The sequence below is a fragment of the Bacteroides xylanisolvens genome (assembly GCF_018289135.1).
GTDB lineage: Bacteria > Bacteroidota > Bacteroidia > Bacteroidales > Bacteroidaceae > Bacteroides > Bacteroides xylanisolvens.
This window is the reverse complement of sequence record NZ_CP072216.1, coordinates 1-57,671: the sequence shown is the minus strand read 5'-3', so window position 1 is coordinate 57,671 and position 57,671 is coordinate 1. Positions and strand designations below refer to the sequence as shown.

The following is a 57,671-nucleotide window of genomic DNA, read 5'->3' as shown; positions in this document are numbered from 1 at the left end:
GAAGACGATAAGAAGAAGAAAGATTTGGATGGAATCGCCTACAACGTACCCGGACAAGCTATGGTTACACTGACTGACGGTAAAAAGAAACTTTACGAAGGTGAGCTTCCTATTACTCAATTTGGTGTGATAGAATATCTGGCTCCGGTTTTGTTCAACAAGAATTCTACCATCAAAGTTTATTTTGATCCGAATACGGGAGGATTGCTCAAAGTGGACAGAGAAGAAGGGAAATAGAAAAATGAGGAAGTGAACTTCTAAAAAACAAAGAATATGGTTGGTGAAGGACATGCATTCGACATGATACGCCGAATAAAAGAGGGACGGGAAGCTTCCCGCCTACGTCGTGAACGTGCTAACGATAAGTTGAAGCATTTAAACCGTGCAAACGAACCTTATCCACTACCCAACACCACCCCCGAAGAAATGGAACGTATCATCCACGACTCGGAGAAAAAGAAAGAGAAAGACAGCAATTATTTTGTTTGGGGAACGCTTATTATCATGGGGGTCCTGATAGCAATTGCCGTCATACTTTGGGCTGTATTTATCAAATAAATAATAATAAGTTCCTATTTATACGACTGGTATCACCAGTTTTATAAGTCCATCTTTCTGCATTTGAGAAAGATAAGCCGATACACGCGACTCGTAGCCCTCTTCATTTTGAAAGTGGTCTGCGAGTTTTTCTATAATCTCACGAACATTGCGTTTTCCATCTATCAGTTCCCATACAGCCGTACCGTGTTCTTCCAATTTCACATGAAGTTCTTTCGACATTCCTTTCGGCACAAGGAAGCGTTGCATCCACGGATATTTAAAACGGGGAAAGGAGAGCACAATTGTCTCCCCTTCCCTTTCTGCTGTAATATGTTCACTGCGACAGGGAATGACCTCTAACAGGTTGATTTTCTCTTTGGCAGCCATACTTCTTATTTTTTATTTCAGAGTATTTATACTGATACTCTTCTGTTTACACCTTGATACAAAATTCCTTTGTCACTTTAGGTATTGAATTTCCTAGTTACTTTTGGATATTCGCCTCTTCCAGACCGTATCCCTTCTTCTTGTTCTCTGCCTTCAACATCAAAGCCACAATCAGAGCAAGCACACCAAAGAGAGCAAAAATAGCCATCGGCAACGTGTAGTCATAAGTCTGTGCACCGTCTACTACCGGACCTTTGCAATAAGTATTCAACACCCATCCGATCAACAAAGGAACACCCATCAATCCCCAGTTCTGTACCCAGAAAATCAATGCGTATGCAGTACCCAACTGTTTTTCCGGAATAATCTTCGGAACAGACGGCCACATAGCTGAAGGCACCAACGAGAAGGCAAATCCCAATATAATCATGATAATAGTAGCAAACCACCATATATTCAGTATAGGCAGAGCAAACATCGTATGCACAAAAATAAGCATCACTGATCCGATTATCATCAATGTGGCTCCCTTACCGATACGGTCATAAAGCGAGCCGAACAACGGAGTCAGGATAATCGCACCAATCGGCAACAATCCGGGAATCGTTCCCGCCAACTTCGGATCTACATTATACTTCTGCACCATCAAGTCGGCAGCATACTTGATAAAGGGGAATACAGCCGAGTAGAACAATACACATAGTAATGCAATCAGCCAGAATCCTTTATTGGTAATGATATACACAATATCTTTCATACGGAACGGCTCTTCCGGTTCCAATCCCTCTGCATCCAAAGAAGCATCCAACTTCTTATCATAGAAAGTATAAAGGAAGAAAGCAATCGTACCCACGCACAACATAATCAGACAAAACAAAATCGGAGCAGGAATATTGGTATGGAATGTGCCACTCTCATCCGTAGATCCGAAAAAGTCGGCCAAAGGAACCGTAAGCACCATTGCCAGAGTTGTTCCGATACGTGCCGTAGCCATTTCAAGTCCCATAGCTAATGCCATTTCCTTACCCTTGAACCATTTCACGATAATCTTGGAAACTGTGATACCGGCAATTTCCACACCTACACCGAAGATAGCATACCCCAATGCGGCCAGGGTTACCTGTGTTTTGAATCCAAAGAGCATGGCACCTTCCGGAAAAGTAGTAGAAATCGCATAGTATTTCAATCCACAACCAAACACCATCAATAAGCAAGCTCCCATTCCGGTGAAACGAACTCCCATCTTATCCAAAATGATACCACCGAAGATCAGCATCAATAGGAATACATTAAACCATCCGTAAGCGCTTGTGAAGAAACCATAATCCAGACTGTCCCATAGTAGTTCTTTCTCAAGCATGGGTTTTAGAGGAGACATTACGTCGGTGAGGAAATAGCCGCATAGCATAGTAAATGCGACTAATGCTAGAACACTCCATCGGAGTACGGCGGAGTCATTCAATTTTTGTTTCAAATGTTCTGTCATTGTTATATTTAAAAATAGTAGTTAATAATCTTCATACGACCAACAAAGGTAGTTAAATCTCGTTTGTTTCTATCACAAAGAGATTGTTTTTACAAGAAAAAGTTAAGTGCGGATTACACTGACCACGCGGAAGATTGAAAATCCGTGTAATCTGCGTAATCCGCACTTAAATATCAAAGAAATGCAGCATCCGTCTGCACCTTCCCATTAATGGTTTTACCCCAAAGTCTTACCTGACGACAGAGTGAATTACTCTGCTGCAGGAGCAGGAGTTTCAGCAGCCGGTGCCGGAGTTTCTGTAGCAGGTGCATTGGTAGCAGGAGCTTCAGTTTGCGGCGCAGCCGTACCTGCGGGTAAGTTATACGGGTTAGTCTGTTGTTCTTTCTGTGCCTGTTCCAACACTGCGTCTTTAGCAACAGCAGAGCGAGGAACTACATAAGCAGTAGCAATGCTCATTACCACCATGAAGATAGCTAAGCCCCATGTTGCTTTTTCCAGAAAATCTGTAGTCTTGCGCACGCCCATGATGGCGTTAGATGAAGAGAAACCAGAAGCAAGTCCGCCTCCTTTTGAGTTCTGAATCAGCACGATGAAACACATCAACAAGGCTGCAATAACCATTAAGATAACGAATAATAAGTACATTTTTAGTTATTTTGAATTAGCGTTAATAATCAATTTCTCCAAAAATCTGATTTGGTCTGCAAAGTAAGCATTTTTTTTTGGATATTTCAAGCTTAATTTTTTAATTATTTCAAGAGCTTTTGAATATCGTTGCTGTTTAACATAGATTTTTGCCAAAGTTTCCGTAAAACAGCTGTCATCTTCCTCTTCTTCCTTCATCGTTTCTTCTTCGGTAAGTTCGTCCGAAGAGGTTGGCGAAGATGGCATTTCTTCTCTTAAAGGTTTCATGCAGAGGGGAGAGTCGCTCTCGCTCTTTTCTATAAAGTCGTCAATCAGTTCGAAGCCTTTGAGTTTGGGCGTTTCTTCGGCCGGCTGTTCCGTGGCTGGAGTCTCCTCCAAAAGATAAGAAGTGTAATCCATCGAATAGTCGAAACTGGTCCGGGCAGTCACCTCTTCGGGTACTGTGGACAAGAAAGCGTCGATCAATGCTAATGTGCGGTCTACGGACGGTTCGTCTTTCAGCACCTCCGTAAGAGGTATTCCCTTTTTCCGTGCCTGCACATCATAGCGGTCACCTTCAATCAACCGGAACAACTGCCGTCTGTCTGCAATGTAAAGAACTGCTTTCCGCAGTTCTCCACCGAAACTAATATCATGGAGAATATACAGATTCTTCAGATACAGCAGACGAAGTGACTGAAAATACGGATACCTCGCAAGAAGATTGCGCAGTTCGTACAAAGTATCCCTATTCAGCGTCTCGGGATGCTGAATCCATTGTTGAAAGTTAACAGAAGTCATTTATATTACCAGTTTGCTACAGTTGCATTAAAAATTTGGTCGGTGATCTCTTTAGACATTTCAGCAATCAATCCGTCCTGTACGGCAGTCAACAACTGGGTAGAGTCGTAGGTACGGAACGCAGAAAACTGTTGTTCAAAGTCTTCGGCATGATTGGTGTTGTTGACAAAACGCACATTGACGGTGATAGTCAACTTCGTCTCCGAAGAATAACCGTCGGCAGATACTGCCTGGTTGTACTGATTGTACCCTGTGATTTCTCCGTCAATCTGCAAGTCGGCATTTTGACTCGGCTTGAGCAGTTGCAGACGGGTCTGCCGGATGAAGATATCTTTCAGGTCCTCATTGAATTTGGTTGCCAACGGAGCATATACATACTCCGACTTGATCGGGAAGTCGGCTATCGAAATGGTCTTTACCTTATCATAATTGATAGACGATCCGTTAAACTTATAGGAAACAGTGCACGCAATGACTACCAACGGCAAGCCGAACAGTAGCAAAGGGCGTATTATTTTCTTAATCCAATTCATATTCTTTTATTTTTCTATAAAGTGTACGCTCGGAAATATTCAAGTCCTTGGCCGCACTCTTCCGCTTTCCGTGATGCCTTTCAAGTGCTTTGCGTATCATTTCTTTTTCCACTTCGTCCAGTGACAAAGGAGGTTCTTCTACATATTCTTCCGTGTCTTGTATGTCGTCATCATCCTTGCAAACCGCAGGCTGCATGGTATGAATGATCGCAGGTACCGAAGGCTGGTGTGTCGTCACTACCGGAGTAGTAACCACCGTTCCCACTTGTCCTACCTGTCCCACCTGTCCGGCACGTTCCGCCATCAGGTTGTGCACCATCTTCTTCAGCTCCGCCACTTCCTGGCGCATATCGAACAGAACAGAATAAAGAATCTCCCGTTCGCTCTCAAAGCCTTTACTCTCACGCGTTCCCATCAGCGCGGGAAGACGTTGCGTATTTTGTGCGGGAAGATAATTCTGCAAGATAGCAGCAGAGATCTCCCTGTTGGTTTCAATGATAGATATTTGCTCGGTGATGTTCTTCAACTGACGCACGTTTCCGGGCCACGGGTAAGCCAATAACTCTTTCTTCGCATCCTCCGTCAACTGGATAGCAGGCATCCGGTATTTCTCTGCAAAGTCTGCGGAAAACTTACGGAACAACAAAAGTACATCGTCACCACGTTCACGCAAAGGCGGTATTTGGATAGGCACCGTATTCAACCGGTAATATAAATCTTCACGGAAACGTCCTTCTGCAATCGCTTGTGTCAGATTGACATTGGTAGCTGCCACAATACGAACATCCGTCTTTTGCACTTTGGACGAACCTACTTTTATAAACTCGCCACTCTCCAACACACGGAGCAAACGCGCCTGGGTAGGCATCGGCAACTCCCCTACTTCATCTAGGAAAATAGTACCACCGTCGGCTTCGCCAAAGTACCCTTTCCGTTCGCCAATCGCACCGGTAAACGCACCCTTCTCATGCCCGAACAGTTCGGAATCAATCGTGCCCTCCGGAATAGCACCACAGTTGACAGCAATATACTGTCCGTGCTTCCTCCGGCTATATTGATGAATAATCTGCGGAAAACTTTCTTTTCCGACTCCACTTTCTCCGGTAATCAGCACAGACAAATCGGTAGGAGCTACCTGAATGGCAACATCTATGGCGCGCGACAATGCTTCAGTATTTCCAATAATACCGAAACGTTGTTTCACTTGTTGTATCTCTGCTCTCGTCATCACTCGTTTTTAATCTTCGTCTACTGTATCCAGCTTCAGTTTATCACTATCGTCACGTTTCTCGTAATACTGTTTACGCAACGGATTGGCACGAGCCACTTTTTCCCGCTGACGATTACGGAACACATCGATGGCAACATAGATTGCCTGACGGAAAGAATCTTCACAAGCCAATCCCTTGCCTGCAATATCGTATGCCGTTCCATGAGCCGGAGAAGTACGTACTACCGGCAGGCCTGCCGTATAGTTCACCCCGTCTTCCATAGCCAAGGCCTTGAACGGAGCCAGCCCCTGATCGTGATACATCGCCAGGATACCGTCAAAATGAGTATAATTGCCTGAACCCATAAAGCCGTCGGCCGCATAAGGGCCGTAGCAAAGGATTCCTTTCTCTTCCATTTCTTTCATGGCAGGGATAATCACTTCCTGCTCTTCCATTCCCAACAAACCACCGTCTCCGGCATGAGGATTGAGAGAGAGCACCGCAATACGCGGAGCGCCGATACCGAAATCCTGTTTCAGGCAACGATGGAATATCATCAGTTTCTCCTGAATCAGTTCTTTGGTAATCGTAGTCGCGATCTCTCTAACAGGGATATGTGTCGTCACCAAAGCCACCCGGAAGTCATTCTTCATCAAAATCATCAATGACTTATCACCATTGCCCAGACGTTCTTCGATATATTCCGTATGTCCGGGGAAGGAGAACTCTTCCGACTGAATCGTATGTTTGTTGATCGGAGCTGTTACGATAACATCTATCAGCCCTTCGCGATATTCTTCGATGGCACGTTCCAAAGCCCCCAGCGCAGCTTTACCGGCTTCGGGATCGGGTTTGGAAAATTCCACTTTCACCTCATCATCCGTACAGTTCACCACGCTCAAACGGTTGTACCCCGCTTCGGTAGCAGAGTTGACAATGCTGAAATTGGTCTGTATATCCAGCGCTTTGCGATGATAAGCCGCTACTTTCGGTGAGCCATAAATGATCGGAGTACATAGTTCCAACATCGTAGGGTCGGAAAATGTCTTAAGAATCACCTCATAGCCCACCCCATTAATATCTCCTTGGGTGATACCTATCCTTATCTTGTTATCTTCCATGTTTTTATTTATTAGTTTGTTCCGCTTCCTTAGATGCTTCTCCCAATGGAATCTGATTCTGCTGAACTTCATTCGGAAGTTTCAGTGTATACAGAGATGCTTCCATCTGGCGTACCAGGTTGCGTTTCATTTTATCAGGTGAATAAACAAATATTTCTGCTGTTATAATTCGTTGGTTTTTCTCGTCCAGACGAGTATGAGATACATACGGGCCACCCATAAAGTCGCCCTTCATACGCCACAGGCCACGTGCTTCCATTGTGTAGCTGTTCTGTACATTGATCGGACGGACATCGGTCAGCAAACTATCGGTCGACATATAAACGCCTTCCTTGAATCCGGGGATATTGGCTTTCATCACGGAGTCACGTTTGTGCACAAAATATTCTTTGGTAAACGTATCCTTGTCAGTGTACGGATAAGAGTACATCACAAAGTTACGGTCAGCACTACCTGTGTTGGTAGAAGCCCAAAAGAAATCATCCCCGGTCTTTGAATTAGCCAGTTCGGCATCCACCCAGATGTCGCATCCGAACAAACTGTCCACTTTCTGCGAAATGAAGTTACTGTGTTTCCCTTCCAGGAACGTAATCTGACGGTTCATTTCCGCACGGGTAAAGAAGTCGACAATCGTCTTTTTGTTCTCTTCCACAAACTTCTCGAACTCTTCTTCGTTCGGAGCCTGGATAGTCAATATCATCTGCGGATTGGCATACACGTCCTTCGCATATTTGAACGAGGCTTTCGTATATATATCCTGTATATCTACAATAATAATGTTACGTATCAACTTCAGCGTAGAATCATAATCTTTCGGTGAAGTATACATAATCCGGAAAGAAGGTTCCGACTGCGGCAAACCGGGCATATCAGCATCGAGCGCATCATGTAAAGCCCTTCCGGCAGCACGATCCCAAACACCGTGATCTACTACAACCAAAAGCTCGTAAGCACGACCACTAGAGGTGTGATTTCCTTTCAGACCACAAGATGCAACGACAAAGGCTACCAAAGCGATGCATAAAATAAAAGAGTACTTTTTCATGATGTTCGGTTTTATATATTAACTTTCATTATTTTTCTCCTGTTTCGCTGTCGACAGCATACCGCAAGCGGCAAAAATATCTTCGCCTCTGGATGAACGGATAGTGGTGAAAAGTCCGTGTGATGTCAGATAATCACGAAAACGGGTCATCGTATCCATGTCCGCCCCCTCAAGGTCTACCCCCGGTATGGCATGAAAACGAATCAGATTCACCCTGCAATCCAGCCCGCGAAGAAGTTTCAGCAACTCTTTGGCATAGACCTGCGAATCATTGAGCCCTTTAAAAACAATATATTCAAACGAAAGTCGACGTTGTTTACTAAAATCATAGTTTTTTAACAGTTCCACCATTTCGGTGATTGAAAACGCCTTTTCCGCCGGCATTAATTCAGCACGCTGAACGGTCAGCGGAGAGTGAAGGCTGATGGCAAGGTGGCAGTCGTTTTCTTCAATAAAACGCTGCAATCCTTTCCGTAGCCCGACAGTAGAAAGCGTGATACGCTTCGGACTCCATGCGTAACCGTAGGTAGCGGTCAGTAGTTCCAATGCCTTCAATACCTCATCCAGGTTATCGAGCGGCTCGCCCATTCCCATCATTACGACATTAGTCAGTTTGTCCCGTTCCGGCAGCGAATGAATCTGATTCATGATCTGGCTGGCGGTCAGGTTAGCGGTATACCCCTGTTTACCGGTCATACAGAACTTACAGTTCATCTTGCAACCTACTTGTGACGACACGCACAACGTTGCCCGGTCATCATCCGGTATATAAACCGACTCTACAAAATGGTTCTCACCCACTTTATAAAGATACTTCACCGTACCATCTACAGAGCGCATTTCATCTACCGGAGCTTCTGCTCCCACCTCATAGTTCTGCTTGAGCAACTCCCGGTGTTTCAATGACAAATTAGTCATATCATCAATCGAGGCTACCTTCTTTTCGTAAAGCCAGGATGCAATCTGCTTGGCAGCAAAGCCGGGCATACCCAGTCTTTTTGTCAATGATTGAAGCTCTACAAGAGTCATTCCTAAAAGGGGATATTTAGACATTCTTCTTTCTGTTGATAGTTTATATCTGCAAATGTAAGGAAATAAAGTCGATTTCCGTATAGCAGGAATGTAAAAGTTAACAAAAAAGGGAAGTATGCCTCCGTTATGATTCAACCACGCTGATATATTGAAGTAGCTTTTGCGCCATTTCAGAATCCTCGCCATTCTTTTTCACTTCATGACCGTACGCCTCACGGAAACAAGCCAACGCCTCTTCCCGTTCATTACAAAAGCTGTGCAAAACCCCTAAGTTCTGACAAGCCAGAATCGTATCTTCTTCCTCCCATCCCAAATACTTCTTTCGCAGTTCAAGCTCTCTGAAGAAAGCCTCTTTCGCCATTGGATAATTCTCCAACTTCACATAAGCCTGTGCTTTGTAATAATATACCAGACAGGAAGCATTAGGGTCAGCATCATCGTGAAAATCCAAAGACGTTGCAATACGAATCACGTTATCATAGTCTTTATTCATGTAATACTGCTGCATAATATCACATCTCAATGCCTCGTAGCGGACAGTCAGTTCCGCCAGACGCGGTTTTTCGCTGAAATACATTTCATGCAGAAGAGACTCACGGAAGAATAAAGTAGACGCCTGCTCATCGCCACGTTCATTCATCATCCGTTTGAATTCCCTGCATAGATAATACAACTGTTTATGACAAGCGACGATCTGTTTTTTGCTGTCTATCTGTATAGCAATGTCCAACGCCTGATTCATCAGCATCCATGCTTCATCGTATCGTTTGATATAATAAAGACATTTACCCTGCATACGCAAACATTTAGCCACTCCACCGGACAGCCTACCATTCAACGACTCGTGCATTTCAGCTACTTTCCGGAATTTCTCGGCAGCACTCTCTTCCTCATCCTTATAGTAATCACAATAAGCCAGATATTCGGAAAGTTCAATGACTTCTGCCTGACTCTTCTCGTCAGCAGAAGCCGCATGATAATCAAGCGCCCTATTCAAATAGGTCACTGCTTCATTGTATTGCTCATTGTAGTAATATGCCAGAGCTAGATTTCGGCAGGTGTTGGCAATCTCCAGTTCCGGAGTCGGTACTATGTTTTCCTGCATCACCAATGCTTTCAAGAAACAGTCGCATGCCGTTTCGTATTCTTCATTACGGGCATAGCGGCATCCCTCATTCATCTTCAATACCGACTTGGCAATGAGTGGCATGGCAGCACCTTCCATACTCTTCTCACTCACAGCAGCCACCGCCTTCGTCAGATGGAAAGAACTGCTCAAGAAAGTAGCCATATCATTAGCAATGACAGGAATTAAAAAAGAATCGATCTCATCAAAGTCCAATTCGGCATAGACTTCAGGCGTAACTTCAGGATTGTCGTTCATGATCGCCTTCCAGCTATCTTCCAACAGAGAACGATTCGTGCGATACAGAATCTCGAAAATCTCCACATCACAAATCCAATCCTTCAATATATCCCATTCTTGCATCTTATAGCATTGATAGGTAATCTCCACTTTATAGCGATACGAATCATGGTAGCAGAACTGTTTCATGCGATAGTTATAATCGGCAAAAGTCAACGGATGGGAAAGGATCTCTTCCTCATCCAGCAGAGCGGAAATAATTTCATGGCGACTATCATCTATACATTCGTCATCTTGAGCGAAATAGCGTTCGATTGCCTCTACCATTTGTGTGTCACCAATGCAATATCGTCCTCCTTTGTTGGTGAGCCAGCTGCTCATTTCCACTCTCAACTGCGACCAAAGTATCTGATTAATGTCTGCCATGCTCTTCACTTCATCTTCGGTAAATCCTTCTAAAGTAAGTGAAAGCATCAGAAGCGTTCTTCCAATCTCTTCGAAACCATAATCAGCCGACAAACGCCGTAACACACTGTCATAGAATTGCCCAACCTCATTGAGCCGGCAATATCCACTCATATATTCATTGAGAGCATCGTACTGACCGAACGAAACCAGCTCGTTGAGCAATACACTTAAACAGCGCGGTTGTTTAGCCAGCACCCACGAAGCAAGAATATCTTCCTGTTGTGCGGACAAAGCCTTGGAGTAAGTAGACAAATATTGCTTTGAGAACAACTTGGCATCCGCCTGCGAAAAGCCATTCAACTGGAAATGAGCGTAGCCATTCTGAACAAAGGGCAGGTAGGCAGTGGATGACGCCGAAAAGCTCAACACGACTTTCACGTTCGGGGGAATAGATGCAAATAAAGAAAACAGGGATGCTTCAGTCGGATTCAGATAACTAATGTCATCAATCAACAGAATGATAGGGTATCTTGATGCACCCAGCGCACTCCACAACTGACTGAACTTTTGAATAGAATTCAAATCTTCTTCAATCTCCTTGAGGTTTCGAAGTGTGTTCCCTGAAAAAGTGTTCAAGCCAGCATCTCCCATCAAAACCGAGTTTTTCACGGTGTCCATGATGGATTTGGCAGTACTTTGGGTCGAGTCCAGTTCTTTTGAAACTTCCGCCGCGAACAAATTTTCCTCACCCAAAGATTGATGCTTGAGTGCGTTCTGGCATTTGGAAGCTAACATTCTCGCCAACGTTTCCGGATAAGAAGACAATGTAGTACTATCCAAGCGATGATAGATAGGAATCATCGGCATATCATTGTTCACCAAATCGCTCCAATGAGCCAACAAAGCACTCTTGCCAAGACCGCAACCGCCCGTTACCACCAGGCACCGCTGTTCATCCGCCGCCAAAAAATCAGCAAACGCCTGATCTGCTTCAGGTATTGGATGATAATTGAATAAGAGTTCATTGCGCGTCAGCTGTTCTTGCAATGCTTGATTATCTTCAACGGTCAGTACATCCGGAAACTCCCGTTCAAGCAATTCCGTGAAAGCTGCTTCCACAAGGTTACACAACTGATCGGGCGAATCATACTCCTGCACAGGATAACGTTCCTGCTGCAAAATACTCTTTTTCAGACGTTTCAGTTTAAGAGACTCCTCTTCAGGGCAAGACAGTTCATCATCTGCCGACCGTTTTATATAAAAATAGGCATGTAACGGATTGGGATTGCGCAGTACACCAAACTGCATTTCAATTTCCGTCACACTCAAATGGTGATTCAAGTCATCTTCTATCCAACGATATTCCAAGCTGTCATTGAGAGTTTGAGATAAATCTTCATAACTGGGACACCATCCATAGCGGTCGCCTACCATACCAATGAAGAAAGGCCGGGAGTTAACGATCTCTTTCAGGCATATTTCAACAACCTTGCCGCTTTTCGCATCTTCTTCTGTGATTCCCCAACGCAAATCAACCAATGAAATGGTGGCACCACGGCTGGCAGCCTTCACTTGCAAACCCTTAAAGAGTTTGACTAATGCAGAACGTTCCATCTCCATGTCTCTGAACGTTGACGAAAGGAAAACACGGATAACACGTGAATTTTCAGCGGGAACTGAATACTGGGCTAGTTGTTTAGTCATAATATAGATTCGTATTAGTTAATGAAGTATTTCGCAAAGCCAATTGATAAAGATTGGCAAGATATGGAAATTTAATCAGATAACAAAGGCCATAAACAAAAAAAACGAGCACAAAAAAGGCACGGATTACACGGGGTTCGCGGTTCCCTCAAAAGTTTAAACCGCGTAAATCCGTGTAATCCGTGCCTAATATCTATTACTTGCTACTTGTTTAGAAGAACAAGAAGCGTGTATCTTTTACGTTTGCTTTCAGATACAAATCATTCATCAGACGGCTGGCAAAACGTGCGTGCATGTTAGTCAGCGTAGCTTCTTCTGCTTTTGCGTCGAATGTTTCGTTCAGTTTGTCCTTGCCGTATACCTGCAATACAAATACTCCGGCATTACCTTTGATAGGAGTGCTCAACTGATTTACTTCAGCTGCAGAAGCATAAGCACCTACCAGCGGTTCGCTGCTGCGCAATGCTGATACGTATGCAGGAGCTGCAAAAGTAACCATCTTCAAAGAGTCGCTGACTGCATTAGTCATCTCTTTGTACTGGTTGAATGAAGTTGCATTGGCAGCTTTCATATCAGCCATAATCTTTTCAGCTTTCTTATCTTTTACGATTTCAGCTCTCAACTGATCCTGTACTGCTTTCAACGGACGATATCCTTCCGGCTTAATGCCTACCAGACCTACTACCATCATGTGATCGCTTTCGCCACATTCGTACAAGCCGGAAACATCACCCGGTTTTGCTTTATCAAACGCCCATCTCAACGCTTCTTTTGTACCTCTTACACCACCGATATTGTGTTCAGAGCTGCTCAAATCCATTCTGTCGAGCAATCTGTAACCGGCTTCTTCAGCGTTAGCTACCATCTTTTCTACACTCGGATTAGCTGCGATAAACTGGCTGAAATCATTATAAGCACGGTTGTAAGTTTCTTTGCTGAACTCTACTTCACGCTTGATAACAGCTACTTTATATTTGTCTTTTACAGATTTCTTGTTAGTCACCTGAAGAATTACGTTTGCTTGTCCCATCGGCAAGTTCACCAGTTCGTTTACACCTGCATTATTGATAGCAGAGATGAATTTCAGGTTATCACCGTCTATCTGTGCACCTTCGTACTGTGCAGAAGTTAGCCAGTTTGCATCACCAGTCTGACCATATTTCTTTGCCAGATCAGCAAAGTTAGCACCACCTTTGATCGCGTTGTAGATACTATCAGCCAATGTCTTTGTCTTCACAGCATCTTCTGCGTATACCTGAATCTGACGGAATTCAACAGAGTCGGCAGCAGCAGCTTTAGCTACAATTTTGAAAGAGTTGATTGTATTGTCGGCACCGTTATAGTAAGGACCATAAATAGTACCTACCGAAGCAGAGTCCAAACGGGCAACTACATCTGACGGGAAAGCTGTTTTGTTATAGAACAAGTCTACATAAGGAGCTTCTGAGCCAGTCGAGCGGATGAAAGAAGTATAATCTTCCGTAGTAGTAGCCAACTGTTCAGTAGCTTCGTCCACTTCTTTCTGGATAGCAGCTCTGTCTTCAGCACTTGCAGTCACTTGTACATCAATGTACTTGATGTCACGAGTTTCCTGATACTGCTTGAATTGTTCTTTCTTCTTGTTATACAAGTCTTTCAGTTCCGATTCTTTCACTACGATTGTAGAGTCCACTACAGAAGAGTAAGGAATACCAGCCATCAACACGTTGTACTGATTCACTCTTGCATCGAAAGCGTCCTGTGCTTCCACCGGATTAGAAAGAAGAGCTTTAGACACCAATGCCTGATACTTTTCTGCCAGACGGCTCTCGATCAGAGTTTTCTGAATGAAAGACCAGTATTTATACATGTTATTGTATTGTTCAGCATACTGTGCCGGCATTTGTGATTCGCTCATCTTGGCATATTCCACGAGGAACTTGTTCAACATATCCTTGTCGAAGTTTCCTGTTTGCGGATTCTGGAAAGGAGTTTGTCTCAACAAAGGATGAACGCCTGCTTTCAGGATGTCCTGGATTTCAGCAGCAGAAACAGTCAGTCCCAGTGCTTTTGCTTCTTTTTCGATCAGTTTATTGTTTACGTAGGAACGCCATACTTCATCGCGCACCTGATTGGTTTGTTCGTCATTCAAGGCGGTCACCCCACGCATGAGTTTCACCACTTCGGTATATTCTTCTACCAAATTCTGATACTCTTGAGCGGAAAGAGCGTCTCCGTTCACCTCACCTACGTCATGTGCCTGATGCGGCTGCATCACCTTCCATGCGTCACCCGCAATGAAAGCAAACAGCGCCAAGCCGATAACAATCACCAATAGAGGTCCTTTCGACCTAATGTTTTGTAACGTTGCCATTTTGATTAATACGATTTATGTTTATTATTATTTCTTTCTTTTGTCGTTTTAGCGCACGAAGATACAAAAAATGCTAATATGCATCTATTTATTGGCTAAAAATTTCTTGATTATCGTCATTATTCCAAGACTTTTAATCGCACGAGTTCTATTTTTGTCGCTGTGACCTTAATTATCTTGAATTGATAACGTCCTACCCGGACCACTTCATGCAACTTCGGGAAGCTCTGATATTGGTTCAGGATCAACCCTCCTACTGTCAGATAATCATCCGACTCGGGCAAATCGAGTCCGTACGTCTCATTGACTTTTTCTATCTCCAGGCGGGCGGACAACACATACTCGCGTTCGTCGATCTGCTTGCTGATATAGGAAGTGTTATCGTGTTCGTCTTCTATATCTCCAAAGATTTCTTCAACGAGGTCTTCCAGAGACACGATGCCGGACGTACCGCCAAATTCATCCACCACTACGGCAATCGTTTTCTTTTGCTGCATGAAGAGTTTCATCAGTTTATGGGCGGACATGGTTTCGGGCACAATCGGCACTTGTTTCACATTCTCATGCCAGTTTTTCGGAGCACGGAACATTTCCGACGAATGGATATAGCCGACTACGTTATCGATATTCCCGTCATACACGATTATCTTGGAGATTCCGGATTCTATGAAGCGGCTTTTCAGCTCGTCCAGCGAGGTAGTCAGATCGACAGCCACCACTTCGGTACGGGGAACGATGCAGTCGCGGATTTTTATGTTCGAGAAGTCGAGGGCGTTCTGGAAGATTTTCACTTCCGTGTCCAGCTCTTCTTCATTTTCGGCATTATCAATGCTGCTTTGTACGAAATAGTCCAGGTCGACTTTTCCAAAAGCTCTGTCGGACGCATCCTTATTAACCTTCATTCCAAAGAGGCGAAGGAAGATACAAGACAAGCCGGAGGCTAATTTGGAGATGGGATAGAGAACCACATAACAAACAATAAGCGGAATGGCAAAAACATTCAAGACCAGATTGGGATTGATTTTGAAGATTGTTTTCGGCAAAAACTCTCCGGTCACCAGAATAATCAGGGTAGAAATAACGGTCTGCGCCAACACCATCAGGAAATGATTGTCAATGAATCCCGCCAGCAGATTGTCGCCGATAATCTGTGCCATCAGGATACCATAGATGACCAGTGCGATATTATTCCCCACCAGCATGGTAGAGATAAATTCATTCGGGTTCTTGAAGAAGATAGAAAGGATGCGGGACGTAATTCCCCCCTTGCGTTCCATCTCAAAACGCAGTTTGTCTACCGACACAAAGGCAATCTCCACTCCTGAAAAGAAAGCGGAAAAGACCATGGTGATAATTAGAGAGATATAAATATTCATAAGTTTTGATTTACGATCAGACGATTTACGAGGTACGGTACAATGATATGACTTCGCCTATTTCGCAGTATCTTTATTCACTGAATCCGGCAGTGCTTTTGTTTCCGGTTGGGGCGGACCGCTACTCGCTTCCTCGTCCACATAGAAAATACCTTCAATATTACGAATGGTATATATAGTCATTTGCTGGTTCGAGTCGAAGCCGTGTCCTGTGATAATTCTGTCCGGTTGCTGGATACGTATAAACTTGTCGGAATACACTTTTTGAGTGGCCTCATTCCAGTAGAGCAGTTCGGTATTAAAACGCTCTCCTTTGCGGTTCTGTATATCCACATTCCCTATCAGCTTCCAAAGCCTTTCTTTGTCATAATAATAGGCAGTATCTGCCTTAATACTGGCTTCTACATTAAAGATAGAGTCGAACTGCTCCATATACACACCTTTTTCAAACGCCCAATACGAAGGCTTTTTACGGTCGTACATCATCCACTCTTCCGTGTTCACCCTATAACGTGTCACTCCGGAATCGGAAATAAGGGTAGTAACTCCCAATGTGGTCATCACCGGAAGAGAATCACGTTCTGTGATAGCCTCTCCCATAGCTTTCTGTTTTCCGCCACAGGAAGATAATAAAAGAAGCATAACAACCACCCCGAAGGTGATTGTTATGCTCATGCTTTTATGCAATAAACGGTTTCTTCGTTTTCGCAACATACGGTTATCTAATCGTTGTAGTCTCTCCTATCCAACCGCCGATAGTGATGCGGTCGCCTTGCTTGTAACCTAACATAAACAGGTCTTTAGCTTGTGGAGTATGACCAGAATATCTACCGATCAAGCTGTTAGCTTCTTCAGCTACGCTCGGATCTACTTGTTTTGCACGTTGCAGTTTGTCGATTACTGCAAAGTAAGTACACTTGTTCAAAGCTGACTCGTCGCTCCAGTTAGGACTCATTGCATACAGATTGGCAATCAGGATATATGGAGCACCATAGTTTTCGTTGAACCCGATAGCTTTCTGGCAATATGCTCTTGCTTGAGACAGTTTTTTAGCAGAAGCCAATACTGCTGCGGCAGCGTATGCTTTTTCAGCTTTCTTCACGTTGTCAGTTTCCAATCCAATGGCTTCGTCGAAGAATTTGACAGCACCGTCGATGTCACCTTTCTTAAATGCCTGGTAAGCACATCCGGTAGCGGCATCTGCACTAGGCTCTATTTTGTACACATAGAAAGCAGCCTGTTGATAAGCTTCGCTTTCCGTACATCTCATCATTTTCATGATGTCAATTACTTTCTTCAAGTAAGCCAGGTCTGTTTGGTTAGCTTCTACTTTCGGTCCATAGATGTTTTGCAGTGATTCGCAATCAGCCGTTCCGCTGTTTACAAACAAAGCAACCAGATTATCTTTGATACCTTGCAAGTTTTTCTTCTTTGCTTCGTTCGTTTCAGCAGCAATAGCAGCATCAGCATATTCAGAAGCAGCCAGATAATCCTGAATGAATTGTTCCTTATGGTTAGGATCTGTCTTCAGTTTATCCAAAGACATTTGCAGGAAATAGAAGATAGTAGCGGCAGCAGATTCAGCTTTTACTGCATTTACCGACTGGCTCAACCATTGATAAGCCTGATTAACATCAATTTTCGGAGCGAAAGCGATGTAATCTACTGCTTTGATACCCAGAGCTTCATCAGCAGAAGACACTTTTGTACCTTTCGCCAAGAACTCATCTGTGTATTTGATACGCAAATCATGCGTATTCATCAGTTCATCAAAATATTTCTGATATTCCGGATTATTCCTATCCTTGATTTGTCCCATCAAGCCTTTCAGAATTTTATATCCGTCAGTAAAAGTATAGAAACGAAGCGTCGGGCAGTTTTCCAACACAGCTTTCCAAGGAGTATACGCATCTTTAAAGTTACCTGCACGCACAGCTTCATGCGAGATACTACTGTTCGAGTTACAGTTAGTCGCATCCTGTGCTACCACAGTGGTTGCCCCTGCCGAAAGGAACAACATAGCCACAAGCGTTTTAATTTTCATTGTATCTAAATTTTAGTTGTTATTATTATAGTCGTCTATTCTTTCTCTTCTTACATTCATTTCAATTACTCTACTCTGCGTTTGAAGAACCAACGTTCGTTGAACGTCAATCCGATGCTAACGCGGAAGATATTTTCGTTTACAAAGGTCGATTCCTGTCCACTTACACGAACAAACTGCCCGCTGATACTAAGGATGGAACGGGAACGAGGCACAGGCAGACCGAAACCGGCTGTTACGCCATATTCGCGGGCTGCGTCTTTACCGCCAATCTTATAATACGGAGTCGTATAATAAGCTCCCAAACGATATTTGATGTGGGATAAATAGGAACGTCCAATCAAATTGGGAATATATTCCGCACCCACTGATATTTTATGACGGTCGCAATACGTGTATGTTTCATCAAAATCTTCACGTACAGCATCATCCGATGTATTTACGCCAAACTTTGTTTTTGACCATTGCTGCAAACTATAATCCAGACCGACAGTCAAACGTTTGTCATAGTTATATGTAAAGCCGACGCCAAAAGTATTAGGCACTTCAAGCGTAGCATCCCAATCCTGACTGACAGTTGAGCTAGCTTGCGTCGTTACTGTATAATCATTATTCAGTTTATGCTTCGGAGAATATACTGCTCCGATAGTCGCTGAATGTTTTTTGTTAAATTCTTGCGTATATTGCAATCCAAAATCCAGTTTATAATCCGACACTGACACAGCATTCTGCCTAATGTAAGAATAAGCAGAAGCGGTATTCGGATAAAGCTGCGTCAACGAGCGGGTTATATCTCCCCAAAAATAAGAAGCATTCACACCAACAGACAGGTTTTTCAAGACTTTTACACCCGCACCAACATACAGTTGATGTAAACCTCCCTCACCAGTAAGGCTTTTCGTGCTATACGGTGAAGTTTCTGTAGCCTCATTGCTTTCCGATACAGAATATCCCACATTAGAGAACGGCAACAGACCGATACTCATCGCTACCCTCGGATGCAAACGAAATTGCATAGCCAGATAGTCAAAGCTAGAGTTTTTAGCGTTCAGTTTCACACCACCGCCACTAATATTCATATTTTGCAGACTAACGCCTCCTTCAAAAATAAACGTCAACGAGTCAATGGCTGTATACGAAGCAGGATTCAGCGGATTGATCTGTGCTCCATCCCGAAGTCCAAAAGCAATTCCCCCCATCGCCTTGCTATTCCCGAAACTCTGATCGGACAAGTCGCCATAGCCATATCGTGTATAAGGAGAGTTTGTATTATTTTGAGCGATTGCCATTCCGGTAACCATCGTGAGCAAAAGCGCACAAAGTGTGTGTTTAAATCCTACCATTATTATAGTTTAAAATTCTATTTAATCCTTTCAACACTAAAAATCTATCTGCAAAGATGATACTTTTTACGCTGCTATCAAAAGAAAAATCATCTCCGCCCGTTAAAAAAACCAAAAGTTCAGGATATTTATGCTTCATAGACTCAATATAACCTGAAATTTCGTATTCCATCCCTTTCATCACTCCGGCACGTATAGCCGTTTCGGTGTCCCGTCCCATCGGGAGTTTGCGCCCGTTGGTGTCTACCAAAGGCAAACGTCCTGTAAACTGATGCAATGCCTTGAAACGCATCTGCATACCGGGAGAAATATTACCGCCATGATACTGGCCTTTTGAGTCGATAAACTCGTAAGTAATGCAAGTTCCCGCATCAATCACCAATATATCCCGATGAGGAAACTGCTCATTAGCACCCACTACGGCAGCCATACGATCATATCCCAATGTTTCGGGAGTTTCGTACAGGTTGACAACCGGAAGCGGAGTCTGATGATTGAGCCAGAGCAAAGGAAACGGCAAAGCGGCCAAATCAGCCAATACCTTTTCGTTTAGATCAATGACAGTAGCCACAATCCCCTGTTCAACCGGATATTGAGAACAAAGAGCTTTCAAGCAACCTAAAGACTGATTGGATTCAGCTACTACATCCACGATTTCTCCGCCGTCGAAGAAAGCAATCTTTGCCTTTGTATTTCCTATGTCGATTATTAAATTCAAATCTTTTGGTTCTTTAGCGGGCGCAAAGGTAAAGTAAAAAAAGAAAAGTTGAAGCATAGAAGAGGAATTATCTTCTTTTTTCATTTTAGAAATCCCCCAAACAAAAAAATCGAACTATCTATTTTTAAATAGATCAATTATCTTTTATTGTTTATTATGTATTCCACTTTGCGTTCGGCAGTCCTTTTTCATTACATCATAAACTACTAATAAGCAATAGATTACAAGAGAAAAACAGCGTTCCACAAAGTGTTTCACTATTTTGTAATCAATTTTCTGTTCCAACAGAAACATTATTTCACCCAAACAGAGGCTCCGTTTTATCTCATCTAAAGGCAAATTTCCTGAATCATCTTCATTTTTTCATTCACAAAACACAGAAAAAGTGTGTTGAGCGAACTATATTATATAGATTATTATATTTTAGTATTTATATATGTTCGGTTGGTGGTTCGCCTACTTTTTTTCGAGCGTTGCAAACGCATGACAGACAAGCAGTTGAGCCACCTTCAGGGGGTGTTCGTTTGGCTGTTCGATTTTTAGCCCTAAAATAGAGGCTCTATTTGAGGGAAACAGAGCCTCTGTTTAAGCCATATAGAGCCTCTGTTTGTATGAAATAGAGACTCTATTCCGATAAAACAGAACCACCGTTTTCCCGAATCCAACAATTCTTCCTATATTTGCCACCAAAATAAAACGAGCCTGCTAATGAAACGGTTTTTCTTATATACAATCCTCTCCTTCTTCCTGTTGCTTCCGTCCGCCGGACAAGCACCTGCCAACAGCAACGACTCCATCCGCTTGAGTTTGTTGACTTGCGCTCCCGGAGAAGAAATATATTCCCTGTTCGGACACACTGCCATCCGCTATGAAAACCCGTCACAAGGGATTGACGCTGTGTTCAATTACGGATTATTCAGTTTCAACACTCCTAACTTCATCTTCCGCTTCTCGCTCGGAGAAACCGACTACCAACTGGGAGTGACGGATTATGAGCATTTTGCGGCTGAATACGCATTCTACGGACGCAGCGTGTGGCAGCAAACACTAAACCTGACTGATGAAGAGAAAACAAAACTAATCCAGTTATTACAAGAAAATTACCACCCGGAAAACCGGGTGTACCGTTATAATTTCTTTTACGACAATTGCGCCACCCGTCCCCGGGACAAGATAGAAGAAAGCATTGCAGGAAAGGTGGTTTATCCGACGGAACCGCAGGATGGTTCGCGCACTTTCCGCGACATCGTACATCAATATTGCAAAGGACATCCGTGGGCGCGTTTCGGCATCGACCTCTGCATCGGAAGCGAAGCCGACCAGCCCATCACACAACGGCAAATGATGTTTGCCCCCTTCTATCTGATGGATGCTTTCGACGGCGCACAGATTTCCACAGATACCTATTCCCGTCCGCTTGTCAAGACCAACGAACTGATAATCGATGTCACTCCCGAACCGGATGAAAGCGGCTGGATGCCCACTCCTCTCCAATGCTCGTTACTCTTATTTATACTGACAGCCGCCGCCACGATCTATGGCATCCGCCGGAGAACCGGATTATGGGGGATCGACCTTGTTCTTTTTGGCATGGCAGGTATCGTGGGATGCGTCCTCGCCTTCCTCGCCCTCTTCTCCCAACACCCGGCAGTCAGCTCCAATTTCCTGTTATTGGTTTTCCATCCGGGACAACTTCTTTTCCTTCCCTACATCGTATATTGTGTCCGAAAAGGGAAGAAATGCTGGTACTTGACCTTGAATCTGGTCGTTTTAACACTTTTTATAGTGCTTTTTCCTGTAATTCCGCAAAGATTTGACTTTGCTGTTGTACCTTTGGCACTCGTTTTGCTGATACGTTCAGCAAGCAATCTGATTGTGACATCTAAAAAGAAATAATGAAAGGACTACTAACTTCCCTCATCACCGTACTGACTTTCACCGGGCTACAAGCCCAGTCACTGCCTTCCGCCCCTAAATTAGTGGTAGGGCTGACTATCGACCAACTGCGTACGGACTATCTGGAAGCATTTTCGTCACTCTACGGCGAGAAAGGCTTCAAACGTCTTTGGAAAGAGGGAAGAGTGTTCCATAACGCCGAATATACCTTCTGCAACGTAGACCGCGCTTCTGCCATCGCAGCCATTTACAGCGGCACGACGCCTTCCATGAACGGAATCATCTCCCAACGATGGATGGACGCCTCTACCCTTCGCCCCGTCAACAGCACCGACGACACGGCATTCATGGGATATTACACCGACCAAACGGCCGCACCCACCAAATTACTGACTTCCACCATTGCCGACGAGCTTAAAATAGCGACCCAAGGCAAAGGACTCGTATATGCCATCGCCCCCGATTGCGACGCCGCGCTTTTCGCAGCCGGACATGCCGGAAACGGTGCTTTCTGGCTCAATCCCAACACCGGAAAATGGAGCGGAACGACCTATTATGGAGAGTTTCCGTGGTGGGCAAGCCAATACAATGACCGGCAGGCGATTGATTTCCGTATTGCGGGTATGACATGGGAACCGGTATTCCCCCGTGGCATGTACACTTTTCTGCCAGATTGGCGGGATATACTCTTCAAATATAAATTTGATGACGACCGTAACAATAAGTACAGACGCTTCATCGCCAGCCCTTTTGTGAATGACGAAGTGAACGCACTTGCCGAAGAGGCATTGAATAAAAGCTCCATCGGCATGGATGACATTACTGACTTATTGGCACTCACTTATTATGCAGGAAACTACGCACATAAATCCGTACAGGAATGTGCCATGGAAATACAAGACACCTACGTGCGTCTCGACCGCAGCATCGAAAACCTGCTCGAAGCGCTCGACAAGAAAGTAGGACTACAAAACGTGCTTATTTTCGTCACTTCCACCGGATATACGGACAGCGAATCGGCTGACTCGGGATTGTACAAGATTCCCGGCGGAGAGTTTTATCTCAACCGTTGTGCCGCCCTATTGAATATGTACCTGATGGCTACGTATGGCGAAGGAAAGTATGTGGAAGCTCACCACAACCAGCAGATTTATCTGAATCATAAATTGCTGGAAAAGAAGGAACTGAATCTGGCAGAGATCCAACAAAAGTCAGCAGAATTCCTGATGCAGTTCAGCGGAGTGAACGAAGCATATTCAGCCAACCGGCTGTTGCTGGGTTCATGGACGCCGGAAATTCATAAAATACGCAACGGCTACCACCGCAAACGTTCGGGCGACCTCGTAATCGACGTCCTTCCCGGATGGACCATCGTCAACGAGAACGGCGGCGAAAACAAAGTGGTACGTCATTCTTATATCCCTTCACCGCTGATTTTCATGGGACATTCCGTAAAACCGGCCATTATCCAGACACCTGTAACCATTGAACATATTGCGCCCACACTGGCACATTTCATGCGCATCCGGGCTCCCAATGCCTGTACTTCTGCTCCTATTACCGACCTACGGTAAAAATTTACTCACAAAAACAGGGAGCAAAACATAAATAAATCAGCATTTTAATGTAACTTTGCGGAGATTATTCGCCACAAATCCCACAGATTCACACAGATTAAAAAGAAAGATCCGTGTTCTATATGAAAAAATCTGTGTAAATCCGTGAAATCTGTGGTGCAGAAAAAGATAAATAATAAACTAAATAATATAACATGGGATTTAATGAATTTTTAAGCTCGATTTTCGGAAACAAATCCACACGAGACATGAAAGAAATCAAGCCCTGGGTGGAAAAGATCAAAGCTGCCTACCCGGAGGTTGAGAAACTGGACAACGACGCCCTCCGTGCCAAAACGGAAGAACTCAAAAAATATATCCATGAATCGGCTACCGCCGAACGTGCGAAAGTGGAAGAGTTGAAGGCAAGCATCGAGACACTGGAACTGGAAGACCGCGAAGAAGTCTTCGCACAAATCGATAAGACAGAAAAAGAAATTCTGGAGAAATATGAAAAAGCACTGGACGAAGTACTGCCCGTTGCTTTCTCTATCGTGAAAGCCACTGCCAAACGTTTCACAGAAAATGAAGAAATCGTTGTTACCGCTACGGATTTTGACCGCCAACTGGCTGCAACGAAAGATTTTGTACGCATCGAAGGCGACAAGGCCATCTATCAGAATCACTGGATAGCCGGTGGTAACGATACGGTATGGAACATGGTTCATTACGATGTACAGCTCTTCGGTGGTGTCGTTCTGCACAAAGGTAAGATTGCGGAAATGGCAACCGGTGAAGGTAAAACATTGGTGGCTACCCTCCCGGTATTCCTCAACGCACTGACCGGAAACGGTGTACACGTGGTTACCGTGAATGATTACCTCGCCAAACGTGACTCCGAATGGATGGGACCTCTTTATATGTTCCACGGCTTGAGCGTGGATTGTATCGACCGCCATCAACCGAACTCCGACGCACGCCGTCAGGCATACCTGGCAGACATCACGTTCGGTACGAACAACGAATTTGGTTTCGACTACCTGCGTGACAACATGGCTATCAGCCCGAAAGACCTTGTACAACGTCAGCACAACTATGCCATCGTCGATGAGGTCGACTCGGTATTGATTGACGACGCCCGTACTCCGTTGATTATCTCCGGTCCTGTACCGAAAGGCGACGACCAATTGTTCGAGCAACTCCGTCCGTTAGTAGAACGTCTGGTAGAAGCACAGAAAGTATTGGCTACCAAATATCTCTCCGAAGCTAAGAAACTGATCGCATCCAACGATAAGAAAGAGGTAGAAGAAGGATTCCTCGCTTTATACCGCAGCCACAAGGCATTGCCGAAAAACAAGGCTTTGATTAAGTTCCTTAGTGAACAAGGTATCAAGGCAGGTATGCTCAAGACGGAAGAAATCTACATGGAACAGAACAACAAGCGTATGCATGAAGTTACTGATCCGCTGTATTTCGTAATCGACGAGAAACTGAATAGTGTAGACCTGACAGACAAGGGGGTAGACCTGATTACCGGTAACTCTGAAGACCCGACATTGTTCGTTCTTCCGGACATCGCCGGACAACTTTCGGAACTGGAAAACCAACATCTGACTAACGAACAACTGCTTGAAAAGAAAGATGAGCTTCTGACAAACTATGCCATCAAATCGGAACGTGTACACACCATCAACCAATTGTTGAAGGCTTACACCATGTTCGAGAAAGATGATGAATATGTAGTGATCGACGGACAGGTGAAGATCGTAGACGAGCAGACAGGCCGTATCATGGAAGGTCGCCGCTACTCTGACGGATTGCACCAGGCTATCGAAGCCAAGGAACGTGTGAAAGTGGAAGCTGCTACGCAGACCTTTGCAACGATTACTTTGCAGAACTACTTCCGTATGTATCACAAACTGTCTGGTATGACCGGTACTGCTGAAACGGAAGCAGGCGAACTTTGGGACATCTACAAATTGGACGTAGTCGTGATCCCGACCAACCGTCCGATTGCAAGAAAGGATATGAACGACCGCGTTTACAAGACGAAACGCGAAAAGTATAAAGCTGTTATCGAGGAAATCGAAAAATTGGTTCAGGCAGGACGTCCGGTATTGGTGGGTACTACCTCGGTAGAAATCTCCGAAATGTTGAGCAAAATGCTTACCATGCGTAAGATTGAGCACAAGGTATTGAACGCCAAACTGCACCAGAAAGAAGCGGACATCGTTGCTACTGCCGGTTTGAGCGGAACAGTAACCATCGCTACCAATATGGCTGGTCGTGGTACCGACATCAAGTTAAGTCCGGAAGTGAAAGCTGCGGGAGGTTTGGCAATTATCGGTACGGAACGTCACGAATCCCGTCGTGTAGACCGCCAGTTGCGTGGTCGTGCAGGACGTCAGGGTGACCCGGGTTCTTCTGTATTCTTTGTGTCACTGGAAGATGATTTGATGCGTCTGTTCTCCTCCGACCGTATCGCCAGCGTAATGGACAAACTTGGTTTCCAGGAAGGCGAAATGATCGAGCACAAGATGATTTCCAATTCTATCGAACGTGCCCAGAAGAAGGTGGAAGAAAACAACTTCGGTATTCGTAAACGTCTGTTGGAATATGACGACGTGATGAACAAGCAGCGTACAGTGGTTTACACCAAACGTCGCCACGCTTTGATGGGTGAACGTATCGGTATGGACATCGTGAACATGATTTGGGACCGTTGTGCCAATGCTATCGAAAACAATGATTATGAAGGTTGCCAAATGGAACTGCTTCAGACATTGGCGATGGAAACTCCGTTCACTGAAGAAGAATTCCGTAACGAGAAGAAAGAAAAGTTGGCCGAAAAGACTTTCAACATTGCGATGGATAACTTCAAACGCAAAACTGAACGTCTGGCACAGATCGCTAATCCGGTTATCAAACAGGTATATGAAAACCAGGGACACATGTACGAAAACATCCTGATTCCTATTACAGACGGTAAACGAATGTATAATATCTCTTGTAACCTGAAAGCGGCTTACGAATCGGAATCTAAAGAAGTGGTGAAATCGTTCGAGAAATCAATCCTGCTCCACGTTATCGACGAAGCATGGAAAGAAAACCTCCGCGAACTGGACGAACTGAAACATTCCGTACAGAACGCAAGTTACGAACAGAAAGACCCGCTGTTGATTTATAAACTGGAATCTGTGACTTTATTCGACGCCATGGTGAACAAGATCAACAACCAGACTATATCTATCTTGATGCGCGGACAAATTCCTGTACAGGAAGCTCCGGACGAACAGGCTGCCCGTCGTGTGGAAGTGCGTCAGGCTGCTCCTGAACAACGTCAGGATATGAGCAAGTATCGCGAAAACAAGCAGGACTTGAGTGATCCGAACCAGCAAGCTGCTGCCAGCCAGGATACTCGTGAACAGCAGAAACGTGAACCCATCCGTGCAGAAAAGACTGTAGGACGTAACGATCCTTGCCCATGCGGAAGCGGTAAGAAGTATAAGAACTGTCACGGTAAAAACCTTTAAGAAGTTGAGAAGGGAGAGTTGAGAGTTGAGAGTAAAAAGTTGGGTAAGTAGGAGTTTCTATTTCTTTGCACTCATTTTTGAATCAGCTTCGCTCAAAAGCCTTATTTAATTTTTAACATTAAGGTATAATCTCAAGTTTCAATACACAAAAGAAAGTCTCAAACGGTTAAAAACTGTTTGAGACTTTCTTTTATTCCTCCAAAATTGTACTTTTGTTCAAATTACTAAATAGAACAAAACTATGGCAAAATCTTATTCACTGGCTTTCGTCACTATCTTCCTACTGACACTGGGCAGCTGTCAGAGTTTGGAACAGATTTCCATTGATTATCTGCAACCTGCCGACTTGAGCTTTCCTCCGCAACTCTGGAAAGTAGCTATCGTGAATAACACCAGCAATATCCCGGATAACAAACTAATAACAACGACTGAAAAAATCAAAGAAGGTACACCGCTGGTAAGTCGTGCAACTGCATACGCTAACGGAGATCCCAAGATTGCCACCGAATCACTGGCTGAAGAAATCGCACATCAGAATTATTTTGAAGAAGTAGTCATCTGTGACTCTGCTTTGCGGGCAAATGATAAACTGGCCCGCGAAAGTACATTGAGCCAGGAGGAAGTCCGTCAGTTAGCCTCTAGTTTGGGAGTGGATTTTATCATTGCACTGGAAAATCTGCAACTCAAAGCCACTAAATCTGTCCGTTTTCTGAATGAGTTCAACTGTTTTCAAGGAGCAGTAGACGTTAAAGTATATCCCACGGTGAAAGTGTATCTTCCCGAACGTAGCCGTCCGATGACTACGCTCCATCCTAACGACAGCATCTTTTGGGAAGAGTTTGGAGGTACTGCCGTAGAAGCTGCCACCCGCATGATTCGCGACAAACAAATGCTGGAAGAAGCGGCGGTATTTGCAGGGACAGTTCCGGTGAAATATCTCGTCCCCATGTGGAAAAAAGGAACACGGTATCTGTATACCGGAGGCTCGGTTCCCATGCGTGATGCTGCCATCTATGTACGCGAAAATTCATGGGACGACGCATACGAACTTTGGAACCAGGCTTTCGAAGGTACGAAGAATCAAAAGAAGAAGATGCGGGCAGCTCTCAACATAGCTGTTTATTATGAAATGAAAGATAGTCTCGCTAAAGCGGAAGAATGGGCGGAAAAAGCACAGCAACTAGCCAAGAAAATTGATAAAAAGAATATCACAGATAGTGTTCAGGCCAGCATTGACGATGTGCCGAATTATTATCTTACGTCCTTGTATTTAGCCGAATTGAAGGAGAGAAACGCTCAATTACCTAAGTTAAAATTACAAATGAGCCGATTTAATGATGATTTTTAAGGAAATTGTGTATCAAATCTTATTTTTTTTATACCTTTGAACTTATAAAAAGAAGGAACCCATGAAACTAAGCCAACAATCACTATCCATTATCGAATCGGCTATCCAAAAGGCAGTCGCTAAATATACATGTAACTGTGAACAAACAGTTGTAACCGACATCCATCTCCAACCGGACCAGACATCGGGACAACTTAATATTTACAATGATGATGATGAAGAACTGGCGAACATCATGGTCGAAGAATGGGCTACGTATGAAGGGGATGATTTCCTTGAAAGCGTGGAACCTTCTCTACGCAACATTCTTTGCAGAATGAAAGATGCCGGAGACTTCGACAAGGTGACTATCCTGAAGCCTTACTCTTTCGTTCTGGTGGACGAAGAGAAAGAAACCATAGCGGAATTGTTACTGGTGGACGATGATACGATCCTCGTGAATGATGAATTGCTGAAAGGGTTGGATAAGGAATTGGACGAGTTCTTAAAAGAGTTGTTGGAAAAATAATATACAGCATTTTTAGGATAGAGTTCGTTCAGAATTAATATAAATATCCGAAAGCATTATATAAAGAGAATCGGAAGCAAGCAGGGTATTTCCTGTTGCTTCCGATTATTTTTATAGATACTTCCCTATTGATTATTTATTATATTTGATCGAGATATTAGCAAGTCGAAGCGGCATGAAGCCCGATACGCCGGACGGAAGTCGAACAGGTCGCAATCTGATACAGATATTATCGCGGTTCAATAAGGCATCCGGCAACTTAAAGTCATAGACTTTATAACCAGGAATGTTCTTCTCCGTCTGTCCACCTGCAGCCGTTCTATCAAACTGTCCCAGAATGGTAAACTCTGAATTATCTACTTTCACCCATTCACCACTCATCGAATAAGCATATTCAACCACAGCCACAGGGCCACCTCCCCAACTTGCATTCATTTCAACCTGAAGAGACAGGGATGTAGAAATACCTACTGTCGATATTTTGTCTACGTAAAAATATGAACTTGTAGACCACGGTTTACTATTGAAAGCTCCTCCTCGCATACGCCCATAATATCCATCTGTGGTATTAAGATTCATATCTCCCCGGAAATCATCCTGGAAACCTAATATGTAATCTGCATAGGTTTGCTGGAAATGCTTATTCCCGTCTTTATTAAGAATAGCATTTGACTGCGATGCTTCTCCGCCTGTCGGATGATACTCCGTAAATGTAGAAGCACCTATTTCTTTCCAATCGGGCACATTACAATCCCACTCCACGAGCACCGAAGTGATCTCGTTCATATCACCGATATTGATGTCCTCTCTATGAAGCGGAAGAATACACAACCGGCTTTCGGAGATGTCAAAATTGGTAAGCTTGACTTTCGCTACGATTCCGGTGATGGTTCCTGAACCTCTAGGAAGTGTCTCATGCGCATAAGGAGCATCGAGCGAAGTAAGCATATATGTATTAGAGCCGTTTTTATCTCTGATGCAGGTTGGATAGTATCTGTAGTATGCCGGGAATTTCTCCACCCAATAATTTTTATTCGCCTTACGGTCGGCAGCTCCCGGATCGGTAGTCTTGAAATTAGTAAATGCGCCTACCGGAGAGGCAATCTCGACATCTTTTAAGGTCACAAGGCTGAATACCATATTATCCGTTAGTTCTGCGATTGTTTTTTCAGGAATCGTGAAGGTGGAAAGTTCCGAACTGATTACATGGGCGGCAGTGATACCGCTAATCAGTCTGTAGGTAAAGCTGCCCTCTGATTCTTCCTTTATCGTTCCATCTTTCAAACACAATGAGACCTTGGCAAATTGCGCAAATGTAATCAGAGACTCTGATTCAAATACCACTGTCTCCCCGGTCTCATTCTGAATGACATAACGATTGTTCGGGAAGTTTTTCGATGTACCAGTGGCAACGATCGTTCCTTCAATATATACATTGTTAGTAATTCCACCGACAGGATAGCCATAAACGGTTGGATAGCTGACAAGTTCTGCATTCGCATATTCAGAATATGCTTGCGACAGGTTGATTGTAGTCGTGGCTTTACGTTGGTATTGATCGTCATAACTCAATACGATACTTCCTGTGCGGGGTGATTGAGAATTTGTTTCCGTATTGAAATAAAGTTTTCCGTCACTTATCCGATACTCTTTCACCCATTCCACTGTCGGCGTAATCACAATATCCGTTTCAGGCACATTGGTCGAAATATCCATATTATATTCGCCTCCTTTGGTAAAGAGTTCCATATTATCACTGGCAGGAACTATAAATGGATAACGGGATAGTTGTTTTATCTTGATTACATCCGAAGTCTTCCCATCTTTTGTAAACACACGAATATCACAGAAACGTTCGGAATCACTGATATTTTCATCATAAGTCACTGTGAAATAAGTTCTTGATGACTGGGCTCCACGTATATCTGTAGAAAACCAGGTTGATTCTGCAAAGTCTATGCGCCACTCGGTATTGGATTTCACTTCAACCTGAACCGGAGTACCTTCAGCCTGAAGAATAATCTCATTATTTGTTATTTCCAATATGCCGGCTTCATTTTCGTCAGAGCATGACGGAAACATGATAATTGCCATCACAGCCCCAAAAGCTGCCCAAGCTATTGAATCTTTAATTTTCATATTCATCAATTATTAGATTTAATTTCACCTGTTTTATATAGTATCTCATAAGCTTCATTTCGATCATTCAACACAAAGATCTGAAACTTCTCTCCTCCCGGATAAACACGTGTAACAACATGTCCGGCGGGTTTTATCTTCAAACCGTCTTCACCCAGCCTGCTCCTGTTACTGTCTACCATACCGGCGGCAAAAACCGACCGTTCACCGGCATAAAGGCTTTGAGACAGCATCCGGCTTAGCGGAGCCGGTTGAGGATGATAGTAATCCCACACGGGAATCACGTAGGCTTGCGCTTTCACTTGGGAAATGTAGGTATCACACATAGCGTCAGAGTATGCATGATGATTGGCCACTACCACATCTGTTTCGCCCAGCAATGTAGCTACAGGTGTTTCTATGTCAAACCATTCCGGCGCTTTTTCCACTCCAAGGATATCTCCGCCCGAGAAGTAATCGAAATTACCGTATGTGATACGTATTCCGCAACTGCAACGGTTCTCGTTCAACTGTTCGCTCGAAGAAGCGGTAGATGGCACAAGCTCTTTGGAAGTCGTTCCGCTGCCTGTCCAAATTTTACCGTTACCCACAATATTACGTACTTCGAATGTAGGATAGGAACCCGGAGCTTTTAATAGTTTGATTTGTGTGTTACTTCCTGTCACAAACCCTTCATTCTTTTTACCTTCCCGGTCACGAGCGGCAACATATAATTTATAGTTTGAGATATGGGCACCCGTAACTTTAGCCGCCGTCGGATAATCGTATGTAGGATAGCCACGATCTATCAATGTGGAAATATCCAGAAGATTACCCACATGAGTTATTCCGGTAAGTTTGTAGTCCAGCCCTACTTTTTCGATTGCCAGTTTTCCATTTTGTCCGATATGGTCTGTATCGAAGTGAGTGAGCAAGGCATAATCAATAGCACCGTTATTTTTCAACGGCAATGAGAAATGTTTTATATATTGGGCAATCCATTCAGCAGGCCGTTTAGAGTCATTAGGAACTGCTTTCATAATCTCCTGGGTACCGGTGTGTACTCCCAAATCTCCTGCATCCAGCAACATGGTAGTCCCGTCCGGGAAAATAAGATAGGCTGCATTCCCTCTTCCCGTGCTAATCTGATGAATGTCCAAATAACCAGCCTGCCACTCCGGAAGGTATTCATACACTTTATCTACAGCATCATCCGGAAAAGGCTTTTCCTGTTGGCAACTAGCGAATGTAGGCAGCATCATAACGGCTCCTAGAAATAATATCTTACTATTCATTGTTTTATTCTTTAATGTTCTATTAATCAATTTGTTTAACACTGTATATACCGGCTTCCTCTTTCGTCATTTCATTGCCGCCTCCATATCCCGGATTCTGTCTCAAGACGTTGCTGACGGAAATTGATTTTTCCGGAATAGGAAAGAGTTCATAATGATCGTCATTAGTAGCTTTGTGATCCCACCAGGTGCCTGTTGTATATAAGCCCCAGCGACGAAGATCGGTACGACGACGCTGCTCGCCAAGAAATTCGACCATCCACTCATCGAGAATCCGATACTTGTCAATATTCGTTTCAGTCACCGGATCAGGGTCTACTTCATTCTCAAAGTTGCGTTTACGCACTTCGTTGAAAAGATTGGCTGCTTCTTTCTTATATCCGCTTCTGTATTTACATTCGGCAAGCATATAATAGATTTCTGCAAAACGAAGAACCGGATAGTCAGGATTAAAAGCAAGTGTCTTGTCTGTATTGTCCGGCACCGGCAGTTTGCACAAACGTATTCCCGAATTCTCTTCTCCGGTACTTATATTGGAAGGAAGTTCATTTACGGAAGAATATTCTCCGTCTTTCACTTTCTTAAATTGTGCTACCTGGTCAACAAATTCAAGAACCTCACCCGGGTATTCATACAGTCCCGTACATTTCACCTCTGTTCCACTTCTTGATATACGTTGTAATTTTCCGTAAAGAAACATTCCTTCGTATTTGCCATTTCCTTTATATACATACAATTTCTTACGAAGGTCTTTCGCATGAAACTTGGCAAAAGGACGTCCGAGTTTGTCCGTATAGGGATCACCATTGGGTTTCAGAGATGGTTGAAGATGCATACCGTTCGTAGAGGAATAGCCGCTAAGATCGAAATAGTTCTTCGCATTATAATGATTATAACGTTCGAACTGCCACTGAAACAGAGTTCCTTTTGCATATTGCGACTGAACGGACCACATCACTTCTTTCGACTTGTTATTTTCGAAGGTGAAAGGACCGAACCAGTCTTCTTCCAACTCGTAATAGCCGTATTTACCGTCTAGTAAATCCTGACAAATCTGCGCACATTCAGCAAAGCGACTTTCCCCTGTATAGACTTCTGCATTAAAATATAATTGAGCAAGTAGAGCAGCCGCGGTTCCTTGGCGTAAGTAACCTTCTTCCAGCATATCTGCTGTTTTTTTCTCTAGTTTGGGGATGGCGGCAAGCAGGAGTTCTTCCACATAATTAAAGGTTTCCCGTGCTGTGGAACGTGGAGATTCCTCTGTGGTAGAACGTCGGTAAATAGGCATACCGCCATAGAAATCAAGTCCTCTCAAATAGAAATAGGCCACTAATGTCTGGAGCTGCATCTGATGATCTGCCTTCAGTTCTTCCGTCATACCTAATGAAACATAGTCTACACCAGCTAAGTCTTCTTTACAGGCTAAAGCCATGGCTACTCCCATACCTACTCCACGCCATGTTTCTTCGTTGTTGGGGTGAAGTGGTGTCCAGTCATGGTGTTGCAGCTGGGCGTATCGGACATCATTGTAATGTATTCCTTTTTGTGTGACACACATCTCGTCTGTTGTACATTCCTGAAGAATGGCACGGTCGAATCCGTGAAACCAACGCCAGTGCGTGAAAGAGCGTACCAGAAAAGAGTAGACAGTTTCCTTAGATGTGAAATAAGTATCCGGAGTTACTTCGGAATACCACTTCTCATCCAGATTAGTACAACCGGAGGCCACCAGAAGGGTGAGGAAAGAGATTATAATTAGAATATTTCGTCTCATATCATTATATTAGTTTATAGGTACTTTACTATTAGAATTGGATTTTCATACCAAAGGTATATCTACGAGTTTCAGGATAAATATTATTAAACCATTCATAACCGGGATCCAAACCGTTCACATTCACTTCCGGATTCAATCCTGAATATTTTGTAAAACAGGCAACGTTACGGACGGTCAGGTAAAGATCAATCTTATCTATATACTTTTGCCATTTTTTCATGTTAAGAGAATACCCCAGGCTAATGGCATCAATCTTCAAGAATGTACCATCCTCAAGCCAGTAATCGCAAAGTTGCTTTACTTCTTTGATGTGCCGGTTATCAATGTATGCGTTGCGAAGAACATTCTGGCCTGCCACTTCAGAAAGTCCATAGTACATATTTATGGTATTGAACACATCGAAATCGATCCAGCTACGCAGGTTGATGCCTAAAGAGAGATTTTTGTAAGTGAAGGTATGATCCCATGATACCATCAATGCAGGAATGGCATTGCCGATATATCGTTTGTCGTCATATGTTTTTTTATCGCTAAGGATTACATTGTCATTCTTATCATACAGAAGCCACCTGCCATTGTCCGTGATACCGGCATATTTCCAGATGTAATAGCTTCCGATTTTTGTTCCGGCCTCAATTCTACCGGCTGATCCGTTTGTACCCGGTGACGGAAATCCTACACGATCCTGATAGGTATTATTGCCCCACAAAGAGGTAATTTTGGAGGAAGAGTGTGATAGGCGCATAGTAGTTGTCCAATTAAAGTTTCTGGTTTTGACGGGTACTCCTCCTATCTCGAACTCCCATCCGGTATTCTCAAGATTACCGTAATTCATGGTGGTTGTTTCATAAACAGCGGGAGGATTGGGAACGTTGATATTATATAACATTCCGGAAACTCTTCTCTTATAGATATCAAACTTACCAAAAAGACGGTTATTCAGAAATGCATAATCCAAGCCGATGTTAAGCTCTGCTTTCTTTTCCCAGTGCAAGTCATAATTGACGTTACGGGCCGGTCCATAAGAGGTGATCCATGTACCGTTATAAGGCCACATTGAATTGGAAGAATACATGGCAGTGGATGCTCCTGCAGAGAAATTGTTATTTCCCGTTACACCGTAACCAACGCGTACTTTAAGGTCATCGAGAAAACTGACGTCACGCAGAAATGCCTCATTGGATATACGCCATCCACCTGATACTGCCCAAAATGTTCCCCAACGATGATTCTTTCCGAATTTTGACGAGCCCTCGTGGCGAACACTTCCTGTAAGCATATAGCGGTCTTTATAGCTATAATTCGCCCGGCCAAAGAATGAAATAAGACGTTCACGGGGATATTTGTGGGAAGACATTGCCGCCTTTCCGTCGGAAAGCCAGCTACCTGTCCCCATATCCCAAGCCCCTACTCCATCCACAGGAAAATCGTAGTTAGTCATATTAAAGTTTTCAGAGTTATTTTCCCAATAACTATATCCGGCTACCGCACTAACCGTATGGTCGTCTGCAAAAACACGCATAAAATTGATGGTAGGTTCAAAAGAGACATTGACTGTTTTGCTATATGCATGAAATCCTCTTCCTTTATAACTTCCATTTAAAGAGGTTCTGTGTAACGCGGACGTATAATGTGTCTGCTGATACTGGCGATCTTCCCAGCCAAGAGTGGCTTGTGCCGAGAATCCGGCAGGCAAATTGAGCTTTACCGTTGCATCCGCCTTCAGCCATTTATCAACATTATCTGCCTGTTTCAACATTACTTCTGCTAAAGGATTGTAATATTCACTACCACCAACCAATACATTATATCCTGTTTCACTAGTGCTGTCATATACATGTTCCGTCGGATTCATCTTCAATGCCATGTCGAAATAGGAACTACTGCTCCGCTGATCCCGGTGTGCTTCCCGGTATTCTGTGTGCAAGCCTATTTCCAACAAGTCATTGAGAAGATTAAAGTTTGCATTGATACGCCCCGAATAGTCTTTACGGTTGTCACCAATTGCGATACCTTTTTGATCCTGTGCCATAATAGTAGCATATATTTTAGCTGTATGGCCGCCGCCCGAGAGGTTGACAACATGGCGTTGGGAGAGTGCTCCTTCATTCAAAAGTTCACCGTACCAGTCGGTGGATGCCCCTAAATCAGTTCCTACTCCAAACCTTACGAAAGCATCACGATCAAGGACCTGCGGTCTCCTGGAAACTTGCTCGGTAGAGAGTTCGCCCGTATATGATAAGGTTATGGGACCTTCTTTTGCTTTCTTGGTAGTCACTAAGATGACACCACCGGCTGCTCTTGTTCCGTAAATAGCACCTGCAGAGGCATCTTTCAAAACATCAATAGACTGAATATCTTCCTGACTGATAGAACGTAAATCACCTCCGGGAATTCCGTCTATCACAATCAAAGGAGAAGAAGAAGCATTGATGGACGCTACTCCACGCAGCTGGAAACTGGCAGAAGCATTCGGACTGGAAGTCTCGGAAACATTCATACCGGAGATTTTACCCTTTAAAGCTGTCGCAATAGTGGAGCCTCCCATTCCAGTCACTAAATCTTTGGATGATATGGAAGTGATGGAACTGGTCACTGCACGTTTCTCCATCGTTCCATAACCGATAACGACTACCTCATCCAGCAACTGATGATCTTCTTTCAATACCACTGACAAGTTTGTACGGTTTCCCACCTTTACTTCAAGAGACTGAAAGCCAATATATGAAATCACCAATATGGCATCGGAGGCAACCGTCAACTTAAATTTTCCATCTAAATCAGAAACTGTACCTTTCCCAACCACTCCTTTTTCCTGAATACTGGCACCTATTACCGGCTCTCCCTGTACATCCGATATGATACCAGATACAATCATTTTCTTTTCCTGTTGCGGTGACTGTACCTCAACAGACAGTATAATCTTCTTGTCTAGCACTGAATATCGCACGTTAGTGCCAGCAAAAACTTCCTTAAGCACACTAAATATATTACTTCTATCAACTGATATAGATACGCGGCGATTCAAATCCACATGTTTGTTATTGAAAAAGAAATCAAAATCAGACTGCTCTTCAATCTCTTTTAAAATATCCTCCACCCGCTGATTGTGTACATCAATACTGATTAAAGTTTTTTGTGCATAACTATCGGACGCATAACATAGCCCGATAGAGCATACCAAGAATAAAATCAAAAGTCTCATAGATAATGGGATTTTGTTAGAAACTCGCCAAAGCGACTTTACCACCCATAAAAATTGGATGCTAAAATAATTTTGCATAAATTTGTGATGACTTAAAGTTAATAAAAAGTTTATCTAAGCTTGTCGCCAAACAAGCATCAAAAAGATTTACCGATTTCCATACGGGAAGATACGCCAATATCATCCCGTATGTTTTTTAACTAAGGGGCTCTGTCTTTCATTGCATTTTTTGTTTTAAGGTTAATCAATCAGTATATTTCTATTTTGCTCTTTTCATCCTTCATATCCGGCGAATCAAGATAACGCCAGCGGATTTGAGAAGAAAGTTGGAAGTATTCAAGGATACGTTCCAGGCGTTGGTTGGTAAATGTTCCCGTAAATGAATCTCCTTTCAAACGATCATTTTTAATAATGAATTCCACATTATACCGTTTTTCCAACATTCGCAGGCCTTCTTCCAAAGGAGTATTTCTGAATATAATCTTACCTTCTTTCCAGGCAATCTCCGATTCTCCGGAAGTGGCATAAAGCTGAACCTTATTATCTTTTGAATCATAGACCAATTTCTGTCCCGGATCCATCAGCACTTTTTTCGAGACATCATTTGATTTATAAATAAAACCGATCTTTCCTTCTACCAATGTCGCTGAAATCCGATCTTCTTTTTCGTATGCCTCTACATTAAAATGAGTTCCCAGTACTTCTATTTGTGATTGATGGGAAGTGGAGACTATAAATTTCTTTTCCGGATTCTTAGCCACTTCAAAATAAGCTTCTCCCTGTAAAGTCACATTTCTTGTATCATTATCGAAACGTGAAGGATAACTTAGTGTTGATTCCGAATTCAGATAAACAAGCGTACCATCGGGCAGGGTCAATGAGGTCATCATCCCAGGATTTGTTTTCACTTCTATGATTTGTGCCAATTCCTGTTCGTTTCCTCCCCAATATTGGAGCATCAATGTAACGAGAAGTGGAATGAACAAAATTGCTGCCGCACGTTGTGCCCATTGCCACCACATCGTTCCCTTGTGTCTGTTACCCGACATTCTACTTTTCACCTTCAACAATGCTTTCTCCGTATCGACTTTCTTCATAACATTAACTGTATCCGTGGCAAGATAAAGAGCATGTATCTGTTTTGCCATCCGTCGATTTTCGTCCGATTCGCTCATCCACATCTCAACTTGCAGACGTTCTTCTTCCGTTGCCACCCCTTCACAATAACGGGGAAGCAGTTCTTCTATCGTATTTCTATCTGTTTTATCCATATCTGTTTTTATTGCCTTTTACTATATGACAAGGAAGAATGGGAAGACTCCTAAACTAAAAACCATTTTTTTTCAAAAAATCTTTGTTTCTATCTAAAAAAGCTATATTTGCAGTAAATTATGGAGCTAATACATGAAAGGAACTTATCAATCAGACAATGATTTTCTATTATCAGCCGTTCAACGCGGAGATCAAAAAGCGTTCGATACACTGTTTCGGAGATATTATCCGATGCTGTGCGCGTATGGTCACCGGTTTGTCGAGTTGGAAGATGCAGAAGAGATTGTAGAGGATTCTCTTTTATGGATTTGGGAAAATCGGGAAACACTGGTTATTGAGTCCTCTCTTAATTCTTATCTTTTTAAGATGGTGTATCGCAGGGCTTTGAACAAGCTTGCACATATCGATGCCACCCAACGGGCAGATACCCGCTTTTATGAAGAAATGCAGGAAATGCTGCAAGATACGGACTATTACCAGATTGAAGAACTTGCGAAACGGATTGAAGATGCTGTCGCGGCACTGCCCGAAAGTTATCGGGAAGCTTTTGTGATGCACCGATTCCGGGATATGAGTTACAAGGAGATTGCAGAAACACTGGGAGTATCTCCCAAAACAATAGATTACCGTATTCAACAAGCGTTAAAGCAACTGCGCGTGGATTTGAAAGATTACCTCCCGTTACTACTACCTCTCTTATTTCCCTAGAGAGACGAAACATATAAGTAACCACCAATATTATTTCATTTGGCTATTACCTGTCAGCTAAAGTATTAATAGATAACTTGCGTTGTATTAAAGATAAACTTACGTTCCTCTAAGGCTAAAGTTCCCTTTGACCTGAAACAAACTATAAACGCAAGTTCCAATTATATAAATGTAATCTTCATTTTTATAAACGCAAGTTTCATTTATAAAAACAAAGCTTCCGTTTATAGATTTCTCTTAGACAAAAACAACTTTGGCAGTAAGGAAAAGGAAGTTTGCAATAAGGAGACAGTAACTTATCTATTAACTAACTTCATCTCTTTCTATAAGGAAGTGTAAACCAGAAAGTAGATCCTTTACCTTCTTCTGAATCTACTCCTATTTTTCCCCCGAGACGCTCAACAATCGTACGACAAATGGAAAGTCCTAAGCCGGTACCTTGAATGAATGGGTTATATTTTACGAATCGTTCGAAAACATGTTCACACTGTTCGTTTGACATACCACAGCCGGTATCTGATACATAAAAATAAATAGTATCGGTGTCTGTCATACGATACCCCATACAGATAGTGCCTGTTTGAGTAAATTTGATAGCGTTATTGACAAAGTTGGCAAGCAATTGTATCAGTCGATTCTTATCAATATAAAAAAGACAACCCGGCAAGCGTTCGGTAAATGCAAGGGTAACATCATTGTTTTTCAAACGTAACTGCATACTTTGTTCGATTTCCTCCATTGTCTGATTAACATCGATCGAGGAAGGATAGAAATCAAATGTTCCGGCTTCAATCTTCGACAAATCCAGAATATCATTAATTAATTGGAGCAACAAGTCGGTATTTGTTTCGATGATATCTGCGTACTCGCGCATTTCGACAGGATCTTCTGTATGGGGAAGCATATTTGAAAAGCCCACGATTGCGTTCAAAGGAGTACGTATTTCATGGCTCATGTTCGCCAGAAAGGCAGATTTCAATTGATTAGCCTGCTCCGCTTTCTCCACCGCTTCACTCAAACGGCTATACGCTTTCCGAAGAATACGAATATAATAGACAATAGCAGCTATCAAAAGTAATAGAAAAACAGAACTAGCAATAATCTTAACATAGTGTTGCTGAAAAAAAGTTTGAGGTTTATCAATATATACAGCATCGTCGGGATAACGACTTGACGGAATATTATAAGACTTTAATACAGGATAACAAAGATAGGCATTTCCTTCCCCTCCCACTCCACCCGGGATATTGCGGGCTTGTTCTCCATTCAATATGCGATTCAGGATTTCCAGCAAAGAATCGCAAAAAGACTCCGTCGATACATAATATCCTCCTGCGAAAGTATTGTTCGATAAATTTTCGGGAGATAGCAAAAACAGAGGTGAGGGAGTAAAATTGGTTATAATTTCCTGTATGTGGTCGAAAAGGTAGTTGTTATCATTTTCATTATGAGACTCAAACCAGGAATAGTAAATAATCCCTGTATTAGGTTTATAACTATGCAGGGTATCCAGCAACATTTCTGTCGATAATTGAGTGGTAGAAAGCAGATCCAAACGTAAATCCGGAAAATTTTCTTCGACGGCTTCCTTTACATCTCTACGGGTTTCTTCACTAATATATCTGTCGTCTGAAATAAATGCCAGACGTTGCATATCCGGTATTAGTTTATAAATCAGTTCCACTGTTTCCTTCACATAATAATGCTGCTTTAAAAGTGTCAGATTATAGCCTCTTCTCCATTCTTCACCGAGGACACTATTGGTTTCTGTTAGTGGAGCATGAGACAGCAAAACGTCGAGAGAAGCAGGCAGGCGGTCGCGGGCATTTGTCACTATTACCGGAACGTCTTTCCATACGTCATCAAACAGTTCACGGCAGACAATCCATCCCGGATCTCCAATCAAGACGATGGCAGCGGGAGCTACCGGGTATTTCTCACGCAAATGGGTGACTACGGCATCTGCTTCCATCTTATTAGCCAAAGCTGGTACGGAAAGGGATTCCGCTTTGGCAGATATCCCCTGCTTCTGAAGAGCATCGTGTATGCACCAATAAAAGTTTTTAGCCCAAGGCAGATTAAAATTAATAGAGTTTAAAACCAGTACTTCTTTATTTGTTGTTTCAGTTCGGGCTGACACAGATAATAAGAATCCTTCTATAAAAAGGAATATGCTTAAGAATGAGATGGTTCGGAGTACTTGCTTCATTTGTGATGTTCGATAATAGCTACGGCAAAGGTAGTATTTATTTCCATTTCGCAAAAAAAAGACATCTCAAAATTAATCGAGATGCCTTATATTATTGAAATTTAGCTATCAGAGAGTTACGCTTTCTTTAAAGCAGCAATGCTTTCTTTCAAAGAATTAATAATACTTTCAGCATCGGTCTGTTTCTTGCGTTCCAGTTCGAGAACAGCCGCCGGAGCATTGTTGACGAATTTTTCATTGCTAAGCTTCTTCATTACGCCTTGCAAGAATCCTTCTTTATGCTTCAGTTCTGCTTCCATACGGGCAATTTCCGCTTCCACGTCAATCATATTACCCAATGGTACCGCAAATTCTGTTGTTCCTATCATGAAAGAAGCAGCACCTTCCGATTTGCTTTCCACCACTGTTACAGCAGACAGGTTACACATCTTGATAATCACCGGATTCATTTTTTCTACCGGATGACTATCCACAACCTGCAATTCGAGTTGTTCCTTCAAAGCAATATTCTTTTGCAAACGAATGCTGCGAACATTGCTGATAATTTCCTTAGCCAATTCAAATTCTTGCAGGAATTTCTCGTTTACCTCAAGAGGCTCCTTCATGAGAGTAACCATCAAACTTGCACCCGGTTCGCGCTCACGCAGTTGTTGCCACAGTTCTTCTGTGATAAACGGCATGAAAGGATGAAGCAACTCAAGCAGACGTTCGAAAGAACTAAGCACCATACTATAAATAAAGCCATTAATGGGCTGTCCATAAGCAGGTTTCACAATTTCCAGCAACCAGGAAGAGAACTCATCCCAGAACAGTTTGTAAACCAACATCAATGCTTCGCTCAAACGATATTTAGAGAACAAATCGGCAACTTCAACCGCAGCTGCATCCAGTCTCTGGTCGAACCATTGAACAGCCAGATGAGCATCGGGTGGAACTGGAATGGAACCTTTGCCATTAGTCCATCCTTTAATCAGACGGAAAGCATTCCATATCTTGTTGCAGAAGTTACGTCCCTGTTCACAAAGGGCGTCGTCGAAAAGAATATCGTTTCCGGCAGGAGCTGAAAGCATCATACCCATACGTACACCGTCGGCACCATATTTTTCAATCAGTTCCAATGGATCGGGAGAGTTACCGAGCGATTTAGACATCTTACGTCCCTGTTTATCACGAACGATTCCTGTGAAGTATACGTTCTTAAACGGCATCTGTCCCTCGTATTCGTAGCCTGCCATAATCATACGGGCTACCCAGAAGAAGATAATGTCCGGCCCTGTCACAAGGTCACTTGTCGGATAGTAGTATTTGATTTCTTCGTTGCCCGGGTTGTTGATTCCGTCGAACAAAGAGATAGGCCACAACCAGGAAGAGAACCAAGTGTCCAGGCAATCTTCATCCTGACGAAGGTCTTCCATTGTCAGGGCGGCATTACCCGTCTTTTCTTTTGCTTTTGCCAAAGCTTCCTCGGGAGTAGCGGCTACTACATAACCACCTTCCGGCAGGAAGTATGCAGGAATACGATGTCCCCACCACAACTGACGGCTGATACACCAGTCTTTGATGTTTTCCATCCAGTGACGGTAGGTATTCTTGTATTTGGCAGGGTAGAATTTCAGATCGTCGTTCATTACCGGAGGCAATGCCATATCTGCAAAATGTTGCATCTTGAGGAACCATTGCATAGACAATTTCGGTTCGATCACAACGTTGGTACGTTCCGAATATCCTACCTTATTTGTATAGGCTTCTATTTTTTCGAGCAATCCGGCAGTTTCGAGGTCTTTCTCTATTTGTTTACGAACATCGAAACGGTCCATGCCGATATACATACCGGCAGCTTCGCTCAATGTACCGTTGTCATTGAAAATATCGATACTAGGCAAGTTGTATTTTTCACCCAGCATATAGTCGTTTACATCATGGGCCGGGGTTACTTTCAGACAACCCGTACCGAATTCGATGTCTACATAATCATCCTCAATCACAGGAATGACACGGTTTACCAGCGGAACGATCACTTTCTTTCCTTTCAGCCATTCGTTCTTCGGGTCGTTCGGATTGATACACATAGCCGTATCACCCATAATTGTTTCAGGACGGGTTGTTGCAACAACCGCGTAGCGACCTTCCGGATCACCTTCTACTTTATAGCGAAGGTAATACAGTTTTCCGTGTTCTTCCTTGTAGATTACTTCTTCGTCAGAAAGGGCAGTCAAGGCTTTCGGGTCCCAGTTTACCATGCGGACGCCCCGGTAGATCAATCCTTTATCGAACAGATCGACAAATACCTTGATTACACTTTCACTACGTTTCTCATCCATAGTGAAAGCAGTACGATCCCAGTCGCAGGATGCGCCGAGTTTACGGAGTTGTTTCAGGATAATACCACCGTGCTCGTCTGTCCATTCCCAGGCATGTTTCAAGAATTCGTCACGAGATAGATCGGTTTTCTTGATACCTTGAGAAGCGAGTTTGTTTACAACTTTAGCTTCGGTAGCAATAGAAGCGTGGTCAGTTCCCGGCACCCAGCAAGCATTCTTGCCTTCCATACGGGCACGACGAACTAAAATATCCTGGATGGTATTATTAAGCATGTGTCCCATGTGTAACACACCGGTGACGTTCGGGGGCGGGATGACGATGGTGTAAGGTTCACGGCCATCGGGTTTTGAACTGAATAATTTGTGGTCCAGCCAATACTGGTACCACTTTCCCTCCACGTCAGCGGGATTGTACTTACTTGCTAATTCCATATTGTTTTATGTATATGATAATGTATATTCTAAAAATAACGGGTGCAAAATTAATAATTTAAATTCAAATCTTACCACCCTCGGGGTGTTTCTGTGCACGGAAAGAGAATTTATATCCCTCATAAAGAGCGAATCCGTAGAATAGGGCAGTCATCGACATTACATTTTTCAACAGAATAGAGAATATCTCTCCATAGTCTACACCTGCCAGGACTTGAAAATAGCCCATATCGTAATCTTGAGAGATATATCCGATAATAGACAAAAAATCACCTAAGATGCAACTAACCAGAGATAATGCCGCACCGATAATTCCGAAAATGGGACGTATTCCCTTGCCCTGCCGCATCGCAAAACCTACCATGAATCCGATAGCAATGGGCATAAACCCAATCTGACGACCTGTAGAAACGGAGATCAGCCCCCATGCCACCGCACCAACGATGCATGCGACAACTGCACACAATACTCCTTTGGACAGGTTCTCTTCGGCAAGCATTTCCTCTTCTGTCATGGATACCGGAAAGTCTTCCGGCTTGGGAGGCGCTAATCTTTCCAGTTCCTTATCTTGCTCAAAACTGTCACATTCTTCTTCAAAAGCGGGAAGTTCTCCGGTACGTTTACAAACGAGTCCTTTTCCGTTCACAAAATCACGTGACACGCAATTCCTGCAATACTTTTCTATTTCTTCTGATGTAGCCATCTTATCCGGTTTATGTTGAATAACTTTCTCTGATTACGCAGGTACACAAAGTCACTGTTAACAGATTTTTTGCAAATATAGAGGTATTTTTTCGCGCGACGTTTATTAAATGCATATTTTTGTTGACTGATTTTATACAAATGATGAAAAATAAGCCAAATGTAAGATATTTAGCCTTAGGAGCATTATTAATCCTGGTGTGGCTAACGCAATGGATTCCTGCTCTGGCAACGATCTATTCTCAAACAATCTATCCCCTTATCTCCTACGTCCTGTCGTTTTTTTCCGGTTTATTTCCTTTTGCCATAGGGGATTTATTTATTTTCCTTAGCATCACAGGCGTGATTGTTTATCCCTTTTATGCCCGTCTCCGCAGGAAGTTACCTTGGAAGAAAATCTTATTGCGTGACGGAGAATACTTATTATGGATTTATGTATGGTTCTATCTGGCATGGGGACTGAACTACTCGCAGAAAAATTTCTATCAACGAACAGAAATCCCGTATACCGCCTATACTCCCGAGATTTTCCAAGAATTCGTAGATGATTATATTACTCAACTGAACCGCTCGTATACTCCTGTCAATAGTATCAATCAAGATTTAATACGAGAGGAAACTGTGCGAATCTATCATCAGTTAAGTGATAGTCTGGGCGTACATCGCCCTCCACACGAGCATCCGAGGGTAAAAACAATGTTATTCACTCCCTTCATTTCGATGGTAGGGGTAACGGGTAGCATGGGGCCTTTCTTCTGCGAGTTTACACTTAACGGAGATTTGCTTCCCGTTAATTATCCGGCCACTTACGCTCACGAATTAGCCCATTTATTAGGTATCACCAGTGAAGCGGAAGCTAATTTCTATGCTTATCAGGTTTGCACCCGTTCAGAAGCGATGGGAATCCGTTTTTCCGGATATTTCTCTATATTGGGACATGTATTGGGAAATGCGCAAAGATTACTCCCGGAAGAAGAATACACCCGGCTGTTTAAACGCATCCGACCGGAAATTATCGAATTGGCTAAGAATAATCAAGCGTATTGGGCTGCCAAGTATAGCCCTGTGGTCGGTGCTGTGCAGGATTGGATATATGATCTTTATCTGAAAGGGAATAAGATAGAAAGCGGACGACAGAACTACTCGGAAGTAGTGGGGCTGCTGATTTCCTATCAGGAGTGGAAAAAGAAATAAGTATAGATTGTGCCTTGTTTTGGCACATAGTTTCACGATATTTGCAGCACTAATATAAAACGGATAAACTGATTTCTTTATGGCAAAAGATCTCTTTAATAGATATCTCTGGTTAGTAGACACAATCTATCGGGCTGGAACAATAACACTGGATGAAATTAATCGTAAATGGCTGCAGTGTGAAATGAGTAATGGAGAGGAAATCCCCAATCGGACTTTTCATAATCACCGGAAAGCTATTGAGGAACTATTCGACATTAACATAGAATGCGATAGACATAACGGATGTAATTATTACATAGAAAACACTGAAGAACTTAAAAAGGAAGGACTCAGAAAATGGCTCTTGAATACATTTGCAGTCAATACAACCCTCAATAAAAGCCACAAATTAAAGGATAAAATTCTACTAGAAGACTATCCCTCAGGAGAACAATATCTGATACCAGCCATTGAAGCTATTCATAATTGTATAACGTTGGAAATAACATATCAAAGTTATTGGCAGGACAAATCATATACATTTCAAATTGAACCTTATTGTATAAAAGCCTTCAAACAGCGTTGGTATATCGCAGCACGAAGTCCGTATTACAACAAAGTGTTGATCTACTCCCTCGAGCGAATACTCGAAATGGAACAAACAGATTTATCATTTGAGTGTCCTCAAACGTTCAATCCTAAAGTCTACTTCGACAACAGTTTCGGAGTTATTGTCGATGAAGAATATGATGTAGAAAAAATCAGAATAAAAGTCTACGGAAACCAATGTAAGTATTTCCGTTCCCTCCCGTTACACCATTCTCAAAAAGAAAGTGAAACACATAGTAACTATTCCATTTTCGATTATTCATTACGTCCTACCTATGATTTCTGTCAAGCTATACTATCGCATGGAAATCTTGTAGAAGTTCTAGAACCTCAATGGTTCAGAATTCAAATCGGAACAATGATTCAAAAAATGAATCAACTATATCAATGAATATTATCATAAATGTAATGAAGTGAGTATTCATTAGTAAATAATAAAGCAGTCCGGTCATCTTTTCTGATAAAATTCTTTTAATTCTAAAAAATGTTTCTTAGTTTTGTGATGTATAATCATTAAAAAGAAGTAGTAAGAAACAGAGAACTAAAATTTTCAGACATATTGATTGAACGTTAAGACGTATTATTTCGATTAGGTAAATCTGGTAAATGTTGTAAGACATATATGTTATACGTTGTATATCAATACAATATAATTTCATGTGTCTTATCAAAGAAACAAGACAGGAACAAAATCAATAATTTAAGCGATTCTTCGCTTTTCACATTTCACTTAGTTTCATCCTTTGCACTTGGTTGTACTAAAATGTTTTTTAAGCCATTTTCCCCGACAACCAGTCGCTCTTCTGAGAATATATTGTTGAAGCGCATCGATGAATTGTTGCAGCCAAAAGAGAAAATGAGCAAAAGTATATCTTCAGATTACATTCGCCGGAATTTTTATTATCCGCAAAGGTAAGCATTTCCATCAAGTCATAGGCATATGGAAAGGCAAATATGCCTACCTAAATTTAGTTTACTTTGTTTAGCATATATATAGGCTAATGTACTAAACTAAACCGAATTTTCACCTCTTCTTGCACTTTCTTCACATAACAGCGCAGTTAAAAAGAATACGAAACAACATCGTATTTTTCTCTTTTGGCTGCAATATCAATTTCGACATAAGATTGTGTCATTCAATAAAAAATCGTGAGATCGTTAAAAACAGAGGTTTTTTATTATGCACGAATCAAATAAAAGCAGTACATTTGTCAAAGAATGACAAATAACGAAACATAAAATGCTATTTGCTCAAAGAATAAAAGAGGCTCGAATTAAAAATGGATTGCTACAAAAAGAATTAGCAATAGCTCTAAACATAGATATACCTATGTATAGCCGAATCGAACGTGGAGATCGATTCGCTAAAAGAGAACAAGTAATTCATCTTTCCTCTATATTGAATATTGAGCGAGATGAATTACTAAGCCTTTGGATTGCAGATAGAGTAAACGCAGTTATAGGAGAAGATAAAAACATTGCTGATAAAGCTTTGAAAATAATAGTGGATGATAGAATATGGAAATAAAAACAACGCATACGCTTATTAATGGTGATAGTCGGAATCTATCTTTGATACCGGATAAATCCGTTCATTTGATAATTACATCGCCACCGTATTGGCAATTAAAAGATTATGGAACCGATAGTCAAATCGGATTCCATGATAGTTACGAGAGTTATATCAATAATTTGAACACCGTATGGTCGGAATGCAATCGTATATTGCATGACGGTTGCCGTTTGTGTGTAAATATCGGGGATCAATTCGCTCGCTCCGTTTATTACGGACGCTATAAAGTAATACCTATAAGAACAGAAATCATTCGTTTTTGCGAGTCGCTCGGAATGGATTATATGGGAGCGATTATATGGCAAAAGCAGACCACAATGAACACGACCGGTGGAGGAGCGGTTATGGGAAGTTTCCCATATCCTCGGAACGGTATTCTGAAAATCGATTATGAATTCATTCTGATATTCAAAAAGCAAGGCAAAGCACCAGTTCCCACTGCCGAACAAAAAAAATGTTCGGCAATGACGAAAGAGGAGTGGAATACCTTTTTCGCCTCCCATTGGAATTTTGGCGGAGCAAAACAAGATGGGCATATTGCTGTCTTTCCTGAAGAATTGCCGCACCGTTTAATCAAAATGTTCTCTTTTGCTGGAGAAACGGTATTCGATCCATTCATGGGTAGCGGAACTACGGCTTTGGCAGCGCGTAATCTGCAACGTAATTCTATCGGGTATGAAATAAATCCCGATTATAAAAAATACTATGAGGAAAAGGTCGCTTCATCCTTTTCGTTCGGCAATGTAGAATATAGATACAGCAACGATATATCTGTTTTCGACATTGACGAAAAGATGAAAACTTTGCCTTATATATTCAGTGACCCGCACAAAATGGAAAGCAAAATCGAGATTAAGAAATTGCAATTCGGTTCACGGATAGATAAAGACAAGAAAGAACGGGAAGAGTATTTTTCTGTAAAAACGATCTTGTCACCAAATACTATTGTATTGAACAATGGACTTACCATACGACTGCTCGGAATCAAAGAAAAGCCGTCTGTCAATGGTAATGCGACAAAATTTCTTGTGGAAAAGACAAAAGGCAGGAAGGTCTTTTTGCGTTACGATGCCATAAAGTATGATGATAAAGACTTGTTGTTGTGTTACTTATACTTGGATAACAAGACTTTTATAAATGCACATATGCTGAAAAATGGTTTGGCAGACGTGGACTATTCTTTTGATTTCAAATATAAAAACAAATTCGAGAAACTGATAACCCTATAATGTTATGGATAGATATTCAATGAATTTCGGGAAAAAGGAACGAGTTCTGAACTATGCTTGCCAAACTTATCAATTATCCCGTCCTAATAAAGTCGGTGCAGTTATGGCTCTTATACGTGATTGCCAACCATCCTCTTTCGAAGAGTGGCAATCATGGTATTTCGATAACGCCCATACAGCAGGTAAGAACCCGACAAAAATAACGGTAGAAAGTTTGAAAGAATTAGGAGAACGGCTATATGCTAAAATTACAGAAGTCGTTATACCCGAATGGGAATCCGCTTTTCGAGAGTTGACTGAACAAGATTGTATCGATTATATTTATAATCTTACCATAAATCGTACTTACGACGGTTATTTACGAGAAAAGTCCGTTATCAATGATGGTTTAGCCAAAATATTTTCCGACATAACTTTTGAAGAAAGCGATCCTGAATTGGATCATGCCGGAGATATCGACTATATTGCAAAAGTCGGAGATAAAGCGATAGGCATACAAATCAAGCCGATAACTGCAAGTGCCAATTTCGGAAGTTATTCTCTAACGGAACGGATGAAAGCGAGTTTCGAATCATTCAAAGAGCAATATGGCGGAAATGTATTTATAGTATTTAGTTTGGATGGAGAAATAGCCAATAAAGAAGTAATAGAACAAATCAAATTAGAAATAAATCGATTATCATAATAAACTCATGAATCCAATAGGTATAAAAATATCTAATTCGTTATTAGATGTAATGCAAGACGGCAGAGAATTTGAGAGTCTGCTTGGTTATCAATACAATAATTTGGATGTTCTCAGAGAAATCAGACGTAGTATATCTGAAATATATGCTGTTAGAAATAATCCTGTTGTATGTTATGTTACAAATGTAGTTCAAGGCAATATAAACAATTCAATCGATGGAACAGATGATCTTCCTTTTAATGAGATGATATCGTCGGTTCCTGCTGATGCAAAAGAAATAGATATAGTATTGGTTACTCCTGGAGGGTCTGCAAATCAGGTCAATAGTTTTGTTAACGTACTACGACCTCGCTTTGAAAAAGTGAATTTTATCGTTCTAAATATGGCGATGAGTGCAGGTACAATCTTAATTATGTCAGGAGATGAAATTATCATGTCTGCTCAATCAAAATTTGGTCCTATAGATCCTCAAATTCCGAATAAGGAAGGTCGATTTATTCCTGCACAGTCAATATTGGTAGCATTAGAAGGAATTCGTATTAGAGGAGAAGAAAAACTCAAACAAAATCAGCAACCGGATTGGACGGATATTCAGTTACTGAGAAATATGGATGCGCGAGATATTGGATTAGCGCAAAGTGCAAGCAAGTATTCAATCGATATGGTTAAAGACTTTCTTGTTAAATTCAAGTTCAAAGCATGGAATACTCATTCTTCAACAAATACACCTGTTACAAACGATGAAAAAATAAAAAGAGCTAATGAAATAGCTAATCTTTTATGTAGTCATAGCAACTGGAAAAGCCATGGTCATGCTATTAATAGGGATGTTGCTTGGAATGTCTGTAAACTTAAAATTACCCATTCAGAGTCAATTGATGGGCTGGATAAAGCTATGCGACGAATGTGGGCAATGTTTTATTGGATATTTGAAAATACAGGAATTGTTAAAATATTTGTTTCCAACAACTATTGTGTCATAAGAAATGCAGCTCCCATTAATATTCCATTAACTCCTCAAAGAAGATGAAATCGTTAAATAGTACATTAAAAGAGGCGGGGTTCTCCGAGAAGTTTATAGATGCAATTAATAATGCAGACTTCCCGGCAAACCAATACAAAGAAATTGAAAACACAAGCTTTCAATCACATGAAAATATGTTCCAAAGTTCAACAACATTAGAAATTAAGGAATCAAATAATATGTCTGCTAATTATTTCGCCATAGACATAGCCTCAGAGTAAGCATCTTATATTATACTTAATTATTGATGCTCATTATCAGACTTCTGTATGCGAAAGAGGTCAGTCCCAAGTGTCTTGGGGCTGATTTTATTTTGCCATTATATAATACTACATGAACTTATCCATGTGCCACGAAATTTATTTCGGGGGAGCCTAATACCCCAACCGCCTTACTGCGTCGGGAGGATTGCCATACAATCTGCAAGCAGAAATTGTAAGATTGTCCAATGTAATTCTAAAAAAGATCACAAATAATCTGCCAAAATGACACTATTATGCCATAAATATGGCTATTTTGTGCCAAATACATGATTGGCATTTTTATTGTCCTTATTTTTTAAACTTAAAATTAATAGACATGGGAATTAAGCCAGGACCAAAAAGGATTGCAAAATCCACAGGGAAACCAGACAGACGTCAAAGAGACAACAAGCAGACACCAGGGAATACGCCGTCTCTTAAGCCCCATATTCATAAAAAGGGGGATTAAAAAGAATACCGCTGGCATTGTGCTTCAGCGGTGTTTTTTGTCAATATGAAAGTATATATTTGATTTGGAAGTTTTATAAACTTCGCTATCGTTATACACCTATGCGCTTTCTTTTCAGTTGTTTTTACGAAACGGTTTACTTTAGTTTTCTTGCCCTATATATAGAGAAATACTAAACTAAACAGAATTATATATGCCCGCGCGGGAATAAACTGCACCAGCAAAAAACATCGGGCAACCCTAAAATTCGGCAGCTGCTTTAGTCGAACAATCCGTTTACTAAATTGACCGCATCATCCTTTTTCTGGTTGATGATTTTGGCATACACCTGCGTCATCTTGACATCTGCATGGCCGAGTAATTTCGAGGTCGTGTAGAGGTCTGCACCGAGCGTCAGCATCATCGTCGCAAACGTGTGCCGACTGGTGTGGAACGAAAACCGCTTATCTATTCCAGCCGCTTTCGCCCAAGGTTTGAGAAGCGTGTTTATCATCGTTGGGCTCGGCAAATCGAATACATGATCTTCCGATGTCTTCTCTCCACGTTCCGGCATCCACTTCAACGCTTCAGGGGAAAGAGGTAGATAAATCGGCTCTTTGGTCTTTTGCATGGATACGGCCAAACGGTATTGTCCTCTATCGACAAACACGTCTTTCCACTTCAAACTGATAATATCGCTTATCCGCAGTCCGCAGAAGCAGGAGAACAAATAAGCCTGTTTTACGGCTTCGTTTTTCATCGGAGTACCAATCAATGCCCGAACCTCTTCTATGGTCATATAAGACCGCTTACTTTCCGGCAGACGGATTTTATCCGAATTGTTGATTTTGGTAAAAGGATTGACTTTTATAATTTCCGCTCGTACGGCTGCATTCAAAGCTCCGTTCAAGATACGGTAGTAGGTGTGAAGCGTAAAGTTAGATACCCGTTTCCCTTTGGGGCGATACTCCGTCAGCAAGTAGTCGATATACTCTTGGCAGAACGCCTTGTCAATTTGATCCATTGTCATACGTTCTCCGGCATAATCTTTCAGTATGCGGATAGTAACTTGGATTTGGTTTCCATCTTTTTTTCCTCGCTTTGCCTGATTCTCTTTGTAGGTTTCCATCCAGTCCAGAAGAAAAACCTTTTCACGGGTTTCGATACCCGCTTCTCCGTTGGTCAGTTGGATAATGCGCTTCGACTTGATAGCATTGGCGGCAGCCATTGTCGTTTCGTTCTGTCTACGGGCATTGTGATCCGTTTCTGGAATAAGATACATCTTCAGATATTCATACGTCCGTTTGCCGTCGCGGTATATATCCAGATACAGGCTTTTGTTTCCATTGGCCAACTCTTTCATCCGAAGACGGATAGGTTCTTTGACTTTTGCGGGCTTCTTTACTCGTGGCATAATTCCTCCTTGCTTTACTCGTTATTTCTGCCACAAAGGTAGAAAGAATAATCCGAATTAAGGAACAAATAAGAAACAAAAATGTACCGAAAAAGAGCCAAGCAACAATAATCAAGTAAAACAAGAGAAGATGCAGATATAGCTTAATTGCTTATTATACAGCATATTTATTTTCATTTGATTGACTTTTGTTTTCCTCCATAATTTATACTTTATAAATCTGGTAAATTTATTCAATGATCCGAAATAATAAGTTGAAGTGACGTTCACACCCGAATAGGGCGTGGACTGCTTTTACTTATTTGGATCATAAGGTTTACCAGAACCTACCTAATCAAATAAGCTAAAAGTTAGTTTTACGCTCTTTTTTTTGTACCCATACATTCATTTTAAATTATATCTGATTCTCCGCAAACACACCTAATATTTTTAGTATATTAGCGCTCAAAAAGCAGGGATTATGAACATATTCAGTTTTACGGCTCATTTCGGTTCGGAGGAAGATTGTCGTTTGCATTTCAAGGAGCAGCGTGATAAGGAAGGGGTTGTCTGCAAGCGATGCGGGGGCACTTCCCATTATTGGTTACAGGGTAAATGGAGTTATGAATGCAAAGGTTGCCGTTTCCGCACCTCGTTGCGCAGCGGTACGATCATGGAGAGCTCCAAGCTGCCGTTTCTGGTGTGGTACAAAACGATGTTCCTGATGAGTTGCACAAAAAAGGGATTCTCCACCAACGAACTCCAGAAGCAATTAGGATTGAAGCGTTACGAACCGGTATGGGCGATGGTACACAAACTCCGCAGGGCGATGGGCAACCGGGATGCAAGGTATACACTGGAAGGGATGATAGAACTGGATGAGGGTTACTTTTCGGTGGCCAGTAAGGAAATCGAGCGAGGCAAGGGTACACGTGGCCGGGGAGCCGAGGGAAAGCAGAACGTTGCGGTGATGGCCGAAAGCACCCCGTTGGAAGATATCGAAACGGGCAAAAAGGAGAAGCATGTGCGTTATTTCAAGGCCAGGGTACTGGATAGCCATCAAAGTGAAGGAATCAACGGCGTGGTCAGGGACTGCATGGAGGATGATGCCATCGTATTTTCGGACAAAAGCACTTCTTACGTTGACATCTCCGATCTGGTGGAATTGCACGTCACCGAGAAATCAGACGCCAAAACCACCAAGGAAACACTCAAATGGGTGCATATCGCAATCAGTAATGCAAAACGGACATTGCTGGGCAACTACCATAAAATCAAAAGGAAATACTTACAGTTGTATCTCAACGAGTTTATTTACAAATTAAACAGACGGTATTTTGGAGACAAACTCTTTGACAGACTAGTAATTGCGAATATAACAGGTGCATAAACGGATAATCAGAAAATTATATAAAACATGGAAAAAGTATCATTACTAATGAAAGATTCTTCCGAAGGAGATTCTCAAAAAGAAACCATGATAGACTTTATTCTTTCATGGACATTACGTAGATCTATACAGCAATACAGTGAAGAGAAACCTATCCTTTATCAATATTGTAGAAAGATTCTCGGCAAACTGATTGGCATCGAAATGACAGACGACGTGCAAGTCACTTCTGTTGAAACTTGGAAACAATGGAAATATATTGACCTATGGGCAAACATACGGATTACATGCAATGGAAAAGAAGAATTTCATGCTGTTTTGATTGAGAACAAAGCGTATACACCAACTCACCATAATCAATTAGCAAGATACAAGGCCATTTTCGACCAAGTATGTGAAGAGTATATGCCTAATACTAAAAGGCATTATATACTAATCACCGCCTTGGATGAAATGCCGGCTATGCTGGCAAACGAATGTAAAGAGAACGGATATATTCCATTCTGCTTGGGAGATTTAAATGATTATGAACAGCAAGATTCGGAAAGCGATTTGTTTAACGAGTTTTGGTTAAGATATTGGTAACTATGGGAAAATTTCTATTAATATGCCTATTCCTCTGTACAGGAATATGTAAGACAAGTGCACAAATAGTAGACTTATCAAAATTCGTTAAGGCAAAGAAAAGCAAGACAGAAGTATTCTCTCAAAAATTACAAAATACGAGAGATTCACTTCTAAGAATCTGCAAAATATATAAATTAGAAGATTTCAAATATAAATTTCCAACTATTTACTTAGGTGAATCAATGGAAAGTTTAAAAGCTAAATCAAAAGAATTCGAAAAAATCAAAGTAGAAATAGAAAATGCTATTAGCAAGAAAGAGTTAGAACAAAAAAGAGTAGACTCCATCCAAAAGGTCAATGATGCCGAAAGAATAGTACAAGAAAGAATAGCTGATTCTTTATATTTAATTCGGGCCGCCCAAACATGGGAATGGTTACATGATAAGAAAGGAAAATGGGAAACAATAGACCGTTCATATCCTAAAGAAGAGCATTACCAAGTAAATTCACTATTTCCCCAATATCAAGTAATAGACCAAAATGCCTATCTGAATGGAAAATTAGTAGGAGTATGCCATCCGGCTAAAAACAATAAAAACAATAGCGAAAAAGAACGTTGTTTTCGCATAGACGTGATGACTTTTTTATGCCAACAAGATTTTCTGAATAACAAATATGAGATACAAAAAGAATCACCTAAAACCCAAGAATACATAAAACAGAAATTAGGACTTAAAAAACAGCTGGAGCCGACTGACAGTCCTGTATATCCTCAAATCCGCAACTAAGCCCTTGAACGTCCTTATTGCGTTTACACGTCCTCTCATTACTGAATTTGCAGATAATTTGAACTTGAAGCACCCACTTCTGCCTACAATATCCCCTTACCCCACAATGTGACTTGAGGCAATACACAATATCATTCCCATAAGTTGTAGGCATTATCCAAAATCAGTCTGGAAAACATCTGCGTAAGCATTATTACAGGTATAGATGTTCAGCACATACCGCCTTGATGTCCTGATCCACTTGGCTGGTACAGAGATAAACCTGAAGACAAACGCTTTTATGCGACTTGTTGCATTGAGCCCGAACTTCTTTACGTCAAGTCTTTGAATAATGGCCTTGTAAAAGTTACGGATAAGTGCTGTAAGAAGAAGGAACACTGTGTTCTCTGCCATGAAGGATTTGGGCAATCTGTCCCACCCGAAACCATTGTTCATATCATCGAAGATACGTTCCTTTCCTCCACGAAGGTTATAGAACTCGACAATTTCTCTTACGGAAGAATCATAGTCGTTAGTCAGGATACAACGGTATGTGTATTCTCCTTCCCAAAAATCCTGCACACCATCCATCCGTTTCTGTCTTTGAATCACAAGTCGATATGCCTTACCTTTCCACTTCTCAACAAGGATAGAGTTCAATTCAAACTCAATGCCATTGATTTCCTCAGTTTTCCAGCCTTTGAGAGCAAAGGTGTCATTGTAGATCGAACTGCAGCGGTTAGCACGGATATAGAAGGACTTGCAGTGTTTTTCTATTTCCTCCACGATTTCCTCGGAACATGATCCACAATCAGCTCTGAAGCGATTGATAGTGAGCCCATTCTGTTCAAATCTCGCAAAGAACCTCTTCAGCGTGTCCTTCTGATGGAAACGAACATTTGTGTTACCATCGCTATTCTCTATACCGACTATCAAATCGCCAATAACCGCCACGCCAGGGCGATAACCAAGGAACTTCTTGTATGTAGGCTTTGCATCATACTTCTCTGTCTCTATGAACTGATGGTCGAAATCAACATCATACATCTCACCCTCTTTCAGTTGGCCAGATGCAAATATACAATTGAGCAATAAAGTATTGAGAGTGTCAGCCGTATTGAAATCGTAGGTCTTGCCCATATCTGATGTGTATGAAATGTTTTCTTGCGTCAACTCCTTTATCGCCCTGAGGATAGTATCAGAGCTACAAGTGCGAAGTGTCGGATGAAGCGAGAGGTGGTTCATCAAATGAGTAGTGACATCCTCAATACATGAACCGCTACAGAAGTAGATACTCATGAGAGAACGGATGATTTCGCTGTACTGATAACCGAACGATCTACACCTTAGACCGAGGGTTGAGTCGATTACAGATGATAATGTGGAGTCAAATTGCTCCATGATTGAAAATAATCCCCCAAAAGGAGTGAGTCTCTCAGATTTAATTTGTATCTTCGCCATGTCTATCGTCGGATTCTCTTGTTTTTTTTGCAACACTAAGATAAGTGAAAATTCTGACATGGCAAAATCCTGAGCAACTTTTTGTTGCTCAGGTACTTAAAAAGTTTAATTTATAATAGTGTTGCGGAATTA

44 protein-coding genes and 1 pseudogene (1 of these 45 running past the window's edge) are annotated in these 57,671 nt (G+C 42.2%); 18 read left to right on the top strand and 27 right to left on the bottom strand.

The genetic code is table 11. The features are described from left to right. On the top strand, positions 1-237 hold the end of the coding sequence (locus INE92_RS00220) for a DUF4831 family protein (protein ID WP_151921415.1). Its footprint begins 831 nt before the window's first position; 237 of the gene's 1,068 nt are visible here — the last part of the coding sequence; its start codon lies off the left edge, out of view; it ends in the stop codon at positions 235-237. A 36-nt stretch (positions 238-273) separates the two neighbouring features. Continuing rightward, positions 274-558, top strand: a complete 285-nt coding sequence (locus INE92_RS00215; protein ID WP_004301893.1) for a hypothetical protein — start codon at positions 274-276, stop codon at positions 556-558. A gap of 18 nt (positions 559-576) precedes the next feature. Here INE92_RS00215 and INE92_RS00210 read toward each other — a convergent pair whose 3' ends face one another. The 16 genes from INE92_RS00210 to INE92_RS00135 all read right to left on the bottom strand — a co-directional run bounded on the left by INE92_RS00210 (position 577) and on the right by INE92_RS00135 (position 20,149). After that, a complete protein-coding gene (locus INE92_RS00210) occupies positions 577-927 on the bottom strand; it encodes a PqqD family protein (protein WP_151921413.1) in 351 nt (116 codons plus the stop codon). Positions 928-1,024: 97 nt separating this feature from the next. After that, the gene (locus tag INE92_RS00205) at positions 1,025-2,413 is read right to left on the bottom strand and encodes an MFS transporter (RefSeq protein ID WP_004309797.1); all 1,389 of its coding nucleotides are present in this window, start codon (positions 2,411-2,413) and stop codon (positions 1,025-1,027) included. A gap of 249 nt (positions 2,414-2,662) precedes the next feature. Next, entirely contained in the window at positions 2,663-3,058 is a 396-nt protein-coding gene (secG, locus tag INE92_RS00200) for a preprotein translocase subunit SecG (RefSeq protein ID WP_008020992.1), read from the bottom strand. 6 nt (positions 3,059-3,064) lie between these two features. Beyond that, on the bottom strand, positions 3,065-3,838 hold the full coding sequence (locus tag INE92_RS00195; protein ID WP_151921412.1) for a tetratricopeptide repeat protein: 774 nt from the start codon (positions 3,836-3,838) through the stop codon (positions 3,065-3,067). Positions 3,839-3,843: 5 nt separating this feature from the next. Beyond that, positions 3,844-4,371, bottom strand: coding sequence for an LPS assembly lipoprotein LptE (gene lptE, locus INE92_RS00190; protein WP_004301888.1), 528 nt, complete (start codon positions 4,369-4,371; stop codon positions 3,844-3,846). Next, positions 4,358-5,599, bottom strand: a complete 1,242-nt coding sequence (locus INE92_RS00185; RefSeq protein ID WP_004304664.1) for a sigma-54 interaction domain-containing protein — start codon at positions 5,597-5,599, stop codon at positions 4,358-4,360. Before INE92_RS00185 ends, lptE begins: the two co-directional genes overlap by 14 nt. 9 nt (positions 5,600-5,608) lie before the next feature. Beyond that, positions 5,609-6,703: a 4-hydroxythreonine-4-phosphate dehydrogenase PdxA gene (gene pdxA, locus INE92_RS00180; RefSeq protein ID WP_004301886.1), complete on the bottom strand. Its 1,095-nt coding sequence runs from the start codon at positions 6,701-6,703 to the stop codon at positions 5,609-5,611. Between the two features lie 4 nt (positions 6,704-6,707). Next, positions 6,708-7,748, bottom strand: coding sequence for a DUF4837 family protein (locus tag INE92_RS00175; RefSeq protein WP_004301885.1), 1,041 nt, complete (start codon positions 7,746-7,748; stop codon positions 6,708-6,710). Positions 7,749-7,766: 18 nt separating this feature from the next. Then, positions 7,767-8,801, bottom strand: coding sequence for a 23S rRNA (adenine(2503)-C(2))-methyltransferase RlmN (gene rlmN, locus INE92_RS00170; protein ID WP_008017001.1), 1,035 nt, complete (start codon positions 8,799-8,801; stop codon positions 7,767-7,769). A 103-nt stretch (positions 8,802-8,904) separates the two neighbouring features. Then, positions 8,905-12,258 (bottom strand): DUF4062 domain-containing protein, encoded by a 3,354-nt coding sequence (locus tag INE92_RS00165; RefSeq protein ID WP_211421277.1) that lies wholly within the window; start codon positions 12,256-12,258, stop codon positions 8,905-8,907. Positions 12,259-12,469: 211 nt separating this feature from the next. Next, positions 12,470-14,611: a peptidylprolyl isomerase gene (locus INE92_RS00160; protein ID WP_151935579.1), complete on the bottom strand. Its 2,142-nt coding sequence runs from the start codon at positions 14,609-14,611 to the stop codon at positions 12,470-12,472. A 119-nt stretch (positions 14,612-14,730) separates the two neighbouring features. Then, positions 14,731-15,987, bottom strand: coding sequence for a hemolysin family protein (locus tag INE92_RS00155; protein ID WP_004314044.1), 1,257 nt, complete (start codon positions 15,985-15,987; stop codon positions 14,731-14,733). Between the two features lie 57 nt (positions 15,988-16,044). Further along, positions 16,045-16,662 (bottom strand): LPS export ABC transporter periplasmic protein LptC, encoded by a 618-nt coding sequence (gene lptC / locus INE92_RS00150; protein WP_008645327.1) that lies wholly within the window; start codon positions 16,660-16,662, stop codon positions 16,045-16,047. A 43-nt stretch (positions 16,663-16,705) separates the two neighbouring features. Beyond that, positions 16,706-18,031, bottom strand: coding sequence for a hypothetical protein (locus INE92_RS00145; protein WP_008017009.1), 1,326 nt, complete (start codon positions 18,029-18,031; stop codon positions 16,706-16,708). A 65-nt stretch (positions 18,032-18,096) separates the two neighbouring features. Next, on the bottom strand, positions 18,097-19,374 hold the full coding sequence (locus INE92_RS00140; RefSeq protein ID WP_009039713.1) for an OmpP1/FadL family transporter: 1,278 nt from the start codon (positions 19,372-19,374) through the stop codon (positions 18,097-18,099). Further along, positions 19,361-20,149, bottom strand: a complete 789-nt coding sequence (locus INE92_RS00135; RefSeq protein WP_008645330.1) for a type III pantothenate kinase — start codon at positions 20,147-20,149, stop codon at positions 19,361-19,363. The genes INE92_RS00140 and INE92_RS00135 overlap by 14 nt, the downstream gene beginning before the upstream one ends. A 651-nt stretch (positions 20,150-20,800) precedes the next feature. Here INE92_RS00135 and lnb point away from each other — a divergent pair. The 5 genes from lnb (at position 20,801) to INE92_RS00110 (ending at position 28,933) form a co-directional block, all read left to right on the top strand. After that, complete coding sequence (lnb, locus tag INE92_RS00130) at positions 20,801-21,988, top strand: lipoprotein N-acyltransferase Lnb (protein ID WP_211421276.1); 1,188 nt, start codon at positions 20,801-20,803, stop codon at positions 21,986-21,988. Next, entirely contained in the window at positions 21,988-23,562 is a 1,575-nt protein-coding gene (locus tag INE92_RS00125; RefSeq protein ID WP_061448079.1) for an alkaline phosphatase family protein, read from the top strand. The genes lnb and INE92_RS00125 overlap by 1 nt, the downstream gene beginning before the upstream one ends. 197 nt (positions 23,563-23,759) lie before the next feature. After that, complete coding sequence (gene secA / locus INE92_RS00120) at positions 23,760-27,077, top strand: preprotein translocase subunit SecA (protein WP_009039709.1); 3,318 nt, start codon at positions 23,760-23,762, stop codon at positions 27,075-27,077. A 241-nt stretch (positions 27,078-27,318) separates the two neighbouring features. Next, the gene (locus INE92_RS00115) at positions 27,319-28,425 is read left to right on the top strand and encodes a DUF6340 family protein (RefSeq protein WP_151921408.1); all 1,107 of its coding nucleotides are present in this window, start codon (positions 27,319-27,321) and stop codon (positions 28,423-28,425) included. Between the two features lie 61 nt (positions 28,426-28,486). Continuing rightward, the gene (locus INE92_RS00110; RefSeq protein ID WP_008020975.1) at positions 28,487-28,933 is read left to right on the top strand and encodes a hypothetical protein; all 447 of its coding nucleotides are present in this window, start codon (positions 28,487-28,489) and stop codon (positions 28,931-28,933) included. A gap of 132 nt (positions 28,934-29,065) precedes the next feature. On the opposite strand, the gene INE92_RS00105 is transcribed toward INE92_RS00110, so the two are convergent. The 5 genes from INE92_RS00105 to INE92_RS00085 form a co-directional block, all read right to left on the bottom strand. Next, complete coding sequence (locus INE92_RS00105; protein WP_015532486.1) at positions 29,066-31,078, bottom strand: DUF5689 domain-containing protein; 2,013 nt, start codon at positions 31,076-31,078, stop codon at positions 29,066-29,068. Beyond that, a complete protein-coding gene (locus INE92_RS00100; RefSeq protein WP_008645339.1) occupies positions 31,078-32,346 on the bottom strand; it encodes a ComEC/Rec2 family competence protein in 1,269 nt (422 codons plus the stop codon). The genes INE92_RS00105 and INE92_RS00100 overlap by 1 nt, the downstream gene beginning before the upstream one ends. Before the next feature lie 22 nt (positions 32,347-32,368). Further along, complete coding sequence (locus INE92_RS00095; RefSeq protein WP_008645340.1) at positions 32,369-34,120, bottom strand: RagB/SusD family nutrient uptake outer membrane protein; 1,752 nt, start codon at positions 34,118-34,120, stop codon at positions 32,369-32,371. Positions 34,121-34,151: 31 nt separating this feature from the next. Further along, positions 34,152-37,328, bottom strand: coding sequence for a SusC/RagA family TonB-linked outer membrane protein (locus tag INE92_RS00090; protein WP_195436286.1), 3,177 nt, complete (start codon positions 37,326-37,328; stop codon positions 34,152-34,154). A gap of 248 nt (positions 37,329-37,576) precedes the next feature. Next, the gene (locus INE92_RS00085; protein WP_151921407.1) at positions 37,577-38,599 is read right to left on the bottom strand and encodes a FecR family protein; all 1,023 of its coding nucleotides are present in this window, start codon (positions 38,597-38,599) and stop codon (positions 37,577-37,579) included. A gap of 133 nt (positions 38,600-38,732) precedes the next feature. Here INE92_RS00085 and INE92_RS00080 point away from each other — a divergent pair, with 133 nt between their 5' ends. Then, positions 38,733-39,308 (top strand): RNA polymerase sigma-70 factor, encoded by a 576-nt coding sequence (locus INE92_RS00080; protein ID WP_004315857.1) that lies wholly within the window; start codon positions 38,733-38,735, stop codon positions 39,306-39,308. Positions 39,309-39,621: 313 nt separating this feature from the next. Here the strand turns inward: INE92_RS00080 and INE92_RS00075 are convergent, their stop codons facing one another. The 3 genes from INE92_RS00075 to INE92_RS00065 form a co-directional block, all read right to left on the bottom strand. Beyond that, complete coding sequence (locus INE92_RS00075; protein ID WP_195436287.1) at positions 39,622-41,517, bottom strand: sensor histidine kinase; 1,896 nt, start codon at positions 41,515-41,517, stop codon at positions 39,622-39,624. 116 nt (positions 41,518-41,633) lie between these two features. Next, the gene (locus INE92_RS00070) at positions 41,634-44,270 is read right to left on the bottom strand and encodes a valine--tRNA ligase (protein ID WP_195436288.1); all 2,637 of its coding nucleotides are present in this window, start codon (positions 44,268-44,270) and stop codon (positions 41,634-41,636) included. A 64-nt stretch (positions 44,271-44,334) separates the two neighbouring features. After that, positions 44,335-44,973, bottom strand: coding sequence for a hypothetical protein (locus tag INE92_RS00065; protein ID WP_195436289.1), 639 nt, complete (start codon positions 44,971-44,973; stop codon positions 44,335-44,337). 140 nt (positions 44,974-45,113) lie between these two features. Here INE92_RS00065 and INE92_RS00060 point away from each other — a divergent pair, with 140 nt between their 5' ends. From INE92_RS00060 to INE92_RS00030, 7 genes are all read left to right on the top strand, one after another. Beyond that, positions 45,114-46,166, top strand: a complete 1,053-nt coding sequence (locus INE92_RS00060) for a DUF3810 domain-containing protein (protein ID WP_195436290.1) — start codon at positions 45,114-45,116, stop codon at positions 46,164-46,166. Between the two features lie 79 nt (positions 46,167-46,245). Beyond that, a complete protein-coding gene (locus tag INE92_RS00055) occupies positions 46,246-47,148 on the top strand; it encodes a helix-turn-helix transcriptional regulator (protein ID WP_004315852.1) in 903 nt (300 codons plus the stop codon). A gap of 849 nt (positions 47,149-47,997) precedes the next feature. Further along, positions 47,998-48,285, top strand: coding sequence for a helix-turn-helix domain-containing protein (locus INE92_RS00050; protein WP_233476884.1), 288 nt, complete (start codon positions 47,998-48,000; stop codon positions 48,283-48,285). Next, positions 48,276-49,559 carry a DNA methyltransferase gene (locus tag INE92_RS00045; protein ID WP_211421201.1) on the top strand — a complete coding sequence of 428 codons (1,284 nt, stop codon included), beginning with the start codon at positions 48,276-48,278 and terminating at the stop codon, positions 49,557-49,559. The genes INE92_RS00050 and INE92_RS00045 overlap by 10 nt, the downstream gene beginning before the upstream one ends. Positions 49,560-49,563: 4 nt before the next feature. Continuing rightward, entirely contained in the window at positions 49,564-50,244 is a 681-nt protein-coding gene (locus INE92_RS00040) for an MjaI family restriction endonuclease (RefSeq protein ID WP_233476885.1), read from the top strand. Between the two features lie 7 nt (positions 50,245-50,251). Beyond that, on the top strand, positions 50,252-51,277 hold the full coding sequence (locus tag INE92_RS00035) for an SDH family Clp fold serine proteinase (protein WP_211421275.1): 1,026 nt from the start codon (positions 50,252-50,254) through the stop codon (positions 51,275-51,277). Beyond that, positions 51,274-51,492: a hypothetical protein gene (locus INE92_RS00030; protein ID WP_211421203.1), complete on the top strand. Its 219-nt coding sequence runs from the start codon at positions 51,274-51,276 to the stop codon at positions 51,490-51,492. The genes INE92_RS00035 and INE92_RS00030 overlap by 4 nt, the downstream gene beginning before the upstream one ends. 749 nt (positions 51,493-52,241) lie before the next feature. On the opposite strand, the gene INE92_RS00025 is transcribed toward INE92_RS00030, so the two are convergent. Then, positions 52,242-53,375: a site-specific integrase gene (locus INE92_RS00025; RefSeq protein WP_022063873.1), complete on the bottom strand. Its 1,134-nt coding sequence runs from the start codon at positions 53,373-53,375 to the stop codon at positions 52,242-52,244. Between the two features lie 460 nt (positions 53,376-53,835). Here INE92_RS00025 and INE92_RS00020 point away from each other — a divergent pair, with 460 nt between their 5' ends. The 3 genes from INE92_RS00020 to INE92_RS00010 are packed head-to-tail and all read left to right on the top strand — an operon-like array spanning position 53,836 to position 56,099. Then, on the top strand, positions 53,836-54,744 hold the full coding sequence (locus INE92_RS00020; RefSeq protein WP_005807145.1) for an IS1595-like element ISBbi1 family transposase: 909 nt from the start codon (positions 53,836-53,838) through the stop codon (positions 54,742-54,744). A 27-nt stretch (positions 54,745-54,771) separates the two neighbouring features. Beyond that, positions 54,772-55,329: a PD-(D/E)XK nuclease family protein gene (locus INE92_RS00015; protein ID WP_008645402.1), complete on the top strand. Its 558-nt coding sequence runs from the start codon at positions 54,772-54,774 to the stop codon at positions 55,327-55,329. 2 nt (positions 55,330-55,331) lie between these two features. Then, on the top strand, positions 55,332-56,099 hold the full coding sequence (locus tag INE92_RS00010) for a hypothetical protein (protein WP_233476917.1): 768 nt from the start codon (positions 55,332-55,334) through the stop codon (positions 56,097-56,099). On the opposite strand, the pseudogene INE92_RS26820 reads toward INE92_RS00010, so the two are convergent. Continuing rightward, positions 56,037-56,240, bottom strand: a pseudogene (locus INE92_RS26820) (hypothetical protein). The gene INE92_RS00010 and the pseudogene INE92_RS26820 sit on opposite strands and share 63 nt — an antisense overlap. A gap of 12 nt (positions 56,241-56,252) precedes the next feature. Beyond that, positions 56,253-57,539 carry an IS1380-like element ISBf12 family transposase gene (locus INE92_RS00005; protein ID WP_009040242.1) on the bottom strand — a complete coding sequence of 429 codons (1,287 nt, stop codon included), beginning with the start codon at positions 57,537-57,539 and terminating at the stop codon, positions 56,253-56,255. Between the last annotated feature and the right edge of the window lie 132 nt (positions 57,540-57,671).

Coding starts and splice junctions, on each gene's coding strand:
- INE92_RS00020 (WP_005807145.1), top strand. CDS start 53,836: ATGAACATATTCAGTTTTACGGCTCATTTCGGTTCGGAGGAAGATTGT.
- INE92_RS00175 (WP_004301885.1), bottom strand. CDS start 7,748: ATGAAAAAGTACTCTTTTATTTTATGCATCGCTTTGGTAGCCTTTGTC.
- INE92_RS00050 (WP_233476884.1), top strand. CDS start 47,998: ATGCTATTTGCTCAAAGAATAAAAGAGGCTCGAATTAAAAATGGATTG.
- lnb (WP_211421276.1), top strand. CDS start 20,801: ATGAAACGGTTTTTCTTATATACAATCCTCTCCTTCTTCCTGTTGCTT.
- INE92_RS00055 (WP_004315852.1), top strand. CDS start 46,246: ATGGCAAAAGATCTCTTTAATAGATATCTCTGGTTAGTAGACACAATC.
- INE92_RS00060 (WP_195436290.1), top strand. CDS start 45,114: ATGATGAAAAATAAGCCAAATGTAAGATATTTAGCCTTAGGAGCATTA.
- INE92_RS00075 (WP_195436287.1), bottom strand. CDS start 41,517: ATGAAGCAAGTACTCCGAACCATCTCATTCTTAAGCATATTCCTTTTT.
- lptE (WP_004301888.1), bottom strand. CDS start 4,371: ATGAATTGGATTAAGAAAATAATACGCCCTTTGCTACTGTTCGGCTTG.
- INE92_RS00195 (WP_151921412.1), bottom strand. CDS start 3,838: ATGACTTCTGTTAACTTTCAACAATGGATTCAGCATCCCGAGACGCTG.
- INE92_RS00160 (WP_151935579.1), bottom strand. CDS start 14,611: ATGGCAACGTTACAAAACATTAGGTCGAAAGGACCTCTATTGGTGATT.
- INE92_RS00030 (WP_211421203.1), top strand. CDS start 51,274: ATGAAATCGTTAAATAGTACATTAAAAGAGGCGGGGTTCTCCGAGAAG.
- INE92_RS00105 (WP_015532486.1), bottom strand. CDS start 31,078: ATGAATATGAAAATTAAAGATTCAATAGCTTGGGCAGCTTTTGGGGCT.
- INE92_RS00115 (WP_151921408.1), top strand. CDS start 27,319: ATGGCAAAATCTTATTCACTGGCTTTCGTCACTATCTTCCTACTGACA.
- INE92_RS00155 (WP_004314044.1), bottom strand. CDS start 15,987: ATGAATATTTATATCTCTCTAATTATCACCATGGTCTTTTCCGCTTTC.
- pdxA (WP_004301886.1), bottom strand. CDS start 6,703: ATGGAAGATAACAAGATAAGGATAGGTATCACCCAAGGAGATATTAAT.
- rlmN (WP_008017001.1), bottom strand. CDS start 8,801: ATGTCTAAATATCCCCTTTTAGGAATGACTCTTGTAGAGCTTCAATCA.
- INE92_RS00070 (WP_195436288.1), bottom strand. CDS start 44,270: ATGGAATTAGCAAGTAAGTACAATCCCGCTGACGTGGAGGGAAAGTGG.
- secA (WP_009039709.1), top strand. CDS start 23,760: ATGGGATTTAATGAATTTTTAAGCTCGATTTTCGGAAACAAATCCACA.
- INE92_RS00100 (WP_008645339.1), bottom strand. CDS start 32,346: ATGAATAGTAAGATATTATTTCTAGGAGCCGTTATGATGCTGCCTACA.
- INE92_RS00135 (WP_008645330.1), bottom strand. CDS start 20,149: ATGCTTCAACTTTTCTTTTTTTACTTTACCTTTGCGCCCGCTAAAGAA.
- INE92_RS00125 (WP_061448079.1), top strand. CDS start 21,988: ATGAAAGGACTACTAACTTCCCTCATCACCGTACTGACTTTCACCGGG.
- INE92_RS00005 (WP_009040242.1), bottom strand. CDS start 57,539: ATGGCGAAGATACAAATTAAATCTGAGAGACTCACTCCTTTTGGGGGA.
- INE92_RS00040 (WP_233476885.1), top strand. CDS start 49,564: ATGGATAGATATTCAATGAATTTCGGGAAAAAGGAACGAGTTCTGAAC.
- INE92_RS00110 (WP_008020975.1), top strand. CDS start 28,487: ATGAAACTAAGCCAACAATCACTATCCATTATCGAATCGGCTATCCAA.
- INE92_RS00215 (WP_004301893.1), top strand. CDS start 274: ATGGTTGGTGAAGGACATGCATTCGACATGATACGCCGAATAAAAGAG.
- INE92_RS00205 (WP_004309797.1), bottom strand. CDS start 2,413: ATGACAGAACATTTGAAACAAAAATTGAATGACTCCGCCGTACTCCGA.
- INE92_RS00085 (WP_151921407.1), bottom strand. CDS start 38,599: ATGGATAAAACAGATAGAAATACGATAGAAGAACTGCTTCCCCGTTAT.
- INE92_RS00095 (WP_008645340.1), bottom strand. CDS start 34,120: ATGAGACGAAATATTCTAATTATAATCTCTTTCCTCACCCTTCTGGTG.
- secG (WP_008020992.1), bottom strand. CDS start 3,058: ATGTACTTATTATTCGTTATCTTAATGGTTATTGCAGCCTTGTTGATG.
- INE92_RS00015 (WP_008645402.1), top strand. CDS start 54,772: ATGGAAAAAGTATCATTACTAATGAAAGATTCTTCCGAAGGAGATTCT.
- INE92_RS00065 (WP_195436289.1), bottom strand. CDS start 44,973: ATGGCTACATCAGAAGAAATAGAAAAGTATTGCAGGAATTGCGTGTCA.
- INE92_RS00140 (WP_009039713.1), bottom strand. CDS start 19,374: ATGGTAGGATTTAAACACACACTTTGTGCGCTTTTGCTCACGATGGTT.
- INE92_RS00145 (WP_008017009.1), bottom strand. CDS start 18,031: ATGAAAATTAAAACGCTTGTGGCTATGTTGTTCCTTTCGGCAGGGGCA.
- INE92_RS00080 (WP_004315857.1), top strand. CDS start 38,733: ATGAAAGGAACTTATCAATCAGACAATGATTTTCTATTATCAGCCGTT.
- INE92_RS00185 (WP_004304664.1), bottom strand. CDS start 5,599: ATGACGAGAGCAGAGATACAACAAGTGAAACAACGTTTCGGTATTATT.
- INE92_RS00025 (WP_022063873.1), bottom strand. CDS start 53,375: ATGCCACGAGTAAAGAAGCCCGCAAAAGTCAAAGAACCTATCCGTCTT.
- INE92_RS00045 (WP_211421201.1), top strand. CDS start 48,276: ATGGAAATAAAAACAACGCATACGCTTATTAATGGTGATAGTCGGAAT.
- INE92_RS00090 (WP_195436286.1), bottom strand. CDS start 37,328: ATGAGACTTTTGATTTTATTCTTGGTATGCTCTATCGGGCTATGTTAT.
- INE92_RS00165 (WP_211421277.1), bottom strand. CDS start 12,258: ATGACTAAACAACTAGCCCAGTATTCAGTTCCCGCTGAAAATTCACGT.
- INE92_RS00010 (WP_233476917.1), top strand. CDS start 55,332: ATGGGAAAATTTCTATTAATATGCCTATTCCTCTGTACAGGAATATGT.
- INE92_RS00210 (WP_151921413.1), bottom strand. CDS start 927: ATGGCTGCCAAAGAGAAAATCAACCTGTTAGAGGTCATTCCCTGTCGC.
- lptC (WP_008645327.1), bottom strand. CDS start 16,662: ATGAGCATAACAATCACCTTCGGGGTGGTTGTTATGCTTCTTTTATTA.
- INE92_RS00035 (WP_211421275.1), top strand. CDS start 50,252: ATGAATCCAATAGGTATAAAAATATCTAATTCGTTATTAGATGTAATG.